The following is a 57671-nucleotide window of genomic DNA, read 5'->3' on the forward strand; positions in this document are numbered from 1 at the left end:
TCCGGGCCTTTTTTACCATAAGCATACATCCGTTGATTTTTAAAGGAACTTTCAGTACATCTTTACCCCGTATTATTATTTGAAAGAAATAATGAAACTATTGAAAAAGGCTTCTTTATATTTTTTTAGATGTACAGTAGACTTACTGCAACTACAGAATGGAGAGGCCAAAAAACTTTCACAGGAATTTTAAAAAAAGGAATTTTGAACATTGAAACTATGAAGCTGTATCATCCGATTTCAGAAAAATAAAGGATGCTGCAACTACAGAATAAGAAGGTCAAAAAACTTTTATAACAGCTGAATAAATCTGAACTTTGAGCTCTGAATAATCATTGATTTCAGGAACTATGGAATTCCATTCAAGGCGATCAGGCTGTGAATAATATCGATCTTTCTCCACTTATCAATTTATCAAAAGCAATTTTTCAAAAAACACATGAGTACACCATTACATACAATTTTCAGTTGGTTTGAAACTGGAGATTTTCCAACAGAAGCGCAGTTTAAAGAAACATTTTCATCTTTTTACCATAAGGATGACCAAATCCCTATGGGAAGTATTGAGGGATTTGAGGACATTTTTCAATTATTTGCCAGTGCAGAGGCATTTCAGGCGCATTTAAAAGACCCAAAAGCCCATTCGGAATATTTGGCTTTACTGAATGCGGGTAATCTAACCCCAGCTCATGTTACTAGCTGGAAAAGTAAACTGGGAATCAGCAATGTTGCTACGGTTGATAGTTCTGATCAGTTGGGTAATGCGTACACTAAAATACAGATAGATGGTTTTGTTAATGAACTGAAAAATGTTGATAAAGACTTAGCCCTGAAGATAGAAAATATTAAAAAATTGCTGTTATCCAATGATCTGTCTTTAGATGAACTTCAGGAAATCGTGGATTTCATTAAGAAAAGCCGTGAAGATATTGAGGCTTTAAAGGCTCTTTCTGGGCAAACGAGTGAAGATAAAGTAAAGCTGTTGCTTGACTATGATGGGGTAGGCAGCCCGAAAAATCAACAGGAATTTAATAAGAAAATCTATGATAAGGTTTTGTTGATATCACAGACTCCTACAAGTGCAGTGGTACAAGTCACAGAAAGTACAGTATTTCCCAACACCCTTGAAACAGAAAATGTGATCATTCAGGCCCGGGACAGCGTTACAGGCAAAAAAATAAATATTGACGATTACGCAACCAACCAAACCATAGAGATTAAGATGTTTGGCGACATCGCTCATCCCATTAACATTCTCATTTTAAAAGTTAAACCATAAAAAAATAAAAAAACATGAATAATAACGCAGTAATAAGTAATAACGCCCATCAGGATAATTTTTTTGGAGAGCTTCAACATACCCGCTTTCAATATTTTGATACGCTTCCCAGTACAGATAAAGCGCTCCCAGGCTGGATAATTGATTATAAAAGTGAGCTGCACCAATGGAACGGAACAAAATGGATTAATCTGGCCCAAAATTACGTACACCCTGATTATCCACTGACCAATAATCCATTTCAAACGGATCAAACAAGCGGACTTCTATTGCTAAGTCAGATACTGACCAATAGTTCAGGACATGTTATCAAAATAGCAGGTCGAAATCTTACCAATGCAGATATTGTCTCTATTTTTCTGAATGATGCCGTACAGTCAGGTACATTTACATGGTCATCCAATAAGATTAAAACTTATATCGAAAACCTGGTGGGGCAAAGCCTTACAGGAGCGTTGATTTATCAGCCGGGAGGGTATATTCCTTCTACCGTTAAAGGCTCAATGACAGCGCCGTTACCCATTACCTCAGGTGTCATTAAAACAGGAATGGTGTGGGTTATTACCGCAAATGGCTGGGTTGGCAATGAGCCTGTTTCTATTGGCGACCATCTTATTGCTAATACTGATAATGCTTCAAATGTTCCTAAAAATTATCAGATTATAGAAAAAGGAATTCCTGACATTGTAGATGCCACAGAGGGTGTTAAAGGCCTCATTCAAATCGCTACAGAAGCTGAAGCTATTGTGGGAACAGATGCCCTTAAAGCAATGACTCCAAGATCTACAAAAGTTGTTTTGGATGCAAAAATCAAATCTAAAACAGTGCTGATTGGAGATGGTTCTTCCGTTACTTTTCCCATTAATCATAACTGGAACACCTGGAATGTTGATTATATCTGTTACCGTACTACGGATAATAGAAAAATAAATGTAAGCTGTGTAACGACCTCTGCCAATGATGTACGAATAGACGTTCTGGCTCCTCTTACTCAAGATGAATATAGAATTACTTTAACCGCAAGACTTGATTAATGGCATCACTAATAGCACCTGAATATTTTAACAATCACATCGCTGTAGAAGGCGAAATCATTGTGAAAAGTGTTCCAAACGATGCAGGTTCTGTATTGGTTTGGAACCCCACTACAAAGAAAATATCTCAAAGAACAAAAGCTGAGATTATTGCTGATTTAGATGTAATGACTTTAAGTACCAATCAGTTTGTACATGGTCAAAAATCTTTTATGAGTTTTGGTTTGCCAAACGAATATGCCAATAATCTATGGGTGAGAAGTGATGATGGATCAGAGCCAGGTATTACATTCTGGAAAACAGGATTTGTATCTTCTACTCTTACTCTAAGAAATGATGGATTTCATTTTGGAGTGGGAACGAGTAATCATTATGAACATGTAAAAGCTGAAGGATTTAGAAAGAATGGCTCTTCTAATAACTACTTTTTAACTGGAGGTGGGGCTGACTATGATAGCAGAAAGAAAGAAGATTCTTATATTCATTCATCACGAGATTTTGCCAGCGGTACTTTAATTGAAACTGATGTAGACTATTCAGTTACTTATGGAGAGCAGTTCCTTCTGGAAATGAAAGGGAATATGTACAGTAATGGAAATTATTTACCATTGGACTTTAAGCTTCAGGGTTATATTTACAATGATACTATAATTTCTGAAGGTGGATATTCTACACTGTCTTATTTCAATTATGTTATTGCATTAAATTCTAATGGAAAACTAACTTTCTGGTTTCCAAGATTAGGGTATTGGCAAGGATTTGATGCGAAATTAACTTCTGGATATGGAGGGCTAGACCAGGGTAGAAACCGGGTTATTTCAGTTTCGGATAATCCAGACCCGGGAGGGACAAAAAGACTTCAAATCAATCTTAAACATCTCCTTACAAAAGAAGAACTTGTTTCTGAAAATATATTTTGGGAAAAGAAAAATGTTGGCGGGTATTGGGCCTTGGATTCAGATAAACCTATAGGCGGACTGAATGGAAATGCTGCGCAAGTCATTTTATCAGGTGGTTTACTGGCATCTTCTTCTTATACTGATTCACAATTTATTCCTGCCAATGGAATACATTCAAAAGGTTTTGTTCAATCTGATGAAGGTTTTCAAAACAGATTCTACAAAGTAAATGAAAGAAATAGAATTTGGTCTTTTGCTAATGCTGATAATTATGGACTTTCTTATTTTCAAGGGAATAACCACATATTAGGTGAAGGTATTAGTTTTCACTTTGGCGATGCAAGTACTACAGGATTTAAAACATTTATACAAAATAATGGTAGAATATTTTCAGAACTGGATGGTAATTCAGGAGATTGGAAACATAAAGTGTACAATGCAAATAATTATCTAGGTGCAGATTATATAGGAGGCGGGCAGGAAAAACCTAATTCAATATATTTTGGGCCAGGTAAATTGAAACTACAAATGTTGGAAGGTTCTCAGATGGGTAATTCTAATTTTGGATGGTCAGATGTTTTATGGATGTCTTCATACTCAGGAAGTGATGTTAAAAAATCGACAGCGATTGTTTCATCTAAATATAATGATAGAATAGGTTTTGTAAAACAAAATTACGATGCTGCTGATTGGGGGACTTTCCAGGAATTTTGGACAACTAATAATTTAACTAATCCGGCAACTCAGACAGACTTAGATAATTATTATCATATAAATAAAGGAGCAGGTATCTCTAATCAATCTGAATTAGTGCCCAATGGATTACAAAGTATTTCAACAGCCAACTCAGGTTCTAATTTTGATGGTGAGCTATCCGATAAAACACTTGAAGGAACTTTTGCAAGTTTTAATGGGTATTCTAAGACATCAAAAAATTTAGGATTTACTTTATTTGTACCAACATCTAAAGAACAGGGTGTTTATTATAAAACCTGGTATGGAGGAAATCAAACACCTTGGAAAAGACTTGCTGAATATTCTGATTTATCAGCTTTTGTATCAGCTTCCGAGTTAGGAAACTATCTTAGAAAAGATGGCGGTACTATGACTGGTGCTTTTAATATGGAGTCTCCAGCGATGTTAGGGAGGTGGAAAAGTACCGCACAAACAGGGAATTATTTGACTTGGGAAAAGTATGATGGGACTAAAGCTATCGCTTATATGGGAGCAGATGGAGGTGCCGCTTCCGGGGGAGGTTCAGGAGATAATTTTGCCGTTAGAGCTGTAAATAATGGTGATTTATTATTAAGTTCAGATAGCGGTGTTGTTAAAATTCAAGGAGCTATTCCCTGGACTTCTAGTAATTTTAATCCTAGCGAATACTTAGCAAAAAGGGGAGGACATCAAGATGCTGCTGCGGTAAAAACTGATTTTCCTTTAAGTGTTACAGATTGGGCCTCAGGTACTGCATTTTCGTCTACTTATGGTAACTCTTTACACATTGCAGGAAGTAATACATGGTATCATAGAATAGATTTCCCTTTATTCAGCGATCACTTAGAGTATTGGCAGGGTATTAATACAACAGTCATGACGAAAAAAGGGAATATTCCTTTATTGTCAGATGGAGAAAGGCTTTGGACTACTAATAATTTTAATCCTGATCATAAGGTTAATTCTTCAGAAAATGCTGAAACATTAGGATTTTCAAATGGTTTATCCACAGATGCGCCTTACATCTATCATAAAACAGATGGGTATGTCTTCTTGGCTACTCGATCTTGGGCTATTAGTAGGTTTGTTGATGTTGACGGACAACAAAATATTACTGGACTTAAGATTATTAAAGGTAGAGCAAGAAATACAGGTACAGGCTGGGGGAATACTAATGCATCATCTGACTATTCTTTTTTAGTAGAAACTGAAAGTGGTTCAAATACTGATAATCAGTACACAGGATCTATAGGGTTTTTCTCTAATAGTGGAGCACAAGCTGGTATATATGTAAGAAGTAATGACCAGAATGGTACATCCATGGCGTTTGCAACAACTAATTCGTTTGCAGCAGGACCTCAGATAGCTATGACGATTGATAATCAAGGTACTGTTAATCATCTAAGGACAAGGCCAACATTTCAGGGAAATGTAATTTGGGATGCTGGTAATCTTACCACTGCTATGATAAGCAACTGGAACGATAAATTTAAAAATTTAAAGTATGTTGCTGATTTAAACTTAGTTTCTGAATCTGGAATTTATAGGCAGGAATCTCCATCTTCAGGATTTAATTATACTACTACTTTAAATCTAAACTCATCTGATGGAAGGCAGCAGTTGACCATTGATAGAGGAGGCAATGGTATGAAATTTAGAGGTAATAATTCAGGTTCTGGAAATACCGGATGGGGACTTTGGAGAACTGTTTGGAGTGACGCCGATTTTTCACAAAGTCATATTGATAATTGGAATAATATGTCCAATGACGGTATTATATTAAATCAGCAGTTTACGAATATCACAGGGAATGGATTATTTGTTGTTGATAATCATCATGGTGGAGAATCTGGTATATATAATAAAAAGGACGACTTCTATTTAACGGTATTAAAAGATGAGTATTATAAATATTCAAGTACGTATAAAGGTTGGGAAGGTATTAATTTCAATAGAGGAGATTACAGGATTGGTATAGGTACAAAAGCTAATGGTGCAGATAAGGTAAATGTTTCAGGTTCAGTAAAAGCTACTGAAAACTTTAAATCAAAGGATGAACAACCTAATACATTATTTATTCCAAACGGAGAGTTAGCCTATCTTGATGATGAGATTACCAATGAAGATAATAGAATGAGATTATCTCATAGAATGATCGAACAGCAGTCTGGAGTTCAATATTATGATTCTGATAATAGAATGTTGGTCATTAGGTGTACAGATCCAAATACGCATTTTACCTTAGGAAAATGTTTTCCAGGTCAGCGAATATTGATATTAAATGCCAACGAGCACTCTGCACAAGGCTTTGACATCAAAAGCACAGGAACCTCATATAAAATAAAACCATTTACCTCTATCCAATTATTTGTTTGGGATGAAAAGACGGTTTATAAATATGCAGAAAATCAAATGTATTAAAACTTGAAATTACAACAAAAAAGCATCACAGAAACAGTGATGCTTTTCTTGTTACAGACGCTAAGATTATTCAGGATACCACTTCTTTTTCATAAATAAACTGGCTTTCACGAGTAATATCAATACCGGGACTTCTACCAATGGTCCAATGACTCCTACAAATGCCTGCGGTGAATGAACTCCGAATACAGAAATCGCTACAGCAATGGCCAGTTCAAAATTGTTTCCTGTAGCGGTAAAGGCGATAGATGCATTTCTATCATAAGGAATCTTTAATGACTTGTTGATCAGAAAGCTCACAAAAAACATCAAAACAAAATAAATGATAAGCGGTATGGCTACTTTTACCACATCCATAGGCAGTTCCAGTATTTTGCTTCCCTTTAAGCTAAACATCAGTACAATGGTAAATAATAAAGCATATAATGTAATGGGGGATATTACAGGGACAAATTTTCTGTTGTACCATGCGGTGCCTTTTGATCTTATCAGAATATAACGGCTGATAAAACCTGCCAAAAATGGAATTCCTAGGTAGATGAGTACACTTTCAGTAATATCTTTCATAGAGATATTTAGATTAAAGCTGGCCAAACCCAATTGATCAGGCAGAACATTAATGAACAGCCATACCATAAAGCTGTAAGTAAATACCTGAAAAATACTGTTCAACGCAACCAGTAAAGCTGCATATTCTCTATTTCCCTTTGCCAGATCATTCCAGACGAGTACCATTGCAATACATCTTGCCAGCCCGATGAGGATAAGCCCCACCATATAATCAGGTTCATGTCTTAAAAAAAGGATAGCGAGCCCGAACATAAGGACTGGCCCTATTATCCAGTTGAGAAATAAGGAAACACCAATTACTTTTTTATCTTGAAATGCTAATGGCAGAAGAGAATAGTCAACCTTAGCCAATGGCGGATACATCATGAGAATGAGCCCAATCGCCAGAGGAATATTGGTTGTTCCTATGGATTGTGAATTGATCATATCAGGAATGGCTGGGAAAAAATGCCCTAAAGCAATTCCTATAGCCATAGCCAGAAATATCCATAAAGTAAGGTAACGATCAAGAAACTTTAATCTTGGCTGCATGATTATTGGTTGATTTTTGAAAAAACATAGAACATTTCTTCTGCAATTTGCAAGCTTCTTTCAGCATATACTGTTGTCTGTTCCGGAGTATTGTCCGCAACTTTAGGATCCTCAAACGTGATGGGAATTCTTTTTTCAGCACCAGGAATAAACGGACATCCACCGTCTGCCTGTGAACAGGTCATAATCGCTGCAAATCCGGATACAGGATTGAAAGGACTGTCGTATTTTTTTGAAAAACCTATGATAGGCAAATCATTATCATCATATTGTATTGTATATACAGGATTGGCTGTTTCAGCAATGATGAAAATACTGAACCCCTGATCGGCTAATGTTTCCGCAATCTTAGGAAATAAAGCGGTTGTTTCTGTTCCTCCGGAATAGCAATGAACACCCGGAATAGCAAAGTAGGAAGAGGCTGCCTGCGCCCAGATTTGTGAAAAATGACTGCGGCGTGAATTGTGAGTACAGATAAAATTAATATTGACTTCTTTCCTTTCATTCACCTTTTGCTGGATGAAACTGATCAATGGTTCCAGAACTCCCTTTCTATCAGCATCTATATTTTCCCACTGTAGAGATTGGATGGTGTTTACTAATTTTTGATACATAGCATTCTAAGGTATTAGCAGCAGCCTGAAGCAGGATTGCAGGATGAAGGGTTTACAGAGAACTCAGACAGATTTTTCTTTTGCTTTTCATTAGGAATTCCGCAAGCTTCCTGGGCAAGGCAAGCCGTGGTTTTATTGTTCAGGACAAAGTTTTTCCCATTAAAACTTAAATCATATTTACCAATGGTTTCCCCCTGATATTCAACTTCAATTTCCGTGTCTTCTATTCCCAGTTTTTCTTCAGAAAGCTGAATGATGTGAAGGAGTTTCCCGGGTTTCAGACGATGTTCATAATCATCAGCGTCCCATAACTGAAAGTTGACGGTTGTCTCATTTCTGGTAACGCCGCCACAATCGATGAATTTTTTTATAATCTGGCCCACTTCCGTAACATGGAAATGCTCAGGAACAAAACTCCCGTTTTCCAATTGAAATTCAACGTTTTCCAATGTAGGAAGAATTTCTTTGATTTCTGATAATCTCATAGTGATTAAAATTTAAAGATTAAAATTATAATGTTATATTGCAATATTACGATGATTTAATTCAAAAAAAATGCCTTAGCAGCATTGTTTTATAGTAACATCCTGATTAAAGAATATATTGAATTCATTTTGAATATCTTTCCACACACTTTCATTAATGCAGTAGCAGACAGATTTCCCATCAATGGAGCCTTTGATGATCCCGATATTCTTCAGTTCTTTCAAATGTTGAGAGATCGTAGCCTGAGCCAGACCCAGCTCTTCAACCAGATCATTGCAGATACATGCTTTTTGATGAATGATGTATTGTAAAATGGCTACTCTGGCAGGGTGCCCCAAAACTTTAAGCAGAGAAGCCAGTTTATTTTGCTCTTCAGTATAGATTTCTGTTTTAGTAACTCCCATTGTTTTAATTATTATATTGCAATATTACGATATTAATTTTATGCAGCCATACAAAACGTATTAATTTTTATAAATAAATTTTAAATATGTAAAAATCAATATTTTATATCTGTTTTTAAAATAAGTGGTAAAGCAAGATATAAAAAAAGATGAAGCAGAATTATGCTTCATCTTTTGATCTTTTATTAATCTTTTATTAGGGTAAACTAATTTTTTTGCCTTGTTCAGGGAAAACATAATTTACTTTTAAAGGATTGTTTTTCAATAATTCCTTTTTGATGAGTTCAGGATTGTCACCTGTAGGCTTTCTGTGGGTAACTACAATATGGAGACCTTCAAGGCTGCCTTGTCCGGTTTTTTCCTTCAGTTTACTCAGTTCTTCAACCAAAAGGGTAGGAGTAAGGTGTCCGAACAGCAGATGTTCCGGCTGGCTGTTGGGGAAAGAAACTTCAATTAATATGGTGTTGAGTTGTCTTTTTTTAACAAGGGGTGCTATTGTAGTCCAAAGGTGATCAAGACGGTCAGACTTTTCGATGCGGTCAGCGCCTGTGTCACCCAGATAAAGCAGGTAATGATCATCTCTTCTTACTAATGCCGCGCTGCTTTTATAAGGATTTACATGGCTCAGCTCATAGCCTGTTATAAAAAATGGGGTCTTAGGTGCTGGGATCTCCGTTCCTTCCTGAAGCTCATTATAATGATACTTTCCAAGGATCGGTTTTTGACCCTGATCGGCAAAATTAATCCAGGTATCTGTTATAAAGTAATGATTTTGCAAAATCTGAATCACGGGTGCTATCGCGAAAATATCTTTTTTAGAATCGGCCGGAGAGTTGATAATAAGTCCTGATAAATGATCCAAATGACCGTGTGATACAAAGTATCCTTTTATCTGATCCTTAAGAACCGTTTCTGCTGAACCGTCAAGGCTTTTTAATTGAATAGCTTTTCGTATCCCGGCATTTACGGTACCGGCATCAAGACAAAGAAATGAATTGTCTTTCGGTGCGCCTACCAGATAGGCTGATAAATTGTCTTCCTGCTCACCACCATAGATCCCTAAAGGAATAACATCAAAATTTTGTGCCTGACAAACGATATTCAGAAGAAGGGCTAATAAAGAAACTGCTGTTTTTTTCATAATACTTACACTGGAAAACCATCCTTTACGAGATGGGCAGAGCAAATTTACGCTATTTTTGGTGACTGGCATTCTGAAGTAATAAAGCCTGCTGAAAATCAGCAAGCTTTATTTGAGGATCATTTTATTGAGGCTGCTGCTGGGTTACACAATGTACCATGCCGCCATTGGCAAATAAATTACGACAATCTATTCCCACTACTGTTTTACCAGGATAAAGCTGCTGGATAATATTGTTGGCAACCGCATCATTGGGATCGTTGTAGTTAGGTACCAATACACGGTTATTTGCAATATAATAATTGATATAAGAGGCACGGCCTACATTCTTTCCGTAAGTGGTTATCACATCATTTCTGGTCAAAGGGACCTTTACAAACTGATAAGCAGAGCCATTTTTTGTGGTCGCATCATATAATTTGTCAATATCGCCATCCGGAACCTGCCAGTAAGCCAGATCATTGGGGCTCATAGTGATAATAGTGGAAGAATTGGCAAATCTTGCAAAACCGTCAATGTGCATATCTGTAATGTCAAGTCCGGCTTTTCCATTCAACCAGATAAACTTGGTAACCCCTAAATTTTGAGTAAATATTGCTTCTGCCTGCTGCTGAGTCATTCCAGGATTTCTGTTGCTATTTAGAATGGAACTTTTACAAGCCATCAATACGCCGTTTCCATCAATTTCTACACTTCCGCCTTCATTAATCATAACCGAATTGAGATCAATTTTTGGAATGTTGGTATCTGCAGCAATCTTAGAAGGAATTGTATTACACTTGCTATAGTCTGCTTTATTGCCCCAACCATTAAACCCCCAATCCTGAATAAATAACTGCCCGTTTTGATCTTTCACATAAATAGGCCCGTTATCTCTTACCCAGAAATCATCTGTGGGATAAAGCTTAAAATTGATATTGGTAAGCGGAACTCCGGCACTGTTTAATAATCCTACAATACGGTCTTTTTCTATCCCGTTGTACGCAACGATGTGAACCTTCTCACTTTGTGCCAGCTCCTTGGTCATTGCTACCCAGGTTGCATCCAATCGGTTACGGTAGGTAGTTCCATATTGATACTGGTGAGGCCATTGAAGCCAGGTCCCCTCGTGCTTTGCAGATTCTTCCGGCATTTTGTAAACAGGAGTTCCCGGGTTCGTAGTTCCTGGAGGCTCTATAGGTTCTGTTTGAGAACAGGCCATTAAAAAAACAGGTAATAACAGGAACATGATTTTCTTTTTTTGCATAATTGATTTATTTTTTAACAATGCAAAATTAGATTGGTGAAAATTTTTAAAGTTGTCCCAAATTGCCAACTTACTTCAAAGGCAATAAAATATAAGTCAGCTGTTCTTCCTGATCACCTCCCTGATCAGCATGCCTTTCATACTTTTCTATGATCGGAGTATGGGAAAATTCAAGCCCTGAATTAAAAATCCAGCGGGAATAGATCTTAGTGTAGGTATCATCTATCGTTTCATAGCTGCCTGTATGGGTAAACCGGGCATATTTGCCGCCAAATATCATTTTTGAAGGCAGTTTTTTATGGTAAGACTGCAGGGTTGCGCATGAATCATACCGGCAGTTGATTTCAGTTTTGATCAGAGGTTCGTCGGCGATAACCCCAAAATATTCTGTGCCGGCATCAGGGAATTTATTTTCCATGAACTTTTCCCACAGCACCTCAATTTCTTCATTGTTGTAATAGGTTTTAATACTCTGATAATATACCTGCAGCGGTTTAAGATATATAATCTCCGGCTCCAGCAGTTCGTCAGATGTTACCGGAATGATTTCGTCTTCACACAGAAGTTTTTCCTTACTTAATCTTGCTGCTTTTGGGGAAATCCCAAAATGCTGTTTAAAAGCTTTAGAAAAAGAAGCGATATTGGAAAAACCGACTTCAATGGCAATGGAAGTGAGGTTTTCCTGGGTATACAGAATCCGTTTATAGGCATTTTCTACCTTTAGTCTTTGTTGAAAAGCGCCTATTGTTTCTCCACAGCTGTACTTGAAAATACGCTGGATATTTCGGTAAGAATAATGGGAAATATCTTCCAGTTCCTTTACGGAAACAGGCTGATCATAATTCTTTTCCATGAAATTGATAACTCTGTAAATACAATTCAGGTTGTCTTCCATAAGCTTTGAAATTTTCAGAAATAGGTAACATGAAATAAATTACAAATAAAAGAAATAAAAAAATGTCTTGGCAATATTGTATTTTAGCTTCAGGTAAAAAAACTGGAAATAAATAAAAAAAACCAATATAAATTGCCATTTTAAAACTAAAATAACAATCAAAAAGCTTTCAACAAACCATGGAAAAAGAATTGTCAGACTTAACCGATCAGGAACTCTTAGAGAAGAAAAAAAAGACCAAATCCAATGATATTGTCAATGCTGTAATCCTGGGAGTATTGGTTGGTATTGCTATTTATAGTACCATAGTCAAAGGGTTGGGGCTTATGACTTTTATCCCTGTTCTTTTTGCCCTTTTTGCGGTGAATAGCTGGAATAAAAACAAGAAGGCATTAGAAAAGGAATTGAATGCCCGAAATATAAAATAAATGCAGGATTTTAACAGACAAATACAAGAGGGTGCAGTAGCGTATTTTCGCGACTGTATAAAAAATGGGGATGCTAAAGGGGCTTTAAGCTGTTTTCATCCGGAAGCGGTATACATTGACAGAGATGGGAGAGAGCTGAGAGGGCTGAGTGAGATACAATTGGCAATGGATGAGATATGCAGGCTAAAAATGAATATACAAGGAGGAACACCCCATATAACGGTAGTCAATGATATTGCGATGTGGCTGGATCAGTGGGAAATGACGGGAAATGCTCCGGACGGACACCCCATAAAAATGACAGGTCATACTTCCTGCATTATGAAAAGACACGAAAACGGAAACTGGCTGTGGCTGGTAGATAACCCTTTTGGTTCTGCTGTATTTAAAAATGATAATATGGTGTAATGCTAAAAATAATGCTGAGCAACGTTTCTTAGTATAAAAAAACCTTCAGATCAAATCTGAAGGTTTTATTTATTTACTGATGAATAATAAATTGATTTTAGTTGCGCAAAAATTGGCCGATTCCCGGAGAATCAAAAGTGAAGACATTCTGATTTTCAGACTTGTCAATTTTATTGCTGATAGTTAATGCCCATAAAACTAATTCTTTACAGAAATTCTGATCTTCCGCACTCAGTTCAGATGCATTTTCTTCCACTACTGTTACCAGAGGTTCTATCTTATCAAGTTTAGCATAGAATTCTTCATCCGTATCATTGTAATTGAGTTCCAGGTGGTTTTTGTTGAACCATCTGATCAGATCGGTATAAGGTGTTTTGATTCCTTCTTTTTCCAGCTTGGAAATACGTGGGAATATACGTTCAAATTGAGTAATGACCGCTTTGTCAATCAGTATTTTGGCTACATAATCTGCTCCTTCCTGTTCCCCTTCGTATACCAGTTCAATTTTTCCTGTGATGGATGGTATGATCGACATGAAATCAAGCAAGCGGACTGTCGTTTTCTCTGCACCGGATTCAATTAAACGTAACTTGGCTGCTGCGACTAGGTTTTCCATAGCACTTATTGTCAGACGGGCACTTACACCGCTTTTAGCATCTACATATTCACTAATACGGGCTGCAAAAGCAACTTCTTCCAGAAGGTCTTTCGCAAAATCAGGAATCTGTATCTGTGCTTTATCTTCCGCAGAAATTAAAGCTTCCTGTTCTGTAATTTGTCGGGCAAGCGCTATTGTTTTTGGATAATGAGTGAAAATCTGGGACCCGATTCTGTCTTTCAAAGGGGTAACAATGCTTCCTCTATTGGTATAATCCTCGGGATTGGCTGTAAATACAAATTGAATATCAAGAGGCATTCTCAACTGGAACCCACGGATCTGAATATCTCCTTCCTGTAAAATATTAAATAAAGAAACCTGAATTCTAGCCTGTAAATCCGGCAATTCATTCAACACAAATATAGAACGGTTGGCACGCGGAATCATTCCATAATGTAAAACACGTTCATCGGAATAAGGAAGTTTTAAAGTGGCTGCTTTGATGGGATCTATATCACCAATTAAATCAGCAACATTTACATCCGGAGTAGCCAGTTTTTCATAGAAACGGTGAGAGCGGTGAACCCATGAAACAGGCGTTTTATCCCCCAGCTCGGCAATGAGATCTTTTGCAAATTTTGAAATAGGATTGAATGGGCTGTCATTGATCTCAGATCCTTTTACAATAGGCATATATTCATCCAGAAGGTTGACCATACTTCTTGCAATTCTTGTTTTTGCCTGTCCCCGTAATCCCAATAAATTGATATGGTGACCGGCAAGAATGGCTTTTTTCAATTGAGGAACAACGGTGTCTTCATAGCCCCAAAGTCCTTCAAAAACAGGTTCTTTCGCTCTGATCCTTGCAATTAGGTTCGCCTGGATTTCCTCATTGATTGTTTTGTCTGTATATCCGGAATCTTTTAATTCTTTGAATGTAATATCGTTTTTCATTTTCTTGTAATACTAATTATCTGGTAAGATTTTTATTGTAAATATTTTGGATAGCAAGTCTGAAATCTGACCTCTATATTCTTCTTATTCTGTTTTTCTCATAATCCTCAAAAATCATTTGCCCTAAACCTGATAGCCCGGTCAGGAAAGCTTTTCCTTTGTTTTGAGCTGTAAATTCCTCTACAAATTGACGCAGATAAGGATCCTGGGCAATCATAAAAGTTGTGATGGGAATTTTCAGTTTTCTGGCTTGTGCAGCTCTGTTGAGACATTGGGTGACAATTTTTTCATCCAACCCGAAACTGTTCATATAAAACTCTCCGCTAGGCAGCTGAATACAGCTTGGTTTTCCGTCGGTGATCATAAAAATCTGCTTATTGGTATTCCTTTTTCTACGAAGAATATCCATTGCCAGTTCCAGACCTGCAACGGTATTGGTATGATAAGGCCCGACTTTCAGATAGGGAAGATCTTTGATTTTGATGGGCCATGCTTCGTTTCCGAAAACAATTATATCAATAGAGTCTTTTGGGTATTTCCTTTTAATCAGTTCCACAAGTGCCATCGCAACCTTCTTGGCTGGGGTAATGCGGTCTTCACCATATAAAATCATAGAGTGGCTGATGTCAATCATCAAAACCGTACTCATCTGCGCCTTATGTTTTGTCTCTTCTACGATGAGGTCGTCTTCTGTAAGGCGAAGGTCCGAAATTCCGTTATTGATCTGAGCGTTTTTTAGACTTTCCGTCATATTCACGGCTGCTAAATCGTCTCCATACTGGAAGGACCGGTTTTCTCCATCCCGTTCATCTCCAATTCCTGTTTTTGTGGTACGGTGGTTCCCAGCTCCGTTTTTCTTCAGTTTTCCAAAAATCTGGTCTAAGGCGTACTCGCGAAGGGCAGCCTCCAGCTTAGGAGTCAATATATTTTTACCTTTTCCGCTTCCCGTATTTCCTTCTTCCGGATCTTCTTCTCTGATATAGCCTCTTTTTTTCAAATCTTCTTCAAAATCCTGAAGGGTATATTCATCATTGAAAATGTCATATTCCTTGTCAAGCATATCGAGCCACTCAAAAGCTTCCTCAATATCTCCGGAGGTGTGGGTAAGCAAATCTTTGAAAACATCAAAGACCCTGTCGAAATGAGATAATTCCTCCGGCACATGTTTGCTGAATATAAAGCCTTTCTGAGAATTAAAATTTTTATCTGTCATAAGATGATAAAGCTATTTTGCTGTTTGCTTTCGAATAGTTCAGCTGATGTAATGAAACGGCCTGAAATATTCTGTATTCTTTAATTTATTTCAAACCGAAAAGTTAGGTAAATATCATCTTAAGATTCCTCTTGAGAAATAGAAAATACTAATGGTAGTGATATGGAAATCGTATATAATGTATTCCTTACAAAAGGTCTTGAATCAATATAAAGGTTTGTTTTTTTAACAACAAATGCACAATAAAAATTTGTGCATTGATGGAATCAGTCTGGAAAAATCAATTGTATTGTGTGGCAAGCCTTCAGAGAATTCGGATGTGCTTTATTCGTGATATTTTAATCCGTCTAAAGCTTTATCTACTTTTTTATTTTCACCATACACAATTATACCTACCAGATCCAGATGATCGGCGGTATGCTTTGCTATTTCAAGAACATTTTCTTCACCGGATCGGGTGTCAAAGAGCTGTTGGGTATAGATCCCGATTGCCAGTTCCCGATCTTTTGACCGGCGGAATGCTCTTTGAAGTTTCTCTGTACTTTCAGCTTTATAGACAAGGGTAGGATGCTTTATAAAAGGTAAGAATTCTTCCTGGTCTGCAGTTACGAATTTTTCACCATGGGTTTCCGGAAACTGAATGGCAATGCTTCCTGCCAAAAAAGAAACAACATTAAGTTTTTGCCATGGTAACAGGTCATCTTTAATGACAACGGCTACTTTTTTATCGTACATATTTTATTTTTTTATATTTAATTCCATTTGAATATTACAGCGCTCATAAGGGGTTGAACGTCCGGTTACTTTCTGGAAGCCCAGTTTGTAATACAGATTGATGGCAGGTTTCAATATGGTGTTGCTTTCAAGGTATATTTTTGATGCGCCGGATTCTTTTGCTTTGCTGATGATTGCCTGTCCAAGCAGCCAGCCTATATTTTTTCCCTGTGCCTTTGGAGAAACAGCCATTTTTGCCAGTTCAAAATCATAAATTGGATCATTCATTTTTATGAGAGCACAGACACCGAGCGGTTCGCCATTGTATAAAGCCACAAGTATCTTTCCTCCTTTATTTAGAATATATTCATCAGGATTATCCAGTGCTTTGTAGTCAGCCTCTTCCATTTTAAAATAGGTAGAGATCCACTCTTCATTGAGGGCTTTAAATGCTGATTGATATTTGGGTTCATAATCAACGATCTTTACATTTTTACTTTCGCGGGATTTTTTCTGTTCTTTTACTCTTGAGAGCAAAGATTTTTGTTCAAACAGATGCTCCCACTCTGCAAGTGCCTCCCAAAGATTGTATGTAGCTTCGCTGATCATCTCATCTATGGCATGATCAATATCTGTGCACTGTATTTTTATTTTGGCAGAAAATTCTTTCCCTTTTTCCGTAAGTCCTGCAATATTTCTCCTCTTATCCTCTGATTTCTGATTATCCTTTACCAGTCCCGCAGAGGTCATTTCTTTGATGATTTTGGTCACTGAAGGTTGAGAATGTCCTATTTCTTCTGCAATCTCGGTAATGGTTTTTGAACCTTCTTCGGAGAGAACAAAGAATACAGGGAACCATTTTGGTGAAAAATCAACCTCATACAGTTCATAAATCTTTGCGGCTTCTTCTGTCATATTTGAAGCCATAAACCGCAATCTGCTGCCCAGTGCAATTTTCCCCGTTTTTTCAAATAAATCCATAAGTATAATTAATTATATAACTAGTTATACAAATGTAATAAATTAATTAATAAACAATGAATACCTTGAGTTAAAAAATGATTAAATATATTTAGATATGATCGAGAAAGATATCAGAGAAGCTTTCTGAGCCGTGATTTGCTGTGAAATGAAAACAATAAAGCTCCAGATTATTCCGGAGCTTTATTATTATTCTAGAAATGGTTTACCACCCTAAGTAATATTCAGGATCTAACCAGTATGGCCAGTCTAATTTAAAATGATCCTGAAGCATTTTTTCAGCTTCACAGAAAGCTCCTTCTACCCAGCCCTGCTGGTCAGAATAGGCTTCACCGATAATATGGATATGCTCATCCATTAGTGGCTTTCTCATATAAGGCATAACATGTTTTACTGAAAAACCAGCTTTCCATGCATGATATCCTGCACCATAAGGATCATCTGTCCAGTCTCTGAAATAGGTGACATAAGGTTCGGGAATGTCTACTTTATCACCATGAAGTTCCCTAAGTTGGTTCATCAATTCACTTACCATGAATTGAGTCGCCTGAACATCATCCAGCTTGTGTAATTCCTCCAGTGATGCTGATTTGGCTGCTCTTACTTTAAACAGAACTTTGTCGTCAGAAAGGGCTTTCCAGAATGTTTCGGTTTCCATATCACCATAACTTCCCAAGAGCATTGAGTTTTTGGTTTCAGGATCGGTGCCGAAATAATAACACTGTCTCATAGGCAGGTCTGTAATAGAGTGCCCGGAATCAATATCCAGTTCTTTCCACCATGGACGCTCAAATCCCATTAGGATTTTAAAGGCAGGTTCCATGATAATAGAGCGGATATTTTTGTTGAGTTCAGTATGTTTATTAGCATCAAAAAAGAAATTGTTCTGATCCAGAAGTTCCAGTGATTTTCTTGGCATTCCCAATACTATTGAATTGGCATATACTTTCCATGTCGTGTTGCTTTGTATATTCAGGAAAGTAAGCTCGTATTTATGAGTCGCGATTAAATGATGATCTTTAGTGAATGTAATCAGTTTATTTTCAGACCAGATGCGGGCTCCTTCATGTTCCATATAAGCGTTGGCTACCGCATAGGCGATGCTGTCATAACCTTCCTCAATGGTTTTGTAGGTCGTGTCAGCAGAAAAATCTCCTACCATATAAGGAAATGCCTCTGCAGAATTCCAGTTAATGGTATTGGAGTAGTATCCTCCTGCATTAGCCAGGAATTCATATCCTTCCTGAGAAACCTGGTCTTTGATCAGGTTCCAGAAACCGATATCGTTGACCAGACGCTTGTCATAAGGAGAACCCGGGAAATTGTAAATCAGCCTTGGTTTTACAGCATCCCAATCTCTGCTGTCGAGTTTGAATGTAAAATCATAAATGCTGGGTCCCGAGAGAATCTTGTCTTTATAGGTTGCTGCTACCCACGGATCGGACATTAATACATTATAAATAATTTTATTAAATAACTGATCAGAACTGAATCCCTCATCGTTTTCATTCAGAAAATAGCGGGTAATCAGCTTGTTGTCGTGTTTTTGCTCTTCTGTCCATGCATTTTGTTTAAAACGTTCTTTTCTGATGTACATATAGAGTTTGTCCGGTTCACCCATAGGGAATTCAACAGGAGTCATCTTATCCTTCAGGACAGGGGTTCTTTTGCTTAAATCTTTTTCTTTCAACGGGTAACCCTCTATCAATGTGGTTACAATTTTCTGGGACGTCAGATAACGCATTCCTCCGAGCTCTCCCCAGAAGTTCATTCCCGGCATAATCACGGATTCCAGTCTTCCGCCTAATCTGTCACTCATGTCGAAGACCTGTACTTCATGAGCTTTATATTTATTATCGGTTACCAAACGAAAAGCGGTGTATAATCCGGAAGTTCCGGCACCGATAATGGCTGCTTCTACTTTCAGATCGGGCTGCATTCCCGGATACAGCGGGGTATCTTTGTTTACGTTTTCTTGATTCATGGTTGTATAATTTTTAAAGTGCTAAGAAATATTTATATCCTAATCGGAAAGGGGTAATGTCAAAATCAGTATGTCCGTCTAATGCCAGATCCGACATGATTTTACCTAAGAAAGGCGTGAATTTAGCTGCCCATCCTGTGGCGTACACAACGATATTTTTATGATTGGGTACGTAAGGGGGTGCAAAATCAATCAATAATTCCTTATTTGGGATCGTGCTCAAAGCGATGAGGCATGTTGAGGTGTATTCGGGTTCTGTACTCAACCCAGTCATATGGCTTTGTACCCATTCAGAAGTATAAGCCAGTTCCTGAGGGTTGGGAATCAGGGTTCTGTCACTAGGCTCTTCCAAAGGTTTGATGACAAAATCCGGAGCGACACGGATGTATTCCGGATGATCCCAGTCGACTGAAGGGAAACCATAAAACTGATTTCCATTATCTCCCGTTGCATTCTGGAAAACAAACCAGGTTGGATACTGTATGGTAGGATCGGTCTTTTTAAAATAAGCAGAAGACATATTCCAGTAGGTGGCTTCTATTTTAAAATCCAGTAAATTGATAACACTGTTGATATAAGGTCCGGGAATGATTGCCAGTTTTTTGGCGATATAAATTCCATTGGGAGTAGTAAGTTCAAAAAGGCCACCTTTTTGTTTGATCTTAAGTACAGGAGAATCTTCTCTAAGCTCAACGGTTTCTTCCTTCTGGCAAAGACTTAGAAGCGTTTCAATAGTTGCTTTAAAGTTAATACTGGCACCGTCTGGCTGAAACAGTCCTGTATAATTATCCGGAAGATCTTTGAAATGATACTGTTCTTCGATTTCCTTTGAAGTTAAGGTGGTATAAGGAACGCCCAAAGCTTCTAAAGCTTTTTCTGCTTCAGCAATATTTCCTTCGGTGGAATGCACTTCGGGATCTCCAAACCATAGTGTACCTACTTTATCAAGCAATTGAACATCGGTGTTTTTTTGCAGTTCATCCCAATAGGGTTGTGCATCCAAAGCCATTTGTACCATGTATTCATCCGGATAGGGAATCCGAAACTGGCGTGAAACTCCTGCTGAACTTCCCAGCTGATTCACAAAAGTGTATTGTTCCAATACTAAAGTTCTGGCTTGGCGCTGGCCAAGATGGTATGCTGTTGCCAGACCTATTGCTCCTCCGCCAATGACGATTACGTCGTAGTTTTCTGTAATCATAGGTTATTTGTTTTTATTTTTATAATCGTACTGAACAGATACAGAAAAAGTAAAACAGTAATAGATAAGAATGTACCATCATTACTGATCTTCAGCTATCTGTGTAATCTTTCCGTACGATAGATTATGTGGAGATAATGACCTGCCGGTACATGTGAATATGATGGTTCCCCATTGAATATTATCACTATTAATAAGCATTTCAAAGTAACAAAGAAGAGGGTATATGTTCTTAGAGTGTAAATAACCAATTATTGTATTGAGTAGAAATACTGAATGGCAGGAAAAGCTGTTTAGCAGGGGAATTTTGATCTTTTAAATGGTTGGATATAGGAGCGGTATTTTGTTCTTTTTCATACATCATTGGACCAACTATTATTTGATGTATACAATAAAATGAACAGATGCAGAATATTTTACAAGGCTTCAACTTTTGCAATTGATCTAAGAAAATGAGTTTACGCGAATAAAACTTAATGTTTACAAAGCATTTTAATACTAAATAAAATTAATTTCTCTTTATTTTATCAAGTATCCGTTATTACAAGAAGACAAAAATTACTTTAACTTTGCTAATAAGATGCTCTATAACTATTATGAAATTTTTAAAAATAATAGTATATTGTTGAAAACTAATAAGTAGTCAGGAAAATTAATTTAACTGATAAACAGATATGAAATATAAATTCTTAAATTTTAAATTGAGAAAAGTTGTTCATTACTCACTGATCCTTTGTATTTTGTTGATACAGGTCATTATTGCTATATTTTTTTATAATGAATTTGTTAATGGTAAGAAGCTGAAATTTATCAAAGATCAGCTGGAGGAAAGCCGTGCACTGGGAGGATTAACCGATAATTCCAGAAAGGATTTTATGGATGCCCAGGATCATCTTCAGAAATATATGGCTACTCAGGATAATAATGAACTGCAGTTATATTTTCAGTCCTTGAGAAAACTTAAACTGAATTTCGATAAAATTGGGGAATATGAAAATACAAGCCCAAGACTTAAAAAAACTTTAGCCATTCACAGACAGGATACGTTGAAAACTGCAAAGCTGAAAACATTAATAGATTCGGTATACCAAAACTCACTGAATCCACCGTCAAAGGTTGAGGATAAGCAATATGAACCAGCCAAGTACAAAAATGATTTTGAAGATTTCAAAATTCAAACCCGTACATATGCCGATACTGTTAAGAAGAAAGGCTTTTTCGGACGTATAAAAGATGCCGTAGCAGGGAAAGTAGATGTTCAGAAGGAGAGTACGGTGATCACAATGACCAACAACAAAACCATAGATCTTTCTCAGGTAAAATCCAAAATGGACAATACGATAAAGTCTATGGATAAGCATTATGCTGCCGAAGTAAAAAGGGTGCAGTTGCTTGCAGCTCAAAAGCAGAAGAGTAATTTACAGTTTTACAGTAACTTCAGTAAATTATTGGTTTACAGTAACGGACTGATAGAGGTTTACGAAAATGCCATCAAGGATTTTAAATCAGAACTGGAAAAAGAATACAACGAACAAAGTTCCAATAATAACCATATCAGGACTTATCTGGTATTAGGATTGATGATTCTGATGTTTATTGTATCTATTCTGATCATGTACTTTACAAGAGTAGCATTTATCTATGAGCGAAAGCTTAATGCTGCAAATAATGAAATTAAAAAGAACCTTAATTTTAAAAATAGAATTTTGGGAATGCTGAGCCATGACCTGAGATCCCCGTTAAAAATCATCAATATTTTTATAGATAAAATCTACAGAACGACAGAGGATGAAACAATAAAGGATTATCTTAAATCTATTAAATTTACCAACAGCACTCTGCTTCTGCAATCTAACCAGATTCTGGAATACACAAAAAATGAAAATGCTGAAAAAGAACTTATCAGATCTGTTTTCAATCTTAAAGAAGAGATTGGTTCTATTGTAAAGGTTATTACTCCTTATTTGGAAACCAGAAACAACAGATTTGTGGTGACAGACAGAATTCCTGAAGATCTGGTGGTATATTCGGATAATATCAGAATCAATCAGATTTTTATGAATATTCTTGGGAATGCCAATAAATTTACCGAAAACGGACAGATTGATCTCGTAATGATCACAGAGCCGCTTGGAGAAAATCAAATTTCCCTGATCACGACAGTTGGAGACACCGGAATAGGGATATCAGAATCTGATCTGGGTAAAATCTTTGATCCTTATTATCAGGGGATGGTATCTGATGAAGTAGATAATCTGGGAGCCGGATTGGGCCTTAATCTGGTAAAAGAAATTGTAGAACTTTTCGATGGTGATATATCAGTTGAAAGTAAACTGCACAAAGGAACGAAAGTGACATTCAGGATCAATTTAAATCGTAATAATAATGGAAATGCCAATTCAAAATAAAGAGATTATATTTCTGCTGGCAGACGATCACAGTATTGTACGTCAGGGAATGGAAATTGTGATCAGTGATATTGCTCCTCAAGCTAAAGTTTATCAGGCTTCGTCCTTACATCAGGTATTGGAGCAGATAGAATCTAAAAGCATTGAAATGGCAATCATTGATGCTCATTTTCCGGATGGAAACAGCCTGCATATCTTACCTCAGATGAAAAGTGCAAATCCTGATATTAAGATCTTGATTTTTACAGGACTTGAAGAGGATCTGCATGGCCTAAAATTCATCAAAGCAGGTGCTAATGGCTATCTCAGCAAACTGAGCGAAGAAGATGAGGTAAGAGAAGCGATTGCAACTTTTATAGAGAAAGGAGAATACTTCTCTGAACTTCTGCGGAATCTATCGATACAGCTTGTTTACAATCCGGATCTTATAAGTCCTCTCAACAGCTTAACCAAGCGGGAAATGCAGATTGCAGAACTTTATGCTGAAGGATATGGTAACCTGGAAATTTCGAATAGTCTGGACATAAAACAAAATACAGTAAGCACAATCAAAAAAAATATCTTTGAAAAACTAAAGATTGAAAATATAATTGAGCTTGTCGAACTTGTCAAAACCCACCATAAACTCTAGTGTTTATAAAGAATTTTTCACTTCTTAATGTCAGAATTTTTTATTTTATCGATAAATATCTATAAGGCGATCGATTTGTATCGATGGGGTTTATAGATGATTTTATTTTGTAATGTTGTTCCTTTGTACTGTGAAATTTAAGTAATGAAAAAAGTAAATGAGAAATGCTTTTTTAATTTAAAATTTCATACACAAAAACAACAAATGATTATAATTATTCGATTAAAGGATAATTATGAAAGACACAAATGATGAAATTAATAAACACTGATGAAAAAAGAAGTGTATGAGTAATCTTTGACAGGATTCTTAAAAAGCCAAATGAAAAACACAAATACATATAGTGAGGTTCGGTTGATAGGTTACGAGTACAAACAAAAAAGGAGGCAAATAGCCTCTTTTTTTGTTTTTGGAATCATGTTTTTAGTTACTTAACATATTGATGAATATGATTATACAAAAATTCTCTTGGATTATCTCTGGTAATCAGTTCAAGCTCATTCTCTGTTAATCTTCCTGAAGTGTCTGCCCACATCTGTTTATCACTTTTCTGGCTCCGTACCACGTAAAAATCACTTCCATACAGAATACGGTCACTGATTCGGCTGTCTTTTTTTAAAAGCGATTTTAAAAGCGGAAATATATTTTCATCATGAAGGATGTAGCTGATGTCGGCATACACATTGGGATGCTGTAACATCAGACTGTAAATAATCGCAAACCATGAGTTATGACGCCATGAATTTTCCAGGGCAGTAGGGATGAAATTGATGCCTTTACCCACTGGATTAGTGAACCCGTTTTCAGAAAGATATCTGTCCCGCTCCATATATTTTGCCCATTCATCTTCCCCTCCGAAATGCCCGAAACAGATTTTAAGCTCATGCAGATTTTTAGCAAGCGGTTGATCTTTTCCAGTATAGCCGAAGAGAGCATATAAAGAATCATCATTGTAATATTCCAGAAGCCTTTTCAAATAATCTTCATTCAACAGACAAAGATAATTGAGAGGATGTGTAAAATTGGTCGAAAAGTCACTGTTAGTAAGTTCATACAGTGCCAGCGGTTCATTTTTACCTTTTTCTCCGGTGGACTGCATAAATACCGGATGACTGTTCCATTCTTTCTTTTTATTACCCCGATAATAAATAGTTCCTCTGATACAGTGATTCAGAACGGGTACCTGATTTTCACAAGCCCATAACATTAAGGGCAGAATATCTTTATCAAAAGGGTAGTATCCAAGAGCAGGATAGGTTTTGATTCCTCTGAAATTTTCATGTACAATACAGTTTTTTATTTCATCAAAATAAGCAGAATCATCCTTTATCCTTCTGGGATCAGCAAATACAAAAGGAAGACAGGTCTTTGGTTTGGTCCGTCTGAGTTTTTTAAGCTCTTCAAGTTGTTCCCGGTAACTGGATTTGGAAACGCCGGCATCCATATAATCCATATCCATGGGAAGAACTACAAAACGTGAATCTGCAGGATATTGCTTTTCTAACATTCTGAATATCGTCATTTGACTTTTGTGAAATGCAAAACGGCCTATACTGATGTACCGCTTAAGGTACGCCTTTGTTTCAGGACCAGGAAGGATACGCAGGATTTGAAAAAGACTTTTGGCAATAAAGATGATCAATGTTCTTCCGGATTTGATCAGTAAAAATAGTATCAATACAATCAGAACTCTCAGTATTGGGTGCTGTGGTCTAGGAAGCAGATAAATACTCTGCATAAAGCGATTCAGCCATTCAATATATCCGAACCAGACCTCATGGTGATATTTTCCTTCCAGGTAGCCAAAGAAGAGAATCAGCAGTGTATCTACAGTAAGTATCACTGCAATCGGAATGGTAATAAAAGGAACTTTCTGAAGAAACCATTTAACACGAAAATGAAAGGCCTGCCAAGCTTTATAGGGACGCTTATATTGCCATTTTGTAGGAACCCGGTAATACCATCTGAAAAAGTTGATGATAAGTCTTATCGTGAGAATCCGTTCAAGACCTGCCGGCAGAAGTTTTTTACCAAGAAACTGCGGAATATGGTCTCCTGTAAAAGTATGGGTATGACAGTTAACGAACGGATTCCGGTTTTTTTCAGATGAATCCGCATCTGGTATAGTTTTCATGAATAAGTGAGGGATTAGTTTGGAGCCTAATTTACAAACAAAATATCATATGTGATTCTTTCCTTTTTGAAATAAAGAAATAGCCGATAAATTCAGTTTTTTGGTAACAATAGATAGAGAACTATTGGGTATTTTTTATCAAATGATAAACGGATGCTGTGATCTATCTCTTAGTTTTGTATCAAAAAAAAGATGTCAGGAGAAAAAGATTTAGCAGTTCTGCTTCAGAATATGGAACCCGTGTTGAATGCCGGTGAATATGTGTTTTGTACTGTTGAAAATTTAGGTGAGATAAAGGATATGGAAAAGATCCTGTTTTTCTTTCGGGAAGCCGAAGCCGTTACCATTGTTTTAGAAAGATCTATAGCAGAAGAGTGGAGGATGAATTACAGTTATGTTTCTTCATGGATCACCCTGAATATCCATTCCTCCCTGGAAGCGGTAGGGCTTACTGCAGCGTTTGCAAATGCCCTGAAACAGGAAAGTATCAGCTGTAATGTAGTGGCAGCCTATTTTCATGATCATATTTTTGTTGCCAAAGAAGATGCTGAAAACGCAATGAAAGCTCTTGACGCTTTAAAAAATAATTGATATAAAACTCTTACTTTGTTTTTTACAGTTAATTTTTAACTTTATGCTTATTATTCACATCTCTTTTTAACGCTGAATTTTGTTTCAAAGAGTGCTGTCATTAGTAAAAATGGCATTTCTATCGCAGATGGATTTTATCTTGATAAGAATAGGATAGAGAGAATGATGAAAGAAAACTAAAAAAATATGGAAATAAGATGTCCTAGCTGTCATGAAATTTTTAAAGCAGAACTTGATCAGGAACTGTTTATTAGAGGAGCCATACAAAGAGGCCAACGTCTGATCATGACCGATTGCCCCAAATGTTATAAACACATCCCCATAAACCCAGCTGATTTATTATCAATGGAAGCTCAAAAAGATGAAGATAAAAAGAACAGTCAATTGGATGGTACCGACTGTCCGGTTTGTTCTGATGGTATTGTAAGCTATATTGATGACGGAAATAAAAAGTTTTGGGGATGCGGAGAATGTGGGAATGTCTGGTTCTCAGAAAAAGATCTTCACAAATCTGTTTTAAATAAAAAAAATTAGATGATCATAATTATTCATTCTATTCAGGAAGGATAACTAATTGCCATTAAATTTTCGGATTTTGAATTGTCTGGATAAACCCCATAAATGTCCTGTTCAATAGGTTTTTCAATGTTCTGCCTGTTTTTGTGTTTTATGTTTGCAGCATAATCATACAAAAATAAAAGACAATGAAAGCAATCAGAAAAATCTCAGCCGTAAGCTTATTATGCTTAACTCTTTTTACAGTAGTGACAATGTCCTGTACTGAAGAAAATGAGCCTCCCACGGTACAGGAGATACAAAATTGGAACCACCAAACTGCCAAAACCCAATTCGTAAACGTTAAAGGAAATGCCATTGCATACCGCGTTTTAGGAAAAGAAGAGGGAACCCCACTGATCCTTTTGCCGGGATTAGGCGGTTCGATGGATGATTGGGATCCTGCAGTGACAGACGGATTGGCAAAAAAATACAAAGTAATCATCTTCGACAACCAAGGAGTTGCTTCATCAAAGGGAACTACTCCCAATACCGTTCAGGCTATGGCCGATGATGCGGTTGATTTTATCAAAGCTTTACATCTGGAGAAAGTAAATATCATGGGATTTTCTATGGGAGGATTTATTGCGCAGAGAATAGTACTGACTAATCCGGCACTCATCAATAAAGTGATTTTAACCGGAACAGGTCCGCAGGGAGCCATCGGATTGTCTAACTTACCTAATATTGTTGCCGGAACAGCAGGATTGAGTCCTGAGGCTTCATTTCTGAAATTTGGATTTACAGAATCTGCCCAAAGTATTACAGAGGGAAAAGCATCCTTTGCAAGAATCCAGCTTCGAACAGTAGACAGGGATCTTCTGTTAAGCGATAATACTTCAAACTCACAGTTTACTGCAGTATTGAGCTGGGCTCAGCCAAATGCTGATGCACTTACCGAAATAAAAAAGATCAAAAATCCTGTGCTGATCGTTCATGGTGAAAATGACCTTCCGGTATCTGTTCAGAATGCTAAAAATATGGCACAGAACCTAGACCATGCAGAACTGGTGATTTTCCCGGATTCTGGACATGCTTCTTTCTATCAATACCATGAGAGTTTTGTTGGAAAAGCCATTGAATTTCTTGGGAAATAAGTGGAATATTAAAATTGAGATATAAAAAAACTCGCTGATTATGAACAGCGAGTTTTTGTTTTTTTATTGATGGAAAGACTTAGCTGAATTTCTTCACAGCCTCCACACTTACAGGAGTAAAGAAGTTAATCATATTTCCATCCGGATCACAGAACAGAAGTGATCTGTTTCCCCAAGGCATGGTTGTCGGTTCCTGGATAATTTCTGAAGTGATCCCTTTGATTCTTTCATACTCTTCGTCCACATTGTTAACCAAAAATTCGATAATGATTGATTTTGCTCCGGCGAAATCGGTTATACCTTCCGAAAACATTTGCATTGTCCGCGTACTTCCAATTGCGATTGTAATAGAATCGGTGGAAAGCTCTGCAAAATCTTCAGTATACCATCGGGCAGCTGCTCCAATAGTTTTTTCGTAAAATTCTACTGATGCTTTGATGTCTTTTGTAATAATTCTTAATGACGTTAATTTCATGTTGTTTAAATTTAAAACAAAAGTAGGGTAGAGTGGTGACAACAGGATGTCAGTAGAAATTAATGAATTTTATTTTTTTACAGAATTTCAAGAATATGATCTGGAAAATAAAAAATCCCGATTCAAATCGGGATTTTATCTTATTTTATGGAGTGGTTATCTGTTGAATGACAAAAGTCTCCGTATCCGTTGTATGGGCTGAGAAATATCCCAAAGCTCCATTGTTGATATTACTGGGTGGGTTTGCTGGTGTGGCACTTCCGCCATTGCCTCCGGAAATCTGAAGCAAAGCACTGTAATAAGTAAATATATTGTTATCTATGCTTTGCATTTCTACATGTATTTTATCTCCCACTACCACTTCATGATCTCTGCCTTTATTATCATCATTCGGAAGAATAAGAGGCTGCTGGTTAGGCAATCCGTTATTGACATTGTCCGAAAAAGTATTCATGTATTTTTTAGGAAGCTCATTGATTGTAAAGCTAAAAAGATAGCGGTTCCCCAATGGTATAGGATCGGTAAAAATCGGTAAAAGGGTATAAGTAGCTTTATCACCAAATTTGAAAGAACTCTGTTCCAGCCCTTCAAAATCAACAACTTCCGGCATCTTGCTCTGAGCGGTATATTGCTTTCCTTCGGCCTGTACTTTCAGGGTATATGTTCTGCCTGGTGTTCCCACAAAAGTAGAGGTTTGGTACATTCCATTTCCTGCGTACTGAAGAGTTTCGGTCTGTCCCATATCATCACTCAAAACAACCTGAGCTCCGGTTACGGCTGGGTATTGGTTGGGTTCTGAAAAACCAACTGATTTTGTGATTTTTACGGTGTAAGGTCCCGGTTTATTGGTCACATTTCCTTCGATGACAATGTTTCCGCTCTGATCGTTTAAATCCAAGTCAATTTCTTTTTCACAAGATGTTAAAGTGAAGAGAGCGAATATAATATAAAATGTATTTTTCATGATTTAGAATTTGAAATTATAAGTGATGTTTGGTACCCAGCGGAATAAAGAAGTCTGCATAGCGCGTGTTGTTCCAGGTCTGTCGGGATTGTCTTCAAAATTAATAGTATAAGCGTTCTCACGGCCATACAGGTTATAAATACCGAACGTCCATGAACCACGGAATCGTTTATTGGAGCTTGGTTCATAAGTAGCACTTATGTCCATTCTGTGATAAGAAGGCATTCTGTCTGCATTTCTGCTGCTGTACTGGAATATAGTTTGTCCGTTCAGCTCATATTTCCCGGTAGGAAAAGTAACCGCATTTCCTGTACTGTAAACAAAAAGTCCGGAAAGAGACCATTTTTGATTAAGCTGGTAAGTGGCAACGATGGAAAGATCATGGGTTTTATCCATTCTTGCATTGTACCATTCATTATTATTAATTCCGTCGATCTTTCTTTCTGTTTTAGAAAGGGTATAGGAGATCCATCCCGTAAGTTTTCCACTTTTCTTTTTGGCAATAAGTTCCAGACCATAGGCTCTTCCTTTTCCAAACAACAGCTCACTTTCTACATCGGATCCCGTATCAAAACCGATCTGAGCCCCGTTTTTGAAGTCGATCTGGTTTTGCATAGACTTATAATATACTTCAGCGTTTAATTCATAATTATTATTGTTGAAGTTTCTGCTGTAGCCCATACTGATCTGGTCTGAAATTTCAGGTTTTACCGTATAGCTGCTTCCTATCCACTGGTCAGTAGGATTTCCACTGTTGCTGTTGCTTAAAAGGTGAAGATTCTGGGTGTTACGGGAATAGCCTCCTTTCACACTGCTGACCTCATTGATGCGGTAGTTGGCACTAATTCGCGGTTCAAGATTCGTATAGGTCTTCCCGAATTTTCCTTTCTCTAAGAATTTACTATCGGTAATTACACCATTTTCATAGGTATTGAAGGTATCGCCTCCAAGGACACTGAACATAGAAAGCCTTAGTCCGTAATTGATCGTTAGCTTTTCCGTTGCTTTATAATCATCATTGATGTAAACCGCATTTTCCCATGAGTATCTCGGATTTCTGGCAAAACTGCTCACCGTAGTACCGGAAGCGCTGCTTGGGGTAAGCGTATGGTAAATCGACTGAAGACCAAAACGCACTGAATGTTTGTTTCCTGCAAACCATGTAAAATCCTGCTTAAGGTTCCAGTCCTGTATTTTTGAATTTAAATCAAATACAGTGTCATCATTTTTCAGACTGATTTTATAATCATAATTACTATAGATGAAAGACGTATTGGAGAATAGCTTACTGCTGATAATACTGTTCCATCTCAAAGTTGCTGTCGTATTTCCCCAGTCTGTATTGAAAGTATCTCCCAGACCCAGTACATCTCTTCCAAAATATCCGGATAGATAGATACGGTTATTTTCATTGATCTGATAGTTGGCTTTCAGGTTAAGATCATAGAAGTATAGCTTGTTGTCTTTATAATCTTTGTTGGTTTTCAGGAATAAATCAGCATAGGTTCTTCTTCCTGAAACAATGAATGAAGATTTCTCCTTTTGAATAGGTCCTTCTACACTCAGTCTGCTGCTGATAAGACCAATTCCACCATTCACGTTATAGTCTTTATTATTTCCGTCTTTCATTTTGACATCCAGTACAGAAGCAAGGCGGCCTCCATATTGGGCAGGGCTGTTTCCTTTAATGATGCTGGCATCTTTCAGGGCATCACTGTTGAATGTACTGAAAAAGCCTAGAAGGTGAGAGGCATTGTAAACCGGTGCTTCATCCAGTAATATCAGGTTCTGATCTGTGGCTCCCCCTCTTACACTGAATCCGCTGCTTCCTTCCCCGTTACTTTTGATACCGGGTAAAAGCTGTATGGTTTTCATAACGTCTTTTTCCCCGAAAAGAACAGGCAGTTTCTCTATACTTTTAATGCTTAACGTTTCCGTTCCCATTTGGGCAGATGTTAAGTTTTTATCCTTTTTAATGCCGCTTATAACGACTTCATCAATTGCTTTTGAGACTTCTTCCTGCTGAATAAGAGGAAGATCAATTTTTATATTTTTGTCAACGGTTATCTGCTGTTCAAAATCTTTGTATCCGGGATTCGAAATAATGATGGTATACTTGCCTTCAGGTAATGAAAGTGAGTAAAAACCATATTCGTTGGCTACAACATTAATCGTGGGATCTTCACTTACTTTTACAGATACTCCGATGAGCAGCTCCCCGTTTTTTTTGTCTTTCACGGTTCCACTTACAGAATAAGCTTGTTGGGCCATTGCCAGGGTGCTGAAGCAGAGCGCAGCGGTAGCTGCGGTAATTTTAAAAAAGGATGTTTGCATTAGTTTATTTTAAAGTAGTAGATCTCTTGTATATGAATTAATGTTTTGATGATACATGATTAGTTGGATGAATAGGAGATTAGTTACACCTAAAGCTTTAATTATGAAATAAATCCATCTAAAAAAAGCTTTTTACAGTATTGTCCCGGTATTTATAAAATAAGAATAAGTGAGAATTGTTAGATGAAAAATAATATTATGTATTGGATATTATTTTATTCGTACGTTTTCTTTATTATTGAAATTAAATAAATTGTTTTTGATTTTTTGGTGTATTTTATTTTAAAATAGTAATCTTGGGTCAGAAAATAGAGCTGTGAAATGGAATAAGGATTGAATGATAATAAGAGTGAAAAATAAAGGCTGTAGAGATTGTGTAATTTTTCATGGTGATTGTTTATATAACATAATGCGCAAGAAAATTTGAACTACGGAACCAATATGATGAAAGCCGCAGATCAAAAAAATTGATCGTTGTCAGCCATTACTGTTCGCAGATATCTTTTAGTTTTCTTCTTCTAATTTTTTATCTAAACTCTGAAATAACTAAAATATTGCATAGTGAGTAATAAAGTTGATTCCCCTTTTTACAATCAGAATATTTTTTAATCATAAAAAACTCAATTATCTGTACCCAACTTTGCTGGGTAATATATTAAACTTTCTTTTAAAAGCTGCGGAGAAATGTCTGGGATTTTTATAGCCAATCACATCCGAAATCTCATTAATATTCATATCACTTTCGAGAAGCATTTTTTTCGCCAGTTCCATTTTAGTATCATTCCAGAATCCGAAAACAGTAGTTCCAAACAGTTCTTTAAATCCTTTTTTTAGAGTAAATTCATTGGTTCCCACCAGATGGGCAAGTTCATTAAGAGAAGCGGTAGCCTGCAGATTATGCGCAATATAATCTCTTACAGCATATATCTTTTCTTCATCTTTTTTGGACAGGCTGTAAGCAGAAGGTGTTTTGTGAAAAAGCTGTTCCAGCTGAAGCAAAAGCAGTTCGCTTATTTTAGCCTCAAGATATATCCTTTTAAAAATCCCTTTTCTGTCACAATGCATAAGATCATTCAGAATCTGGTACATTTCCAAGGTGATATAGTTATGATTCGGCTGAATGAGGGATGAGTTTTGTTTATCAATCGAGTTTCTGAACAGATCAAAGAGTCCAAAGTGTTCGGGGAGAAATTTTTTAAAGAATTCCGGGGCCAGGTTGATTTCTAAAAGATGCATTTCCGGACCGTTGAATTCCATCTTACCTTCCATATGATGGGCATAAATAATATTGTGCTGGTAGCTGTCAAATTCTACCGTTTTCTCGAAGTTTCTCGAAATAGCCTTACTTTTTCCCTTAAGGGCAAAGTGCATTTCTACGGTATCTGCATCGCTTTCAAGATACAGCTGAAGCTGGTTCGCCAATGAAATATTTCCAAAACTGATATGAACATTCGTAAAGCATATTTCGTGATAAAAACCATGTCCATAAGGAGGGCTGAGCTGTGTAATATATTCCTGAATATCAACATTATCTGAGAAATAAATATCAGGATAATCTTTCTCCATAAGCATTTCCCCAAGCGTTTCATTGTATAGCCGTACTGTCATTTCGTTTCCTTTTGTTAGAATTTCCTTATGACGGACTTTTTATTCCGTTTTGCGTACCTCCACTGTTGAATGGATAAGATACTTTTGTACAAAGATAATGTTTATTTAGAATCATTCTTAATAATCAGATTTGTTATTCCCCACACACGGAAAAGTAAAATGAAATAGGTGTGTTTAAAGTGTGTTAAAAATTAATTATTTAAAAAATATGAAATATTCAAGTAAAGTAAAATGGTCTTTTGCAGCGGCAATAGCTGTATCAATATGCTGGCTGATAGGTGATATTTTTGTAGCCGGATTTGATCCCAACCCTGCAGATTATCCATTGTTTTCAAAAACGTATGCAGAACAGGTAAACGTTGAATTTGCCACTTTAATGTTGGAAGGATCTACTTCAAGATTGATGTTTGGTGCCCTTACAGGTCCCTTGCTGCTTCCTGCAACCTGGCTGGTGTATCAGTTTTTTAAAGATACCCAGAAATGGTATGCTGTTTTTGTCTATTGGGTTTTAATGGCCGGCGCGGTTTTATCTCCTTTAGGCCACGCCGGATTCTTCTATGTTGGGGAAATCTATAAAGCAGTTTACCACACAGATCCGGTTTCTCATGCTTATCTTTTGGAGACAGGAAGAGGTTTCATGAAAATGCTGAATATTGCCTGGGGAATGGCCATTGGTGTTCTGGCAATCGGGTGGATTTCATTGGCGGTCTGCATACTTCTCAACAAAACTTTGCTTCCAAAATGGATGGCTTTATTGACACCATTTGTTTTAACGCTGTTGATCATTCCTGTAAAAGGCCTTTTGCCACTTCCTTATTCAGGATGGGTTGGAGGGGCAATATTCAATATTGCATATTTGATATTTTTCAGCTCATTGTTACTCATTTTCAGAAAAAAACTGCTGGATAACAGATGATTCTTAAAAGAACTTTACCATGAGAATAACTTACTATTAAAGTGCAGTGAGAAGTCTTTAAGTCTTAGGATTTAAAGGCTTTTTTGCTTTATAAAATTATTCTTTTGAACCTTCGAACGGAATATTAACCTTATATTGGCTTAAGAATTACGCAGAAGAATATGGGAAATCTAAAAACATGGATAAGAAAGAATGGTTCCACCGTTATACTGATGGTTTTATTCATTATCGTATTGGTAAATAAGGATGCAAAGGCATGGCTGATGAGACAGGTTGCTTCCACCGGAATCCTCAATTCCAGCATATCAGAACCAAAAGAAAAGCAGGATACCTCAAAAAGATTTACCTACGCAGGGTTTATGCTGAAAGATGAAAACGGGAAGATTATTGATATCTCTGCTTTACACAATAAAGTGGTCTTTATCAATTTTTGGGCATCATGGTGCCCTCCCTGCAGAGCTGAGTTTCCGTCTGTTCAGAAACTTTATGATCAATATAAAACGAATCCGGATATGGTATTTCTTACCGTAAACCTTGATGATAATGCGGCTCTTGGAAGATCTTATTTAAAAGAAAAAGGATTTACAGTTCCTTTTCTGGTGCCTGCCGGCAATATTCCTGCTGTGCTTTACAGTGGTTCTTTACCCACAACAGTCGTGATTGACAAAAAAGGAGAGATTCGCCTGCATCATAAAGGATTGGCAGATTACAGCAAAGATTCATTTTACAGAGAGATTGATGAACTGCTGAAGCAAAAACCATAATTTTTAAGTTTAATGATGAGCTCCTTTACCTTATTAACTCTTGAAGAAATTTTCTCCAAAATACTGAAAGAAAAAACACCCCTGCAGAATTTTCCAAAGACCATAACATTTCCTTTCTCCGAGCGATATAAGGATTGGGTTACCCAAATGAATACAAAAGAAATTTCGTCCGAAACAATCCTGTATAACTCAGTGGATGCAGTCAACGAAAATAAAGAATTTGTTCTGCCCAATTATTGGTGTTTCGCTTCTAACGGACAGGGTGACCGATGGTTTTTTAATACAGAGGATCAGGTTTTCTTCTATGACCATGACTATGATGAAAAGCTGGAGCCTATGAATATTAATTTTGAAGAATGGCTGCAAATGGCATTCATCGTGGGTCAGCTGGATGTCTATTATGATGAATATGATAACATCCCAAAATCCATTAAACAGGAGTTTTTTCAAATCCTGAATAGGATCCACCCAACATTAAGTGACAAGTACCCATTTATATTGTAACCCTATTTATATCACAAAAAATATGATTTTAAAAAACTTAGAACAAAAATATAATTTCCACTATCCTGAAGTCTACAGAAGACTATCAGAAGCCGGTATGCTGGATTGGGGAGAATCCGGTGCTGATTGGTATCAGACGATCTTTCCAAAACTGAAAGAGAATCCACCTTTGCTGTTATTCGGGTATGATATTGAGATCTGGAATGATGAGCAGTCCATCAGTGCTTCCATTCATGAAATGTCTGAGGAAGATGATTATAGAAACATTCATGCCGGGTACAGGTTTGTTCCGTTTGCTAAAAATGGGGCAGGGGATCTGTATGCTTTTCAGTTTGATCTTGAAAATGGAGATGATGTTCCGGTTACTTTTATACCCCATGATGATGAGGAAGCTGAGATATTGGCTAAAAATTTCCAGGACTTTATCTTTCGCCAGCTCCTTGAAGCGGTCGTAGAAATAGATGAAGACTCTATGTTTTATGAAGAAAATGAAGGGGATCTGAAACAAAACCTGCTCAACCAGTTAAAAACGCATGAACCGTATTTAGTACCCAAGCACATTGATATTCTGAATGAAATTTATCAGAGAGATATTTTTGAATACACCTACAAAGTACCCGCTGGCAATACATTTGAAACAGAAGGGCTCATTACGTTTGATGAAATGGAAGAAATCCTGAAAAAGGAGATTGCTTTTGACAGACTGAACACAAAGTTCAATTATACAAAAGAAATAAAATGAGTCTTTATATAAAAAGTCTGTTTAAACGAACCACAAAAGTCACAAAAGTTTTTTTTAAAACACTTTAGACAGTTTAAAATAATACAGAATAAGTCCACATAAGCTCCCAATCTTTTGTGCCTTTTGTGGTTTAATAAAAAAGTTTAAACAGTTTTAAAAATAAAAAGCCTGCAAATGAAAGATTGCAGGCTTTTTTATGGATGGATTTCTCATTACTATAGGGATTTCTGCTTTGAAAAAACAGTAAATTTATACCATAAGAAATAAATAGAATATGGAGCAGCTAAGGACTCACATCGAAAAAATAATCCCTCTAAATGATAGCGAATTTGAATTCATATCATCCTGCTTTACCTATAAAAAATATAAGAAACATCAGTTTTTGGTGCAGGAAGGAGAAGCTGTACCCTACAATTATTTTGTATTGAAAGGTCTGTTGAAATTGGTGTATTCTGATGAAACAGGAAAAGAACATATTATCGGATTTGCCATGGAAGATTGGTGGGAAACCGATTTTCCGGCTTACTATCAGCAGACTCTGGCAACGATGTCTCTGGAATGTCTTGAAGATACAGAAGTATGGTGTCTTACGTTAAACGATTATAAAAAGCTCTGTACCCAGCTTCCAAAACTTGAACATTTCTTCCTTGAGAAAGCATATATGGGATTTATTACAGCGCAGCAGCGTACTATTTCAATGATGACAACAGGTATCAAAGACCGTTATGACCAGCTTTTGAAAAAATACCCTTCTTTAGTTCAGCGGGTTCCGAAATCTCTTTTGGCAGCATATCTGGGAGTATCCAGAGAAACTTTAAGCCGTCTGTCATTGTAAAATGTGACTGCACTCACACCATATTCGTGATCCGGATCACAGGGATTTGCTATATGTATTCTGCAATTTTGCACTGTAAACCTATAACAAATTCAATACAATGGAAAAAAGAATAATTAATCCATGGAAATGGCAGGACGAGAGAAGCTATTCTCAGGCTGTAGAAGTAAAAGATGTTGAAAGTACTTTATACTGTTCAGGGCAGGCTGCTATTGATTCTGACGGAACATCCAGTGATAAGGATATGAAATCCCAGTTGGAACAGGCTATTTCTAATCTGGAAGAACTAATCAATTCAGCAGGATATGAGTGTAAGAGCATTGTCCGATTAAATATCTATACAACCTCTACAGAAGAACTTTGGCCCTATTTCCCCATTCTTCAGGAGTGGATCGCTAAGCATAAGATTCAGCAGGCTGTAACAATGCTGGAAGTAAAAGGCTTATTTGAAACATTAAAAGTTGAGCTCGAAGCGACAGTGGTAAAATAAATGAGAAATATAAATTAAAAAAAGACCTTCAAATCAATTTTTGAAGGTCTTTTTCTTTCAAAAGGCTTAATATAAAGATCTCTGAACACGCAATTTCACTAATAATGATGGGTTTTGTTCTGGTGTAGGAGATGTCATTTCTTTCAGAATACAGTGGTAATTTTAACGATGAAATATATTCAACAAAACGAATATTATATTAAATATATTTCAATAATTTATTGTAATAGTTTGTGTTATGAAAAAAAATAAATAATTATTTTTCATTTTAAATTTTCACCATTGTGTGGAATTTGTTATATTTGATTGAATATAAGGTGATTATTTTAATTGAATTTATATTCATAACGAAACAAACACCTTCATATCACCAGAAAATTTTTAAATATTAACTAAAAAAAGAATTTATTATGAAACGTAAACTCGTCTATTTTTTACTTCTTTTGACAAGTAATTTTATTTTTCTAAATGCACAGGTAGGTATTAACACTACTAACCCGCAAGGAGTTTTTAATATTGATGGTGCTAAGGATAATCCCACTACGGGAATCCCATCTGTAGCACAACAAGCCAATGATGTGGCTGTTACTGTTGCAGGAAATATGGGAATAGGGACTACAGTTCCTACCAATAAGCTCCATATCAATGGAACAGATCCGCTGCGTCTGCAGGGAGTTGGAATGGGAAATACTACCACAGACCCTCTGTTGGTGATTGATGCTAATGGTGTTGTAAAGAACATTGGTACATTAGGAGCCTTATCTATTCCTAGTCCCGCGGTTTTCCGGCTGGAAACGGGCCAAACTGACTTTTTACAGGCTCAGGCCGCAGGAGGATCACTGGCAGTACCTATGACTATTATAAAAAATTCTATTGTAGGATTGACTTATAATGCAGGTACAAGTACAATCACTTTTCCTGCGGGAACGTATCAGATTACATTTGTTTATGAAGCGGTACATAATGCTGCAGCATGTACAGTTAGTTCTTATTTTGTAGATTTTCCTTTGAATGCTACAACTTCCAGGGTTCACAGCACCGCAGCACATTCGCAAGGAGCACTTTCCAATCATGGAGGAACAATTACTTATGCAACTACAGTTCCGGCCAACAGAACCTGGCAGATTAACCTCGGTAGAGGTCAGTCAGGTAACTGTTCAGGTGCAGGAATGAACCTGGGAGCAACGTCTACCCAGATGCTTGTTTTCCGAATTGGAGATTAATCCTATACATGTTCCCAAGGCATTAATCAATCAAAAAAGATTCTATTGACACAAATACTAAAGCACTGGTTTTTACTGGTGCTTTGTTGTATTGAGAAAGTAGGATAAGGATTATTGTAAACAGATTTTTTTAGAAGTAAAGCTTTTCATACATTTATATAGATTAATCAATACTCATTATCAAGATGAATATTCAACTTTTTTCAAAAAATGCTTTAGTAGGTGGGGCTACACAGGGAATCGGTGCCGGAATTGCCACAGAATTAGCAAAATGCGGAGCCAATGTTACCGTTATGGCCCGTAATGAAACAAAACTTAAAGATTTTGTTTCTTCACTCCCAATAATCAATTATGATCAGAAACATGAGTATCTGGTGGCTGACTTTTCGGATGTTGAAAGCTATAAAAAAATTATTGCAGGATATTTTAATACTCATTCGGTAGATATTCTGGTTAACAATACAAACGGTCCGGAACCTGGTTTGGCTTTTGATAAAAATGCAGAGGATTACCAGAAGGCATTTGATCTTCTTTTTAAAACGGTTTGCGAAACAACATTACTGGCTCTGCCTCATATGATCAAACAGAGAAACGGACGTATCATCAATGTTTCTTCACTATCGGTAAAAGAACCGATCGCCAATCTGGCTCTTTCCAATTCTATCCGTTCTGCAGTAATCGCCTGGGCAAAGACCCTTTCTAATGAAGTTGCACAGCATAATATCACTATAAATAATGTTTTAACGGGGTATTTTGATACCGAGCGAATTCAAAAACTCGTTACCCATGAAGCGCAGCAGACCGGTACTCCTGCAGAAGAAATAAAAAAAGCGAGAGAAAATAAAATTCCAATGAAAAGATTCGGACAGCCTGAGGAATATGGCCATCTGGTTGCTTTCCTGGCATCAGAATATGCCGCTTATCTTACCGGAACAAGTATCCCTTTGGATGGAGGTTTGAATAATACCTATTAAAATTTTCAGACCCCTAATCTATTTATACAGTTATCATTGTAAACTTATTGAATTGAGTTAAAGCTTTTGCTGTTTTTTGGATTTTATCATCTGAATATTTTTATTCTAAATAATATTTTCAACTTTCATGTAATAAACCCTTTTTTTCAGTTGTCATATAGATATTGGAAAATAATATATGAAAAACTGGTCTTTTAAAAAATGGAACACCGTAGTGGGATGGTTCCTTTTCGCTGTTGCGCTTATCACGTATCTCTCAACTATAGAACATTCCCTGAGTTTTTGGGATTGCGGGGAATATATATCTTCAGCCGTAAAATTGGAAGTAACTCATGCTCCGGGAGCTGCTTTATTCCAGATTGTGGGAGCGGTGGCAAGTATTTTTGCATTGGGAAATTCAGAAAATTATTCTATTGTGATCAATGCGATGTCAGCAGTATTCAGTGCTTTTACCATTCTGTTTCTGTTCTGGACGATTACCCATTTTGTAAGACGGCTTTTAAATAAAGATTTTGAAGACCTTACCAGATCTCAGAAGATTTCAATACTCTTTGCCGGAGTAATCGGAGCTTTATGCTTTACGTTTTCAGATACTTTCTGGTTCTCGGCGGTAGAAGGAGAGGTGTATGCGATGGCTTCTCTGTTTATTGCACTGCTGGTCTGGCTTATTACCAAATGGGAAAACGAATATAAGGCAGCTGACAGCGAAAGATGGATCATTCTTATTTTCTTTATAATAGGTCTTTCTGTAGGGGTTCATATGATGTGTATGCTGGCAATTCCGGCTATATGTCTGGTGTATTACGCCAGAAACTATACTTTTTCCTGGAAGAGTTTTATAATAGCCAATCTGGTTACATTGGGAATTCTTGCATTTGTATTCAAATTTATTTTCCCTTTGATCATGACTTTGTTTGGGAAACTTGAAATTTTCTTTGTGAATGGACTGAGGCTTCCTTTCCATTCAGGGACGATTGTTGCGTTTGTTCTCATGACCGTAATCAGTTATCTTTTGATTAAATATGCCAGAAAAGCCAAAAGAAAGCTTTACCAGACTATCGTTTTATCTCTTGTATACATGATTATTGGTTTCTCATGCTGGCTGGTGATTCCGATCAGAGCGAATGCCAATCCTCCGATGAATCTTAATGACCCGGATACGGCAATCGGAATGAGAGATTATTATAACAGGGTACAGTATGGAGACTGGCCTACCATTTACGGACAGAACTACACGGCATTTCTTGACAAAAATGGATTGGAAAAAGATGAAGACGGAAGCTATAAAAGAGATGTCACTGGAGATATTTACGAAAAAGATGAAAAAACCGGAACGTACAGAAAAACCGGGGAAAGATTCAATTATGTGTTTAATAAATCCCATATCAGTTTTATGCCGAGGATGTTCAATGAAGATAAAGAGGTGACTGCCAATTATATTTCCTTGTATGGAGCTCCGGATTTTACCTTCAATTATGACAATGCAGAGGTAGCAGACAATCCGGAGGCTAAACGGATTTTTGAGGAGCTGAGAGCGAAATATGAAGGAGATTCTATCACAGCAGAAGATTATCTGAAGGTAAAACCTTATGATCTTATCAAAGTAAAACGCCCTTCCTTCGCTCAAAATATGGATTATTTTATTTCTTTCCAGAACGGATACTATTTTGTAAGATATCTGATGTGGAATTTTGCTGGAAGACAAAATGATCTTGAGGGACATATGGAAAATACCAATGGCAACTGGATCTCAGGATTTTCTTTTATAGATAATGCAATGTTGGGTGATCAGGATCATATGCCTGCCAAATTTAAAAACGAAAGTACCGTAAAGTTTTTTTTCCTTCCATTGATATTAGGTTTGATTGGCTTCTTTTTCCAGCTAAACAGAGATTTCGGAAGGTTTTATGCCATCCTTTCATTGTTTGTTCTGACAAGCATGGGAATTGTCTTTTATACCGGAGTAAAGCCATTCGAAGTAAGAGAAAGAGACTATGCAATGGTAGGGTCATTCTATGCCTTTGCGATCTGGATCGGTTTGGGAGCGGGCGCTATACTTTGGTCAATTCAATCTAAGCTTAAATCCAGTACAGCCCCTGTTGTTTTGGGAATTGTATTATTAGGAATTCCTTTTATGATGGGCTTCCAGAATTATACTTCACATGACAGAAGCAGAAAAACGGCGGCCCGTGATTATGCATATTCATTTTTACGTTCGCTGCCTAAAAACGATATTATTTTCATTTATGGTGACAATGATACTTTTCCGGTATGGGCAATTCAGGAAACGGAAAGATTCAGGGATGATGTAAAAACGGTCAACTTTACTCTTTTGGCGACACCATGGAGTATCGATCAGGTAAAAAGAAGAACATACAATGCCATGGGAATTCCGGGAGAGTTGACCCATGAAGAATACAGAGATGGTGTAAATGATCAGGTATATCTGATGAAAAAAGAAGACTGGGAAGGGTTTTTCCAAATGTTGAAAGAACAGGGAGCCCCCGATACAGAATTTCAGGAGTTCAGAAAATATCTGACTCAGGATTCCCTCACGTTGAAAGATGCTATCAAATTCCTAAAATTAAAATCATCCGCAAAGGATGAACTATTGAAAATGTATTTTGGCGAAAAGCAGTATGAAAAGTACAATATTCTTCCGGTAAGTAAATTTATTCTTCCTGTAAATAAGGAAAATGCTGTAAAATCAGGAATCATTAACAAGGCTGATCTTCCCAATGCGGTGGATCAGATTATGATCAATTATGAGGCGAATACCCTTTATAAAAGCAATCTGATGATGCTGGACATGCTGGCCAATTTCGACTGGAAACGACCTGTAAATTTCTCATCAGGCGGAATGTATGACAGTGAAAATATTTTTTATCTTGATGAATATCTGCAGTTTGATGGTTTCAGTTACAGGCTGGTTCCTATTCATACTCCCCAAAGTCCGGATGGAGATAAAGGAAGGGTAGACGCCAATTCTCTTTATCAGGTGGTAAAAAACTTCAGATGGGGTAATTTTAAAGACCTTAGTATTCATTATGATGAAACGGCTACTTCAAATATTCTGGGCTACAGGATGTCCGTAAGCAGAGCAGTGTCTGCACTTGTAGTAAGCGGACAGAAAGCTAAGGCCCTAGAATTACTGGATCTTGCGGCAAAAGAAATTCCTGTTGAGAAATACAACGACCCACGCTCATTAAGCTCAATGGTAACCGGATATATTGTTGCGGGGCAGGAGCAGAAAGGTCTTCAGCTGGTAGAAACTCTCAAGAAAGGAATATTTGAAGAATATGATTACTATCAGAATCTTTCGCCTTCATTTAAGGCTGCGTCCAAAAGACCGATGAGGTCAAAACCAATGGAATATGCATTAGTTGTTTCGGCGGTTACGGATGCTTATAAAACTTTGGGGCAGAACGAAAAAGCACATGCATATGTTTTAAAATCTGTTACGCCGATCGACAAAAAATTCAATGCTTTTGTAAACAGATTACAGCAAATGGGTAAAGAGAAAGCGATGAAGGAATCTGAAAATGTCCGACAGATTGCTCCTTTTTATCAATATTTATTCAATGTTATGGAGCCTTTTGACTCTGCTTATTCCAGGAAAAAAGAAATTGAAATAACCAATGCCATGATGAAAGCAACGCAGTAAACGATATGTGAAAAAACAGGCTGTCTCATATAAATAATGTTTAATTATTTGACTTTTGAGACAGCCTGTTTTTTTGTTATCTATTTTTAAAGGACAGCAGTGAACTCTTTTTCCTGTCGGATAGCTTTCGGAAACAGAATATTATTTTCGAGATGAATATGTTTATGCAAATCATTTTCAAAATCCTGAAGCATTGCAAAAGCAACCTTATACGTGTTGCAGGCGTCTGATGGAGGAAGATATTCATGGGTGATTTCTGCAATCTTTCTGAAACGGTCACCTTCTACTGTATGGTCGTGCTGCATCATATGAACAGGATTTTCCACTGTTCCAAAAACGGGTTGCTGCAGAGATCCACCGGATATTTTTGCCTTCATCATATTTCTTACAAAAGGAAACAGGATGAGTTCTTCTTTTTTCATATGAGCTGACAGGTCGTGAGCTGATTCGTTAAATAAAGTATTGATTTCAAACAGTTCAGGATGTCTCTCTCCATGAACTTTGCATAGTTTCTCAAGGAAAGCTTGTAAAACCGGAGTTTTTTCTTCCACATAGCGGTGATGGGTTTTCTCAATATAATCTGCCAGCAGATCCAAAGGCCAGCTGTTGAAGTCTATTGATGCCCCTTCATTTTTGGGTAATGCTTCCAGTTCTTCATAAATCTTTTCAGATGGAAGTTTCTTATTGCTGCAGGCTTCTTCAATAGTTCTTCCTCCTTTACAGCAGAAATCAATGCCATGTCTTTTAAAAACAGCAGCTGTTCTGAAATCTTCAGCCACCATATTTCCTATAAAGTCTGTTCTTGTGTTCATAATATGATACTTTTTTGTTTTTGATTACTTTTTGAGTGACAGGATATATTTTACCATCAGCTTGGCGTCTTCTTTACTTAATCCTGTGTGAGGAGCCATCGAAATGTCTCCCCAGTTACCTTTTCCTCCATCAACGATTTTTTGTGCCAGCATATCGAGATCTGCATCTGTATATTTTGCAGCAACTTCCTGGTAAGAAGGTCCGATTAATTTTGAATCCACCTTATGGCAGGTAAGACAGTCGGTTTCCTGAATTAATTGTAATCCTTTATCCCCAGTTGGATTCGGTATTGTGACAGGAGCCGGAGGAGCTTCTACGGGGGGTGGAGCTGTCTGCTGAGCGGTAGGATCAGGCTGCGGAATGGGAGTGGTTTCTGTTTTGGAACAGGAAAATAAAACGAATGACAGTACCAGAATAATGAGCGTTTTTAGCAATTGTGTTTTCATCATGTAGGGTATTTTAAGATATAATTTCATATTGATTTATTTAATATTAAAAGATCTTTTTATCTTTTATTTAGTTAAATTTTTTTTAAACCTTCAGGTGAGTTAATTTTAAATCCAGATTATCAACAAACATTTGAATCTTAGAGGTTTCCAGCATAATGCGCAGATCCTGTCTGATTTTTTTAAACTGATCATGAAGCGGACATGGATGAATTTCTGAGCATTGGTCAAGTCCAAGTCCACACCCGGAAAACAGCTTATCTCCATCTATTTCTCTTACGATATCCGCAATAGAGCTATTCAGGTTTTTCTGACCCATATAAAAACCACCGTTCGGGCCTTTGGCAGATTGTACAAATCCTTTTCTGCTGAGATCCTGCAAAATTTTGGCGATGAAATGTTCCGGTGAATGAATGCTTTTTGCAATGTCTTTAATCCCGACCCTGCTGCCATTTTTAGACTGCTGGGCAATGTAGATTAAAGCTCTTAAGGCATATTCACAGGTTTTTGAAAACATTTTTCTGATTTTATGAGACAAAGGTACAAAGAGATTTTTAATAAAAGACAAATAACTCTTTTATTTTTTCTAAATCTGACGAAGGTCATGAAAAGCCATTTTATCCTGCTATCTTATGAGTAGCCGGAAGAATAATGTATTTATCCAAAAATTTTAATCCTTAAAATAATAGATTGATGAAGCAATTACAAAACAGGAGAATCAACGAAAATTTGATTTTTAATCATATATCCTTTATTTCTGTAATTTTTGTTGAAAAAAATAGTGAGTGTAATTTATTTATAAACAGATGTTTGACTTTTTTAGTGAAAATTTTATCATAAAAAAGCGTAGAAAAATTTGGATTTAAGAAGCGTTTTTCTATCTTTGCAGTCCCTTAAACAAAGGGATTTACTTGAAAAAGTAAGTGGCCGACTCGGTAGCTCAGCTGGTAGAGCAATACACTTTTAATGTATGGGTCCTGGGTTCGAATCCCAGCCGGGTCACTAAAAAGACATTCTTCTCAGAATGTCTTTTTTTATTTGTTTTCAATTGGTTATTTATCAGTGATCAATGGTGTAGGTTCTGATATGTTCTTGATTTTAGATACTCAAAAACTGTTTTTATCAAATTCTATTTTTTTTGGTAAAAATTGAATACAAAACTTTTCTTTTATTGCGTGAGGTTAGCTTTTATCTTATAATGAATAATAGAACAAAGACTATAAGTAATAACAATTGCCAAAACCTTTTGGGTAATCTGGATTTACTTTTTTTATTGCATCCATTAATTTTGTAGCCGCAAATGTCCCCATTCTGTACGCATCATTGATTTGATATTCATAAGTTTCATCCAGATATTTCGGAAGAGTTCCTTCGCTTATAGCAATCACTTTTTTATTGGTATTGTTAAGATTTCTTTTGATCAATGAGCTGTGAAGTCCCATCAGCGTTTCATCACTCATCGCAAAGAAACCATCAAATGAATCATCATCTAATAATAGATCTAATTTCTGCTTTACAATATCAGCCGATTTACAAAATATAATCTCCATACGGATAGAGGGAGACTGTTGGATTTTTTTTTCAAAAGACTTGAGTCTGCTTTGTGTGATTTCAAGATTTTCATCACCAAAAATAGCCAGTATATTTTTGCAGCCATGATCAATTAGTTTTTCTGCACATTGTTCAGTTGTTTTTATATTATCAAAAATTACAGATTCGAAACTACTTTGGGGAATGGTTTTATCAAAAATAATGACCGGGATTTCCATTTCCTTCAATTTCTTTAGATGCTCATCATCTTTTGTTTCCTTTGTAAAAGAAATGAGAATACCATCTACTCTTGAATTGATACAGGTTTCTATATGTTCCTTCTCAGCTTCATAAGAATCATCCGATGATAATATAAAAAAACGGTAACCTTCTTTATTCAGAACCGATGAAATACCATTAATAATAGAGGGTAAAAAAAACATGGAGATCTCCGGAACAATAAGGCCAATTACCTTAGAAGATTTTTTCCTAAAACTGATCGCAAAATCATTGGGAATATAATTAAACATTTCAGACGCTTCCTTCACCTTAAGTTTGACAGAACTGCTGATATCAGGATGATCCTTCAATGCTCTGGACACTGTTGAAGGACTAATATTAAGCATCTTTGCAAGGTCTTTTAAGGTTGTTCTTTTCATTCTGATGGTTCAATGTTAATTATCGGGAGAAAATAAGAATAATTACGCGATATTATTTTGTTAATATTTGTTAAACAAATGCAGTTAATTTGTTAATGAAAAGTTAATTTTAAATAAAGTTATCCACCGCAATCGTTTGCGCAAACGTTTGAAATTAATATACTCTTAACACCTCGTTAAAAATCATTTTTTAAGACCCTAAAAAAAATACTTTTGAGACATAACAAAAATCTAAAAAATGCTATGGAATCACAAGTAATAAAGAAATTACTGATTTTCGGGACAATGAATATAGCAGCTTTTATGCTCTCTCAGAATACCGTTCATGATACATTATCAGCCAAAGATAAGGTGATAGACGAAGTAGTCATTACGGGTAATTCTAATCCTAAATCTTCTATCAAGACCAGTACTTCAATTTCAACTTTAAAACAGGCAGATATTATCAATGCTTCACCGAGAACAACTGCCGAAATTTTTAGAACGATTCCGGGGATCCGTGCCGAATCTTCAGGAGGTGAGGGGAACTCGAATATTACAGTAAGGGGAGTTCCTGTTTCTGCCGGGGGATCAAGATATCTACTGATCCAGGAAGATGGGCTTCCGGTAATGCAGTTTGGAGATATTGCATTTGGAACACAGGATCAGTTTACAAGATTTGATTCTTTTGTATCCAGGGTTGAGGCACTGAGAGGAGGTTCAGCATCCGTTTTTGCATCCAACTCGCCAGCTGGTATTATCAACTTTATTACAAAAACAGGTGAAAAAGCAGGGGGTAGCATTATGCAGCAGGTCGGTCTGAATTATAAAAACTTCAGAACGGATATTGATTATGGAACTCCTTTGGGGAAAGATTTTTATATTGGAATAGGTGGTTTTTACAGAGGAGGAGACGGTCCAAGAAAAACAGGATATACCTCTAATAATGGAGGGCAATTTCGATTGTCTTTATTAAAGAAGTTTGAAAAAGGAAGTGTCAGAATTTATGGTAAATATCTTGATGACCGGACGGCTGCCTATATGCCGATGCCTATTGCCGTTTCAGGTTCAGACACCAATCCGGATTATACTTCTCTCAGCAGTTATAATATCTTAACGGGGGCATTGCAATCTTCTAACTTCAAAAATGATCTTACTTTTGGAGGGAATGGGCAGATTCTTAAAAGCGACATCCGTGATGGGATGCATTCTGTATCCAAGACAGTAGGACTGGAATTTAATTATGATTTTGGATCTGGTTGGAAGTTAGATGCTAAAGCAAGGTATGCAGCCAATGACGGTCAGTTTTTAGCCCCTTTCCCAGCTTCCGTAGGCAGCAAATCTGAAATTCTGGAATCTGTTGCTGGATATGGAAGCGCAGTATACGCAGGAACCAATACGCCTGTAGACAGTAATGCAAAATATATGAAAACAGTTTTGTTCAATACCAAACTGAATAATCTCAACAACTTTTTCAGTGATTTGAATATCAGTAAAAAATGGAATAAAGCAAAACTTAATGCCGGGGTTTACAACAGCAGACAAAATATCAACCTATCATGGAACTGGAATACTTATCTGATGGAAGTTTCTGATAACAATGCCAGACTGGTGGATGTTGTAAGCAATACAGGAACCAAAATTACAGATCATGGGCTTCTTCATTATGGTGTTCCGGAGTGGGGAGGTGTCAACAGAAATTATGATACCAAATATTCGGTGATTGCACCCCATGCTCAGGTTGAACTCAATCCTATTGAAAATTTAACCCTGGATTTTGGAGCAAGATATGATTTTGGAAATGTATCGGGAAGCTTTTCCGGAACAAAAAATACAACCCGTGCCATTGATGTAAACCAAAACGGAATTCTTGAAACCCCTGAACTTTCAGTAGCGGTAGTAGATGGAACTGTTCCCGTGGATTACAAATATGGAATTTTTGGGTACTCATTGGGTGCCAACTATACCCTTAATGCCCATCATGCAGTCTTCGCCAGAGTAAGCCAGGGAGGAAGTGCTTCTGCCGACAGAATCCTTTTTGCAGGATACAATTATACCAACAATGATGATCCTGCTTTAGATGCTGTAAAGGTGAATAAACTCAATCAGATTGAAGCCGGTTATAAAGTAAGGGGAGCTAATTATTTCCTGAATACAACTTTCTTCCATGCAAGAACCATTGAGGCCAATTATGAAGCAACTACCCAGCTGAGAACAGAAAATAAATACCAGTCATGGGGAATCGAGTTCGATGGATTCTATAAAATCAATAAAAATTTTGACATCAAGGCAGGTCTTACGTATACCCACGCTGAAATTAAAAATGCAATTGATCCGACTATCATAGGAAATATGCCGAGAAGAACTCCAAAATTCATGTATTCATTCAATCCGAATGTGAATATAGAGAAGTTGAGTTTTGGTTTCTTTGCTGTAGGATCTACAAAAGCGTTTACTCAGGATAGCAATAAGCTGATTATGCCGGGTTATGTAATTATAAATCCATACATTTCGTATAAAGTGTTGAGTAACTTGACACTGAATGTCAATGCCAACAATATATTCAATGCGCTTGCCATTACAGAAGCAGAAGAGGGATCATTACAGGGAACCAATGGAATAGTCAGAGCAAGAACATTGCCGGGAAGAACCTTTGGAGCAAGCGTAAAGTTTGACTTCTAAGCGGGTGCTAAAACTTTATTAGAAACATTTATTATCATTACATACAAAAACTTATTCTATCATATATGTTTACACAGCAAGCCTTACAGATTATACAGCAGTCCATCTCCGAGCAAGGTATTCTTGCCTCTTCTGAAAGAAAAGATAATTATGCAAGAGTCTGGTCCAGAGATTCTATGATGACGGGTATTACAGGGGTTTTAATTAAGAATAAAAACATCGTGGATGGTTTGGAAAAATCAATAAAAACACTTGCAGAGCATCAGGCTGAAAATGGCCAGATTCCTTCAAATGTTGATGGTGAAAAGGCAAGTTACGGAACACTGGTAGGTAGAACAGATGCCACGATTTGGTGGATCATAGGAGCTTGTGAATATATTATGTATTCTGGAGATGAAAATTTGAAAGAAACTTTAAAAGAAAAAATAGATAAAGCTTTTTCTTGTCTAAAAACATGGGAATTCAATCAGAGAGGTTTGCTATACAGCCCGCTGGGAGGGAATTGGGCAGATGAATATATCACTTCGGGATATGTTCTCTACGATAATGTACTCCGTTATTGGGCTTTAGAAAGAGCAGCAGAATTATATGAGGATGAAAGTTTAAAATCTCTCGCTGAAACCACAAAAAAACTGATAGAAAATAATTTCAGGAAAAATAGTTCTCAAGCAACAAAATATCATGAGACTGCATATCAAAAAGCAAATGAAAAGCCTTATTTATGGGCATCATTGAATGCCAATGGCTATGATGAAAGATTTGATCTTGCAGGAAATGCTTTAGCGGTTCTTTTAGGTTTTGATTTAGATTTAGATGCTTTCACTCATTTTTTAGAAAAATTGAGTCTGGAGTTTGGGCATTGGATGCTGCCTGTTTTTTATCCCATTGTGTTTCCAAATTCTACCGACTGGAATTTACTGGAAAACAATTATAGTTATGACTTCAAAAATCAACCTTATCATTTCCACAACGGTGGATCGTGGCCTATATATCTTGGGTGGCTTTGTTTGGGATTGAAGAAAAGAAATTATCATGAAATATCTCTAAAAATTGTCAATCAATATGAGAAGCTTCTCACAGAGAAAGGGGCCAGTTTCAGAGAATATTATTCTACAGATCAGCTCATACCTTCAGGAACAAATCACCTGTGTTTTTCGGCTTCAGGCTATCTTTTGATGAAGATATAATGATAAAAACAAGGACAATTTACAACAAAAGTTATTTATTTTTTTAAACGGATTAAAAGATGATTGGAGATGTTATTAATTTGGAGCTGAAACATTTGGATACGGCTGAAAATATTTACAAAATAATAAAGGAAACGTTTGATCATACCCAAAAGTGGGCTATAGGAATTTGCGGTGAAAGCGGCAGTGGAAAGTCAATCACGGCCTTTGCGCTTAAAAATATTTTGGAGAAAAATGGCATCAAGAGTCTGGTGATACAGATGGATGATTACTTTAGACTTCCTCCGAAAAGCAATCATGAGAACAGACAGAAAAGCCTGGATAATGTAGGTATACATGAAGTTCATCTGGATAGGATTCAGGAAAACATAGAGCAGTTTAAAGAGGGAAAATCCTTTATTTCAAAACCTCTTGTTCATTATGTGGATAATGTTGTCAATGACGAGATTGTGGGGGTGTATGATATTCAGGTACTTATAGTTGAAGGAACTTATATATTGAATATTGATGACTTTGATTTCAGTATTTTCATTGACCGTGATTATAAAGATACTTACGAAAACCGAATGAAAAGGAACCGGGATGAGCAAAGTGATTTCGTTGAAAAAGTGTTGGATATTGAACACCATATCATCCTTCAGTTCAAACAAAAGGCAAATATGATACTTGATAAGAACTATCAAATTGTAAAGTCATAAATTATGAATAAGAAAATAATACCGAGACTGAGTTTTTGGCAGATATGGAATATGAATGTTGGTTTCTTTGGAATTCAGTATAGCTTTGGATTGCAACAGACTGCTGTGAATCCGCTGTATTCTTTTTTGGGGGCTCATGCAGATCAGCTTCCAATCCTCAATCTGGCAGGTCCGGTTACGGGATTGCTTATTCAGCCGTTGATAGGAGCAATAAGTGATAAAACATGGAGTGTAAAATGGGGACGCCGGAAGCCTTTCTTCTTGCTGGGAGCTATATTGTGTAGTCTGGCATTGTTTGTTTTTCCATTCAGCTCTTCAATTTGGATGGCGGTAGGGCTTCTATGGGTCCTGGATGCAGCCAATAATACGGCTATGGAACCCTACAGGGCTTTTATCGGAGATAAGCTCCCGGAAGAACAGCAGACCTATGGTTTTCAGATGCAGAGTCTGTTTGTAGGGGGTGGAATCACACTGGCTAATCTTTCTCTTTTTATTTTTCAAAAATATTTTGGAGGCAGTTCAGAATCAGGAGGTATACCCGCATGGGTTTATTATTCATTTTTCTTAGGTTCTTTCTGTTCCGTTGCTTCTGTAGTGTGGTCTGTGTACAAAACACCGGAAATTCCCCCGACAGACGAAGAACTTATTCAACTAAAAGCTGAGAAAGAAAATGATACAGTATTTACACCATTTATCGATATTTTCAAGGCCATTATTAATATGCCGAAAATACTCTGGCAGTTGGCACTGGTCTACTTATTTCAGTGGTATGCGCTCTTTTGTTACTGGCAGTTTGCCACACCCATGATCAAGCAGACCCTGTACCATGTTTCCGAAATTGATGAAGAAAGAGCCAATCGGTTTGTTGAGCTGTCGAAAAATGGCTTTTCAGTGCCTCAGAATGATCTGCTCTGGGCCAGAAATATCCTTCATCTTGTGGAACAAGCTGTTGGGCAGACAGGTCTGATGAATGGATTTTATAATTTCATTACAATGATATCAGCACTTCTTTTGATTCCATTCGCTCTGAAGTTTTCTGCCAAAAATGTATATGCCTTCTGTCTTTTGGCAACAGGAATATCATTATTGGTATTACCGTTTTGCACCAATGAATATATAATATTATTACCAATGGTCCTTTTTGGAATTGGATGGGCGGCCATGATGGGACTTCCTTATTCTATGGTATCTCCATCTATCCCAGCAAACAAAAGGGGAGTTTATATGGGGGTGATTAATATGATGATCGTTATTCCTATGCTGATACAGACCTTGACTTTCGGAGCTTTTTACAAATATATATTAGGCAGTAATCCTGCTGATGCAATCAGAATTGCAGGAATTTTGTTCCTACTGGCATCTTTTTCAGTAATCCTTATGAAGGTGAATAGGCCGGCGGCAGATTAGTTTGTGTGATAAATTTGTTGTCCAGCTTTGATTGCTTGGCATGATAATTTCAATTATTGGATGCTACTTAACTAAAATAATTATGAATGAAAAGTTAATGCAAATATTAGGATGGGTAGCTACCGTTACAGCGATGGCTATGTATTTTTCTTATATCCCACAGATATCTCATAATTTAAATGGTTATAAAGGAGACTGGTTCCAGCCTTTGGTTGCTGCCATCAACTGTAGTCTTTGGGTTATCTACGGATTTATTAAAAAGCCAAAAAGAGATTGGCCGATTGTGGTTGCCAATTCCCCAGGTATATTTTTTGGAATATTTGCTTTTATGACTGCCTTATAAAACGGTCTTTTATATCTTCGATTGTTTATCTTCCCGGAATGTCTTTTTTTATTTCGAAAATTCATAGAATTTTTACTCTCAAAATTATCTTTTCCATACCGGATAGGTAAAGAAAGTAACCATAAAACTTGATTCCTGATTTGCTGGCTGAAAATCTAATCCTTTATCATCGTTTCAGATGTTGTATAACGGTATCTTTGTAGGCAAATTGTGTGATATATGAAATTCATTCACCAGATTGATCCATTAAAATTTATCTTTTTTGAGCTGCCTCATTGTCCTGATTATTATTTTCAAAGTTCTCAGCGGACCCATTTTTTTGAAATGATCTGGATAAAAGATCATACAGGAGATGAAAGCGATAGGAGTGAAGGGAATAATTATATCTATCTCATTCCTCCATATCGTTTTACACAATTAGATCTGGAAGATAAAAAAGGCTGTATACTCTCTTTTAAAAGAGAATATCTGGAAGAGGATGACAAAGAATATGCATTGGATGTCTTCAATCTTTTCAATATGCATGGGCAGTTTAGTGGTTTTTCAATAGACCGTAATACTGCAGAAACCTTGAATCATCTGGTCGTATTGATAAAGAAAGAGTATAATGATCCAATGGGAACCTATCTGGTTTTAAAAGCACTTTTGAAAGTTCTCTTATTAAATCTTATCCGCATCAACCAGCATTATTTTTTACATCAGGATGTCAATCAGAAAAGGGTTTATCAGTTCATTATGCTGATGGATGAACATTACAAAACAGAGCGAAAAGCGGACTTTTATTCTTCAAAAATGGGAATCAGTGAAAAACGGATCAATCAGATTCTGAAAGAGAAAATGAACCGAACGCTTACGCAGCTGCTGCACGAAAGACTTATTGTGGAAGCAGATCGGATGCTGGTTTCCAGTGAATTCACGATAAAAGAAATTGCATATCATCTGAGTTTTGATGATCCTGCTTATTTTTCCAGATTTTATAAAAACAGGAAAGGGCAGACCCCTGAAGATTTTAAAAATCAGACTATTGGGATGTAAAATCATTCTGTCTTTTCAAGTTTTTCATAATGTAGATTTTTATAAATTCAGCGTATTCTTCATGTTTTGTTGTATTTCCTAATTGTACCATTAGATTAGGAAATAATGCAAGAGAACTTATACAGCTCTGATTTAATTTTGTGTCAGGATTCAAAGCCTAACGGTTGAAGAATCAATACATGAATCTAAAAATATCTGAATTATGGAACTCACAAAAGAAGCGGAACAACAAATGTTTCAGGATATCAATGCTCTTTTATCACCTAAACCAATATCTCTGGAAGCCGGTATCAAAAGACTGGAAAACGGAATGCTGCATATTGCAATGAGAAATGTAATGCATAATTGCAAAGGAAAGATGCTGGACTGGTGGTTTACTTATTTTGAAACAACTGCAGACCTGAAATTATGGCATCCGCATGATCATGTGGTACACAGTGGATGGGACAGCAAATGGATCAAAAATGAGAATTACATCGGGGCTACAATACATGCTACAGAGTCATTGGGAAATATTCCACCGGTACCGGCTGCCATTAAGTTTCATGATCCTGCGGAAATTTTTAATCCTGATATTTTAAAAAAGGCGTATGACAACGATGAGGTGAGTGCAGTAATATATGCCAGAATAGGGTTTGGGGAAAACACTCCAAAAGATACTAATGGTGATCCCCTTGATGGGTATATGGTACATGTTACCAGAGATACACCACAGGGATGTGTGCTGAGAAGTCACTTTTTCCTTGGAGCATTAGCTGCAGACAGTGATCACCTGTTGCCGGATGAAATTGGATTTGGATTGATGGAGCATTGTTACACCGAATTTACTTATCTCTCCCATGTTCTTCCTTCTCTTTATTATGCAGAAAATACAAAAGGAGATAAGGCCCCACTTCTTTGGTAATCCTTGTGCATTAAAGTTTCTCATGGTCAAAAAGTAAAATTTTCATTAATTTATTTAAAATACGATACAGGAATCTTCATTTTGTGTTTTCTGAGGTAATTAAATTAATACACAATGACTTAAGAATAGAGAAATTCGGATTGAATTTCATATCAACCGCAAATGGTTTCTGTTTATTCAAAATAATATGAAAGTTTCTGAGAAAATACAGAGAAAAAATTTGGAATTTTAGAAAAAGTTTCTATCTTTGCAGTCCCTTAAACAAAGGGATTTACTTGAAAAAGTAAGTGGCCGACTCGGTAGCTCAGCTGGTAGAGCAATACACTTTTAATGTATGGGTCCTGGGTTCGAATCCCAGCCGGGTCACCAAAAAAAGCCTCAACGAAAGTTGAGGCTTTTTTGTTCAATATACTATATCAGTATTCGCTCATTTTTATGAAAGGTTTCAATACCTAAATTCAATGAAAACTGACGTGCAATGTATTTTATACGCTAGACATTGTCTTGAATTCAGTAGGCCTCATGTTGGTCAATTGATAAAAATTATTACTGAATGCAGCGATGTTGGAGTAGCCAATCTCATAGGTAATTTCGGTCATATTCAGATCACTGTCTTTAATCAGTTCCATAGCCCGGATAATCCTCAGCATTTTTATATACTGAATAAAGGTAATGTGTAGTTTTGTCCGAAATAGACGGGTCAAGCTTCTTACACTCATGCCCCATTCCGTGGCCACGTGTTCTAAAGTAAGATTTTCATTCAGCTGATTCCTAAGCTGGGTAACAATGGCCTGGAGCTGCTGATCGTCAGTAGTAGGAAGCTGAATCGAAAATTTTTTCAGGTTTTCTTTAGGAAGTACATTTTTCAATGTTGTTAAAAATTCAAACTCCCACGATCCTTTGAAATAATCACCCTGCCATTTTTCGCTGAAAGACAGCATTTCAGCTAAGAGCTTACTCACCGGATAAATGCCCAACTCGTTATAAAAATCATGAGAACTTTCTCCCGGAAAATAAATGTTGATGATGTACAGATCCTGTGTGTTGAACATCAGGTTATGGGGATAGTTTTTAGGGATCCAGATATAATGATGGGAAGGAATATAGAAATCCTTTTCGTCTGTCTGCAGGTAAGCAATCCCTCCAAAAACCAATAATAACTGAGCTTTATCGTGTTGATGGGAAGGCAGACGCTGTTCGGTTTGCTGTCGTACCACCAGGATAGAGTCAGGATTCTGATCTACACTATTTATTAGCTGCTTAAGAGTATCCATGTGGCCAAATATAACAAATATTAGGCTAATTATATAAAAAGATGATTTGCCAGGGTGAATAATTTTGTGATGTAAATAATAACAGAGTCATTATGAAACAGAAAATCATAAACCCTAATAAACACACTGAGCCTTTGGTACAAGAGAAACTTTGTGATCATGAACTATCTCATTCAACAGAAGAAATGAGCACCCTTAATATCTACTGGCTGGCTTACTCTTATCCTTTCGTACCCATAATTGATTTAACAATGGTATTTGATGAATTAAAAAAGATTGTAAAAAAGTGGTTTTTAAATAAAAGAGATCATAGAATAATGTATAAAAAGAAAATCAATGAAACGATATAAATCAATTCCAATTTTGGGAATCCTACTGCTTTTATTTGCGCAATATCTCTATGCCCAGGATGCAAAAGCTACCCAAGCATTAAGTTTGGAAGAAATATGGAAAGTCGCCGAAACAAATAACCGTCAGCTAAAACTATCGGATTTAAGCCTGCAGCAAAGTAATTTAGAAGTCCTTGAAGCCAAAGACCGTCTGCTGCCGGAACTTTCAATAAATGGAGACGCAAAACTCAATTCCAAATTTCTCATTTACGATAATGGATTATTCTCATCCCCACAAGATGTACCTGTAAAAGGCTATGGCTATGGAGTAGGATACAGCATCAATTTTAATCTCTTCAACGGGGGTAAAGAAAGGAGAAATATCAAGATGAAGCAGGTCGAAGAGACACACAAACAATATGAAGCCGATCTGCAGAAGCACAGTATAAAATACAATGTTGCTGTTGCTTATTTTGATCTGTATAAGTTTCTGAATTTCCGTGATTTTCTTGCTGCTGAAATTACGGCGGAGAAAAAACAGCTTTCACTCATCGAAAGTTTACACAAAAATGGGATTGTGCTCAAGAGTGATGTGCTAAGAACCTCGGTGAAGTTGTCACAGTTGGAATTAAGTCTTTCAGATATTGAAAAGAAAACCGACGTTACCACACAGCGTCTCAACATTCTGATGGGTCGCGATAATGAAGCAGAAGTAAAGATCAACTATCAGGGTGGTTTTGAAATGGAATCCATCAACGATT

51 protein-coding genes and 2 tRNA genes (1 of these 53 running past the window's edge) are annotated in these 57671 nt (G+C 36.8%); 30 read left to right on the top strand and 23 right to left on the bottom strand.

What is annotated here, in order from left to right:
* The first annotated feature begins 439 nt into the window (after positions 1–439).
* The 3 genes from DBR39_RS23470 to DBR39_RS23480 are packed head-to-tail and all read left to right on the top strand — an operon-like array spanning position 440 to position 6347.
* Positions 440–1279 (top strand): hypothetical protein, encoded by an 840-nt coding sequence (locus tag DBR39_RS23470; protein ID WP_124537090.1) that lies wholly within the window; start codon positions 440–442, stop codon positions 1277–1279.
* Between the two features lie 14 nt (positions 1280–1293).
* A complete protein-coding gene (locus tag DBR39_RS23475) occupies positions 1294–2313 on the top strand; it encodes a hypothetical protein (RefSeq protein ID WP_124537091.1) in 1020 nt (339 codons plus the stop codon).
* A complete protein-coding gene (locus DBR39_RS23480) occupies positions 2313–6347 on the top strand; it encodes a hypothetical protein (protein ID WP_124537092.1) in 4035 nt (1344 codons plus the stop codon). Before DBR39_RS23475 ends, DBR39_RS23480 begins: the two co-directional genes overlap by 1 nt.
* 66 nt (positions 6348–6413) lie before the next feature.
* On the opposite strand, the gene arsB is transcribed toward DBR39_RS23480, so the two are convergent.
* The 7 genes from arsB to DBR39_RS23515 all read right to left on the bottom strand — a co-directional run bounded on the left by arsB (position 6414) and on the right by DBR39_RS23515 (position 12234).
* Positions 6414–7448: an ACR3 family arsenite efflux transporter gene (arsB, locus tag DBR39_RS23485; protein WP_124537093.1), complete on the bottom strand. Its 1035-nt coding sequence runs from the start codon at positions 7446–7448 to the stop codon at positions 6414–6416.
* A 2-nt stretch (positions 7449–7450) separates the two neighbouring features.
* A complete protein-coding gene (locus tag DBR39_RS23490; RefSeq protein WP_124537094.1) occupies positions 7451–8062 on the bottom strand; it encodes a low molecular weight phosphatase family protein in 612 nt (203 codons plus the stop codon).
* Between the two features lie 14 nt (positions 8063–8076).
* Positions 8077–8547: a DUF6428 family protein gene (locus tag DBR39_RS23495; RefSeq protein ID WP_124537095.1), complete on the bottom strand. Its 471-nt coding sequence runs from the start codon at positions 8545–8547 to the stop codon at positions 8077–8079.
* A gap of 75 nt (positions 8548–8622) precedes the next feature.
* Positions 8623–8952, bottom strand: coding sequence for an ArsR/SmtB family transcription factor (locus DBR39_RS23500; RefSeq protein WP_124537096.1), 330 nt, complete (start codon positions 8950–8952; stop codon positions 8623–8625).
* Positions 8953–9148: 196 nt separating this feature from the next.
* On the bottom strand, positions 9149–10093 hold the full coding sequence (locus DBR39_RS23505) for an MBL fold metallo-hydrolase (RefSeq protein WP_124537097.1): 945 nt from the start codon (positions 10091–10093) through the stop codon (positions 9149–9151).
* Positions 10094–10217: 124 nt separating this feature from the next.
* Positions 10218–11339, bottom strand: a complete 1122-nt coding sequence (locus DBR39_RS23510) for an agmatine/peptidylarginine deiminase (RefSeq protein ID WP_124537098.1) — start codon at positions 11337–11339, stop codon at positions 10218–10220.
* Positions 11340–11409: 70 nt separating this feature from the next.
* Positions 11410–12234, bottom strand: a complete 825-nt coding sequence (locus DBR39_RS23515; protein WP_124537099.1) for a GyrI-like domain-containing protein — start codon at positions 12232–12234, stop codon at positions 11410–11412.
* A gap of 179 nt (positions 12235–12413) precedes the next feature.
* Here DBR39_RS23515 and DBR39_RS23520 point away from each other — a divergent pair, with 179 nt between their 5' ends.
* A complete protein-coding gene (locus tag DBR39_RS23520; protein ID WP_124537100.1) occupies positions 12414–12662 on the top strand; it encodes an FUSC family protein in 249 nt (82 codons plus the stop codon).
* Positions 12663–13070, top strand: a complete 408-nt coding sequence (locus DBR39_RS23525) for a YybH family protein (RefSeq protein ID WP_124537101.1) — start codon at positions 12663–12665, stop codon at positions 13068–13070. It begins immediately after the preceding gene.
* A gap of 97 nt (positions 13071–13167) precedes the next feature.
* Here DBR39_RS23525 and DBR39_RS23530 read toward each other — a convergent pair whose 3' ends face one another.
* The 6 genes from DBR39_RS23530 to DBR39_RS23555 all read right to left on the bottom strand — a co-directional run bounded on the left by DBR39_RS23530 (position 13168) and on the right by DBR39_RS23555 (position 20715).
* A complete protein-coding gene (locus DBR39_RS23530) occupies positions 13168–14622 on the bottom strand; it encodes a sigma 54-interacting transcriptional regulator (protein ID WP_124537102.1) in 1455 nt (484 codons plus the stop codon).
* A 73-nt stretch (positions 14623–14695) separates the two neighbouring features.
* Positions 14696–15835 carry a vWA domain-containing protein gene (locus DBR39_RS23535; protein WP_124537103.1) on the bottom strand — a complete coding sequence of 380 codons (1140 nt, stop codon included), beginning with the start codon at positions 15833–15835 and terminating at the stop codon, positions 14696–14698.
* A 324-nt stretch (positions 15836–16159) separates the two neighbouring features.
* Positions 16160–16570, bottom strand: coding sequence for a DUF2000 domain-containing protein (locus tag DBR39_RS23540; protein WP_124537104.1), 411 nt, complete (start codon positions 16568–16570; stop codon positions 16160–16162).
* Between the two features lie 3 nt (positions 16571–16573).
* Positions 16574–17530 (bottom strand): helix-turn-helix domain-containing GNAT family N-acetyltransferase, encoded by a 957-nt coding sequence (locus DBR39_RS23545; RefSeq protein WP_124537105.1) that lies wholly within the window; start codon positions 17528–17530, stop codon positions 16574–16576.
* A gap of 205 nt (positions 17531–17735) precedes the next feature.
* Positions 17736–19514, bottom strand: a complete 1779-nt coding sequence (locus tag DBR39_RS23550) for a flavin monoamine oxidase family protein (RefSeq protein ID WP_124537106.1) — start codon at positions 19512–19514, stop codon at positions 17736–17738.
* Between the two features lie 13 nt (positions 19515–19527).
* A complete protein-coding gene (locus tag DBR39_RS23555) occupies positions 19528–20715 on the bottom strand; it encodes an FAD-dependent oxidoreductase (protein WP_124537107.1) in 1188 nt (395 codons plus the stop codon).
* 674 nt (positions 20716–21389) lie between these two features.
* Between DBR39_RS23555 and DBR39_RS23560 the strand changes: the two genes are divergently transcribed.
* Both DBR39_RS23560 and DBR39_RS23565 read left to right on the top strand, forming a co-directional pair.
* The gene (locus DBR39_RS23560) at positions 21390–23123 is read left to right on the top strand and encodes a sensor histidine kinase (protein WP_124537108.1); all 1734 of its coding nucleotides are present in this window, start codon (positions 21390–21392) and stop codon (positions 23121–23123) included.
* Entirely contained in the window at positions 23101–23754 is a 654-nt protein-coding gene (locus tag DBR39_RS23565; protein ID WP_124537109.1) for a response regulator transcription factor, read from the top strand. The genes DBR39_RS23560 and DBR39_RS23565 overlap by 23 nt, the downstream gene beginning before the upstream one ends.
* Before the next feature lie 427 nt (positions 23755–24181).
* On the opposite strand, the gene DBR39_RS23570 is transcribed toward DBR39_RS23565, so the two are convergent.
* Positions 24182–25888, bottom strand: coding sequence for an amidohydrolase family protein (locus tag DBR39_RS23570; RefSeq protein ID WP_124537110.1), 1707 nt, complete (start codon positions 25886–25888; stop codon positions 24182–24184).
* 192 nt (positions 25889–26080) lie between these two features.
* Here DBR39_RS23570 and DBR39_RS23575 point away from each other — a divergent pair, with 192 nt between their 5' ends.
* From DBR39_RS23575 to DBR39_RS23585, 3 genes are all read left to right on the top strand, one after another.
* A complete protein-coding gene (locus DBR39_RS23575; RefSeq protein ID WP_124537111.1) occupies positions 26081–26479 on the top strand; it encodes an ACT domain-containing protein in 399 nt (132 codons plus the stop codon).
* Between the two features lie 186 nt (positions 26480–26665).
* Positions 26666–27013: a hypothetical protein gene (locus tag DBR39_RS23580; protein ID WP_124537112.1), complete on the top strand. Its 348-nt coding sequence runs from the start codon at positions 26666–26668 to the stop codon at positions 27011–27013.
* Between the two features lie 170 nt (positions 27014–27183).
* Positions 27184–28131 carry an alpha/beta fold hydrolase gene (locus DBR39_RS23585; protein ID WP_124537113.1) on the top strand — a complete coding sequence of 316 codons (948 nt, stop codon included), beginning with the start codon at positions 27184–27186 and terminating at the stop codon, positions 28129–28131.
* A gap of 79 nt (positions 28132–28210) precedes the next feature.
* Here the strand turns inward: DBR39_RS23585 and DBR39_RS23590 are convergent, their stop codons facing one another.
* The 4 genes from DBR39_RS23590 to DBR39_RS23605 form a co-directional block, all read right to left on the bottom strand.
* Complete coding sequence (locus DBR39_RS23590) at positions 28211–28606, bottom strand: VOC family protein (protein ID WP_124537114.1); 396 nt, start codon at positions 28604–28606, stop codon at positions 28211–28213.
* Between the two features lie 145 nt (positions 28607–28751).
* Entirely contained in the window at positions 28752–29570 is an 819-nt protein-coding gene (locus DBR39_RS23595) for a DUF4249 domain-containing protein (protein WP_124537115.1), read from the bottom strand.
* A gap of 3 nt (positions 29571–29573) precedes the next feature.
* Positions 29574–31904 carry a TonB-dependent receptor gene (locus DBR39_RS23600; RefSeq protein ID WP_124537116.1) on the bottom strand — a complete coding sequence of 777 codons (2331 nt, stop codon included), beginning with the start codon at positions 31902–31904 and terminating at the stop codon, positions 29574–29576.
* 624 nt (positions 31905–32528) lie between these two features.
* Positions 32529–33512 carry a helix-turn-helix transcriptional regulator gene (locus DBR39_RS23605; protein ID WP_124537117.1) on the bottom strand — a complete coding sequence of 328 codons (984 nt, stop codon included), beginning with the start codon at positions 33510–33512 and terminating at the stop codon, positions 32529–32531.
* A gap of 208 nt (positions 33513–33720) precedes the next feature.
* Here DBR39_RS23605 and DBR39_RS23610 point away from each other — a divergent pair, with 208 nt between their 5' ends.
* The 9 genes from DBR39_RS23610 to DBR39_RS23650 all read left to right on the top strand — a co-directional run bounded on the left by DBR39_RS23610 (position 33721) and on the right by DBR39_RS23650 (position 43624).
* Positions 33721–34428 (top strand): DUF6796 family protein, encoded by a 708-nt coding sequence (locus DBR39_RS23610; protein WP_124537118.1) that lies wholly within the window; start codon positions 33721–33723, stop codon positions 34426–34428.
* A 161-nt stretch (positions 34429–34589) separates the two neighbouring features.
* Positions 34590–35192, top strand: a complete 603-nt coding sequence (locus DBR39_RS23615; RefSeq protein WP_124537119.1) for a TlpA family protein disulfide reductase — start codon at positions 34590–34592, stop codon at positions 35190–35192.
* Between the two features lie 12 nt (positions 35193–35204).
* Positions 35205–35696 (top strand): SMI1/KNR4 family protein, encoded by a 492-nt coding sequence (locus tag DBR39_RS23620; RefSeq protein WP_124537120.1) that lies wholly within the window; start codon positions 35205–35207, stop codon positions 35694–35696.
* Between the two features lie 22 nt (positions 35697–35718).
* Positions 35719–36438 carry an SMI1/KNR4 family protein gene (locus DBR39_RS23625; RefSeq protein WP_124537121.1) on the top strand — a complete coding sequence of 240 codons (720 nt, stop codon included), beginning with the start codon at positions 35719–35721 and terminating at the stop codon, positions 36436–36438.
* 274 nt (positions 36439–36712) lie between these two features.
* The gene (locus tag DBR39_RS23630) at positions 36713–37273 is read left to right on the top strand and encodes a Crp/Fnr family transcriptional regulator (RefSeq protein ID WP_124537122.1); all 561 of its coding nucleotides are present in this window, start codon (positions 36713–36715) and stop codon (positions 37271–37273) included.
* A 100-nt stretch (positions 37274–37373) separates the two neighbouring features.
* A complete protein-coding gene (locus tag DBR39_RS23635) occupies positions 37374–37763 on the top strand; it encodes a RidA family protein (RefSeq protein WP_124537123.1) in 390 nt (129 codons plus the stop codon).
* Between the two features lie 410 nt (positions 37764–38173).
* Positions 38174–38986 (top strand): hypothetical protein, encoded by an 813-nt coding sequence (locus DBR39_RS23640; protein ID WP_124537124.1) that lies wholly within the window; start codon positions 38174–38176, stop codon positions 38984–38986.
* Positions 38987–39171: 185 nt separating this feature from the next.
* The gene (locus DBR39_RS23645; RefSeq protein WP_124537125.1) at positions 39172–39960 is read left to right on the top strand and encodes an SDR family oxidoreductase; all 789 of its coding nucleotides are present in this window, start codon (positions 39172–39174) and stop codon (positions 39958–39960) included.
* A gap of 178 nt (positions 39961–40138) precedes the next feature.
* Positions 40139–43624 carry a DUF2723 domain-containing protein gene (locus DBR39_RS23650; RefSeq protein WP_124537126.1) on the top strand — a complete coding sequence of 1162 codons (3486 nt, stop codon included), beginning with the start codon at positions 40139–40141 and terminating at the stop codon, positions 43622–43624.
* A gap of 86 nt (positions 43625–43710) precedes the next feature.
* On the opposite strand, the gene ric is transcribed toward DBR39_RS23650, so the two are convergent.
* From ric to DBR39_RS23665, 3 genes are read right to left on the bottom strand one after another with little or no spacing between them, the layout of a single operon-like run.
* Positions 43711–44436, bottom strand: coding sequence for an iron-sulfur cluster repair di-iron protein (gene ric, locus DBR39_RS23655; protein ID WP_124537127.1), 726 nt, complete (start codon positions 44434–44436; stop codon positions 43711–43713).
* Positions 44437–44460: 24 nt separating this feature from the next.
* Positions 44461–44913, bottom strand: a complete 453-nt coding sequence (locus DBR39_RS23660) for a c-type cytochrome (RefSeq protein ID WP_228447908.1) — start codon at positions 44911–44913, stop codon at positions 44461–44463.
* A 55-nt stretch (positions 44914–44968) separates the two neighbouring features.
* A complete protein-coding gene (locus tag DBR39_RS23665) occupies positions 44969–45400 on the bottom strand; it encodes an RrF2 family transcriptional regulator (RefSeq protein WP_124537128.1) in 432 nt (143 codons plus the stop codon).
* 412 nt (positions 45401–45812) lie between these two features.
* Between DBR39_RS23665 and DBR39_RS23670 the strand changes: the two genes are divergently transcribed.
* A tRNA-Lys gene (locus tag DBR39_RS23670) sits at positions 45813–45885 on the top strand.
* A 215-nt stretch (positions 45886–46100) separates the two neighbouring features.
* On the opposite strand, the gene DBR39_RS23675 is transcribed toward DBR39_RS23670, so the two are convergent.
* Positions 46101–47072: a LacI family DNA-binding transcriptional regulator gene (locus DBR39_RS23675; protein ID WP_124537129.1), complete on the bottom strand. Its 972-nt coding sequence runs from the start codon at positions 47070–47072 to the stop codon at positions 46101–46103.
* Positions 47073–47315: 243 nt separating this feature from the next.
* On the opposite strand from DBR39_RS23675, the gene DBR39_RS23680 reads away from it, so the two are divergent.
* From DBR39_RS23680 to DBR39_RS23715, 8 genes are all read left to right on the top strand, one after another.
* Entirely contained in the window at positions 47316–49733 is a 2418-nt protein-coding gene (locus DBR39_RS23680; RefSeq protein WP_124537130.1) for a TonB-dependent receptor domain-containing protein, read from the top strand.
* Between the two features lie 65 nt (positions 49734–49798).
* Positions 49799–50920, top strand: coding sequence for an amylo-alpha-1,6-glucosidase (locus DBR39_RS23685; protein WP_124537131.1), 1122 nt, complete (start codon positions 49799–49801; stop codon positions 50918–50920).
* A 59-nt stretch (positions 50921–50979) separates the two neighbouring features.
* Positions 50980–51618 (top strand): uridine kinase, encoded by a 639-nt coding sequence (locus DBR39_RS23690; protein ID WP_124537132.1) that lies wholly within the window; start codon positions 50980–50982, stop codon positions 51616–51618.
* A 3-nt stretch (positions 51619–51621) separates the two neighbouring features.
* A complete protein-coding gene (locus DBR39_RS23695) occupies positions 51622–53025 on the top strand; it encodes an MFS transporter (protein ID WP_124537133.1) in 1404 nt (467 codons plus the stop codon).
* An 82-nt stretch (positions 53026–53107) separates the two neighbouring features.
* A complete protein-coding gene (locus DBR39_RS23700) occupies positions 53108–53368 on the top strand; it encodes a SemiSWEET family transporter (protein WP_124537134.1) in 261 nt (86 codons plus the stop codon).
* Between the two features lie 219 nt (positions 53369–53587).
* Complete coding sequence (locus DBR39_RS23705) at positions 53588–54403, top strand: helix-turn-helix domain-containing protein (protein ID WP_124537135.1); 816 nt, start codon at positions 53588–53590, stop codon at positions 54401–54403.
* A 202-nt stretch (positions 54404–54605) separates the two neighbouring features.
* Positions 54606–55307 carry a DAPG hydrolase family protein gene (locus DBR39_RS23710; RefSeq protein ID WP_185147254.1) on the top strand — a complete coding sequence of 234 codons (702 nt, stop codon included), beginning with the start codon at positions 54606–54608 and terminating at the stop codon, positions 55305–55307.
* Between the two features lie 293 nt (positions 55308–55600).
* Positions 55601–55676, top strand: a tRNA-Lys gene (locus DBR39_RS23715).
* Positions 55677–55792: 116 nt separating this feature from the next.
* Here the strand turns inward: DBR39_RS23715 and DBR39_RS23720 are convergent.
* On the bottom strand, positions 55793–56581 hold the full coding sequence (locus DBR39_RS23720; RefSeq protein WP_124537136.1) for a helix-turn-helix domain-containing protein: 789 nt from the start codon (positions 56579–56581) through the stop codon (positions 55793–55795).
* 92 nt (positions 56582–56673) lie between these two features.
* On the opposite strand from DBR39_RS23720, the gene DBR39_RS23725 reads away from it, so the two are divergent.
* Together DBR39_RS23725 and DBR39_RS23730 are read left to right on the top strand one after the other, a co-directional pair.
* Positions 56674–56931: a hypothetical protein gene (locus tag DBR39_RS23725; RefSeq protein WP_124537137.1), complete on the top strand. Its 258-nt coding sequence runs from the start codon at positions 56674–56676 to the stop codon at positions 56929–56931.
* Positions 56918–57671, top strand: partial view of a TolC family protein gene (locus DBR39_RS23730; RefSeq protein WP_124537138.1) — the 5' portion only. Its footprint extends 581 nt past the window's final position; only the first 754 of its 1335 coding nucleotides appear in the window; the start codon lies at positions 56918–56920; its stop codon lies beyond the right edge, outside the window. The genes DBR39_RS23725 and DBR39_RS23730 overlap by 14 nt, the downstream gene beginning before the upstream one ends.

Source organism: Chryseobacterium sp. KBW03 (genome assembly GCF_003852415.1).
In the GTDB taxonomy this organism is placed as follows: Bacteria; Bacteroidota; Bacteroidia; order Flavobacteriales; family Weeksellaceae; genus Chryseobacterium; species Chryseobacterium viscerum.

Coding starts and splice junctions, on each gene's coding strand:
- DBR39_RS23590 (WP_124537114.1), bottom strand. CDS start 28,606: ATGAAATTAACGTCATTAAGAATTATTACAAAAGACATCAAAGCATCA.
- DBR39_RS23680 (WP_124537130.1), top strand. CDS start 47,316: ATGGAATCACAAGTAATAAAGAAATTACTGATTTTCGGGACAATGAAT.
- DBR39_RS23555 (WP_124537107.1), bottom strand. CDS start 20,715: ATGATTACAGAAAACTACGACGTAATCGTCATTGGCGGAGGAGCAATA.
- DBR39_RS23640 (WP_124537124.1), top strand. CDS start 38,174: ATGAAACGTAAACTCGTCTATTTTTTACTTCTTTTGACAAGTAATTTT.
- DBR39_RS23675 (WP_124537129.1), bottom strand. CDS start 47,072: ATGAAAAGAACAACCTTAAAAGACCTTGCAAAGATGCTTAATATTAGT.
- DBR39_RS23520 (WP_124537100.1), top strand. CDS start 12,414: ATGGAAAAAGAATTGTCAGACTTAACCGATCAGGAACTCTTAGAGAAG.
- DBR39_RS23650 (WP_124537126.1), top strand. CDS start 40,139: ATGAAAAACTGGTCTTTTAAAAAATGGAACACCGTAGTGGGATGGTTC.
- DBR39_RS23720 (WP_124537136.1), bottom strand. CDS start 56,581: ATGGATACTCTTAAGCAGCTAATAAATAGTGTAGATCAGAATCCTGAC.
- DBR39_RS23470 (WP_124537090.1), top strand. CDS start 440: ATGAGTACACCATTACATACAATTTTCAGTTGGTTTGAAACTGGAGAT.
- DBR39_RS23540 (WP_124537104.1), bottom strand. CDS start 16,570: ATGTACGATAAAAAAGTAGCCGTTGTCATTAAAGATGACCTGTTACCA.
- DBR39_RS23625 (WP_124537121.1), top strand. CDS start 35,719: ATGATTTTAAAAAACTTAGAACAAAAATATAATTTCCACTATCCTGAA.
- DBR39_RS23530 (WP_124537102.1), bottom strand. CDS start 14,622: ATGAAAAACGATATTACATTCAAAGAATTAAAAGATTCCGGATATACA.
- DBR39_RS23695 (WP_124537133.1), top strand. CDS start 51,622: ATGAATAAGAAAATAATACCGAGACTGAGTTTTTGGCAGATATGGAAT.
- DBR39_RS23595 (WP_124537115.1), bottom strand. CDS start 29,570: ATGAAAAATACATTTTATATTATATTCGCTCTCTTCACTTTAACATCT.
- DBR39_RS23660 (WP_228447908.1), bottom strand. CDS start 44,913: ATGAAATTATATCTTAAAATACCCTACATGATGAAAACACAATTGCTA.
- DBR39_RS23685 (WP_124537131.1), top strand. CDS start 49,799: ATGTTTACACAGCAAGCCTTACAGATTATACAGCAGTCCATCTCCGAG.
- DBR39_RS23490 (WP_124537094.1), bottom strand. CDS start 8,062: ATGTATCAAAAATTAGTAAACACCATCCAATCTCTACAGTGGGAAAAT.
- DBR39_RS23575 (WP_124537111.1), top strand. CDS start 26,081: ATGTCAGGAGAAAAAGATTTAGCAGTTCTGCTTCAGAATATGGAACCC.
- DBR39_RS23475 (WP_124537091.1), top strand. CDS start 1,294: ATGAATAATAACGCAGTAATAAGTAATAACGCCCATCAGGATAATTTT.
- DBR39_RS23580 (WP_124537112.1), top strand. CDS start 26,666: ATGGAAATAAGATGTCCTAGCTGTCATGAAATTTTTAAAGCAGAACTT.
- DBR39_RS23620 (WP_124537120.1), top strand. CDS start 35,205: ATGATGAGCTCCTTTACCTTATTAACTCTTGAAGAAATTTTCTCCAAA.
- DBR39_RS23570 (WP_124537110.1), bottom strand. CDS start 25,888: ATGAAAACTATACCAGATGCGGATTCATCTGAAAAAAACCGGAATCCG.
- DBR39_RS23560 (WP_124537108.1), top strand. CDS start 21,390: ATGAAATATAAATTCTTAAATTTTAAATTGAGAAAAGTTGTTCATTAC.
- DBR39_RS23525 (WP_124537101.1), top strand. CDS start 12,663: ATGCAGGATTTTAACAGACAAATACAAGAGGGTGCAGTAGCGTATTTT.
- DBR39_RS23510 (WP_124537098.1), bottom strand. CDS start 11,339: ATGCAAAAAAAGAAAATCATGTTCCTGTTATTACCTGTTTTTTTAATG.
- DBR39_RS23600 (WP_124537116.1), bottom strand. CDS start 31,904: ATGCAAACATCCTTTTTTAAAATTACCGCAGCTACCGCTGCGCTCTGC.
- DBR39_RS23610 (WP_124537118.1), top strand. CDS start 33,721: ATGAAATATTCAAGTAAAGTAAAATGGTCTTTTGCAGCGGCAATAGCT.
- DBR39_RS23705 (WP_124537135.1), top strand. CDS start 53,588: ATGAAATTCATTCACCAGATTGATCCATTAAAATTTATCTTTTTTGAG.
- DBR39_RS23635 (WP_124537123.1), top strand. CDS start 37,374: ATGGAAAAAAGAATAATTAATCCATGGAAATGGCAGGACGAGAGAAGC.
- DBR39_RS23500 (WP_124537096.1), bottom strand. CDS start 8,952: ATGGGAGTTACTAAAACAGAAATCTATACTGAAGAGCAAAATAAACTG.
- arsB (WP_124537093.1), bottom strand. CDS start 7,448: ATGCAGCCAAGATTAAAGTTTCTTGATCGTTACCTTACTTTATGGATA.
- DBR39_RS23565 (WP_124537109.1), top strand. CDS start 23,101: ATGGAAATGCCAATTCAAAATAAAGAGATTATATTTCTGCTGGCAGAC.
- DBR39_RS23700 (WP_124537134.1), top strand. CDS start 53,108: ATGAATGAAAAGTTAATGCAAATATTAGGATGGGTAGCTACCGTTACA.
- DBR39_RS23725 (WP_124537137.1), top strand. CDS start 56,674: ATGAAACAGAAAATCATAAACCCTAATAAACACACTGAGCCTTTGGTA.
- DBR39_RS23710 (WP_185147254.1), top strand. CDS start 54,606: ATGGAACTCACAAAAGAAGCGGAACAACAAATGTTTCAGGATATCAAT.
- ric (WP_124537127.1), bottom strand. CDS start 44,436: ATGAACACAAGAACAGACTTTATAGGAAATATGGTGGCTGAAGATTTC.
- DBR39_RS23690 (WP_124537132.1), top strand. CDS start 50,980: ATGATTGGAGATGTTATTAATTTGGAGCTGAAACATTTGGATACGGCT.
- DBR39_RS23605 (WP_124537117.1), bottom strand. CDS start 33,512: ATGACAGTACGGCTATACAATGAAACGCTTGGGGAAATGCTTATGGAG.
- DBR39_RS23545 (WP_124537105.1), bottom strand. CDS start 17,530: ATGGATTTATTTGAAAAAACGGGGAAAATTGCACTGGGCAGCAGATTG.
- DBR39_RS23615 (WP_124537119.1), top strand. CDS start 34,590: ATGGGAAATCTAAAAACATGGATAAGAAAGAATGGTTCCACCGTTATA.
- DBR39_RS23505 (WP_124537097.1), bottom strand. CDS start 10,093: ATGAAAAAAACAGCAGTTTCTTTATTAGCCCTTCTTCTGAATATCGTT.
- DBR39_RS23665 (WP_124537128.1), bottom strand. CDS start 45,400: ATGTTTTCAAAAACCTGTGAATATGCCTTAAGAGCTTTAATCTACATT.
- DBR39_RS23630 (WP_124537122.1), top strand. CDS start 36,713: ATGGAGCAGCTAAGGACTCACATCGAAAAAATAATCCCTCTAAATGAT.
- DBR39_RS23515 (WP_124537099.1), bottom strand. CDS start 12,234: ATGGAAGACAACCTGAATTGTATTTACAGAGTTATCAATTTCATGGAA.
- DBR39_RS23550 (WP_124537106.1), bottom strand. CDS start 19,514: ATGAATCAAGAAAACGTAAACAAAGATACCCCGCTGTATCCGGGAATG.
- DBR39_RS23645 (WP_124537125.1), top strand. CDS start 39,172: ATGAATATTCAACTTTTTTCAAAAAATGCTTTAGTAGGTGGGGCTACA.
- DBR39_RS23535 (WP_124537103.1), bottom strand. CDS start 15,835: ATGACAGATAAAAATTTTAATTCTCAGAAAGGCTTTATATTCAGCAAA.
- DBR39_RS23585 (WP_124537113.1), top strand. CDS start 27,184: ATGAAAGCAATCAGAAAAATCTCAGCCGTAAGCTTATTATGCTTAACT.
- DBR39_RS23480 (WP_124537092.1), top strand. CDS start 2,313: ATGGCATCACTAATAGCACCTGAATATTTTAACAATCACATCGCTGTA.
- DBR39_RS23495 (WP_124537095.1), bottom strand. CDS start 8,547: ATGAGATTATCAGAAATCAAAGAAATTCTTCCTACATTGGAAAACGTT.